The sequence below is a fragment of the Amantichitinum ursilacus genome (genome assembly GCF_001294205.1).
In the GTDB taxonomy this organism is placed as follows: domain Bacteria; phylum Pseudomonadota; class Gammaproteobacteria; order Burkholderiales; family Chitinibacteraceae; genus Amantichitinum; species Amantichitinum ursilacus.
Genome location: NZ_LAQT01000002.1, coordinates 113986 through 171656 on the forward strand (window position 1 = coordinate 113986; position 57671 = coordinate 171656).

The window sequence follows — 57671 nt, forward strand, 5'->3', positions numbered from 1 at the left end:
GCCGATGCCGCCGTCGCTTTCGTTTTCCAGTTCCCAACGCGCCACGCCCATGCCGCTATCGGGCCGGGTGCCACGCAGAAACTGGATGATTTCCTCCAGCCCGCGCACCACATGGATGGGCTTTTGCGCGATGCGGCGTTCGTATTTGCGGATCGGCGCGGGGATTTCGCGGCACCACATATTGGCCAGATGCGTCAGCAGCTGCACATTGGCTTCGGTGCCGGTATCGGCGCGCAAACCCATAGCCGCGGGCGAGCCGCCTTGTTCCAGTCGCTGCGCCGCCTCGCGCATCTTCAGCACCAGCGCATCGGTGCTCCAGTAGCGCCAGTTTTCGCCAACCATATCGCGGCGCAAGCGTTTGGGCGGCGTAGCGCCACCGATATTTACGCCAAACAGCTGATGGTTGGGCCGGATTTCGCTTTCGATTTCCAGCAGGCCGCTCCAGCGCTTTAAAAACTGCGCGGTCATGCTGATCTGCACGGGTTGCATTTTGTCGGGCTGCGCCAGCGACAGCATCATGGCTTGCAGGTATTCGCTACGCACATCGCTAAACGGGGCGTCTTCGTACGCAGCCAGGCCTTCGCCCACGTAACCGCCTTGTTCGGCATAGGTATACAGGCGATGCAGGCTGCGCCAGGTGCGGCTTTCCAGATCCAGATAACGCAAATAGCACCAACGCGCCTGGGCCACGTAATAGCTCATGCCCCGCAAGCAGAACAAATGCAGTTGTTTATCCAGATTGCGCGCCTTGGTGGCCAGCGCCTGTTTGATACAGACGCGATAGGCGTCGCCCATTTCCTGCCAGAACGCCAGCATGGTTGGCAGCACTTGCTGCGGGCTGGCGGTTTCATCCAGGATGTTGCCTTCGCACACGTCCACCAGATGGCGTTGCAGATGGCGCGCTTTTTCGTCCAGATAGGGCACGGTGCGCAGTCGTTCTTTCAGCGAGATATCGCCATTGGCATTCATTTGCCGCAGTGCTTTTACGATCTCGATCTGTGCTTGCAGGATGTCGCTTTCAGGCAGCACCTGCATCAGCTGCGTGGCCGACTGAAAGTCATATACACCGTCTTGTTCTCGACGGTTAAGGAGGGCGCCTACCAGCCCCTTGAAATCAAACATTGGATTGGCCTCATTGAGCGGATGCCGAATGCCCTTTGCGGGTCAGACTGCGCACAGTATGCGCGTGTCACGAATCTGGAACAACTGCCTGACGCAAGCGGCCAGCTTACGGATTGGCGACGTAAAACAAAGCGTTACGCGGTGTGCTGCGCGCCAACCCGCGAAAATTGTAGGCGCTTGTGTATGTGTATCGTAAGTATGTGTCTGGCACGAAGAGGGCGCTGACACCGCGCGCCTGTCATCTGGCCAGGCCGCTGTCACCGCGGGTCGCACGCGCCGCAAGCGCGCTATGTTAGAATCCGCCGTTTTGCAATGTCCTGAATTTGAATCGCTTTCGTCCCACCACGCTGGGGCGGCGAAGGAAAACGCCAGAGATGATCAGTACCTCCAATATTACGATGCAGTTCGGCGCCAAGCCGCTGTTTGAAAAAGTCAGCGTCAAGTTTGGCGATGGCAACCGCTACGGCCTGATTGGCGCCAACGGCTGCGGTAAATCCACCTTTATGAAAATCCTGGGTGGCGATCTGGAACCGACCGCGGGCAATGTGGCGCTCGACCCCGGCGTACGTCTGGGCAAATTGCGCCAGGACCAGTTTGCTTATGAAGACCAGCGCGTCATCGACGTGGTGATGCAAGGCCATGGCGAGCTGTGGGCGGCCATCGCCGAACGCGACGCGATTTACGCGAATGCCGAAGCCACCGAAGACGATTACATGCGCGCCGCCGAGCTCGAAGGCGTGGTGGCCGAATACGACGGCTACACCGCCGAAGCGCGCGCCGGCGCGTTGTTGCTGGGCGCGGGCATTCCGCTGGAACAACATAATGGTCCGATGAGTGATGTGGCGCCGGGCTGGAAGCTGCGCGTGCTGCTGGCGCAGGCGCTGTTCAGCAATCCGGACGTGCTGTTGCTGGACGAACCGACCAACAACCTGGATATCAACACAATTCGCTGGCTGGAAGACGCCTTGAACGAGCGCGATTCCACCATGGTGATCATTTCGCACGATCGTCACTTTTTGAACCAGGTATGTACCCATATTGCCGATGTGGATTACCGCGAAATCCGCATCTACCCGGGCAATTACGACGATTACATGCTGGCCGCCACACAAGCGCGCGCCCGTTTGTTGACGGATAACGCCAAGGCCAAAGAAAAGGTGCAAGAACTGCAAGCGTTTGCCCAGCGCTTTGCCGCCAACAAATCCAAGAGCCGCCAGGCCACCAGCCGTTTGAAGCTGGCGGACAAAATCAAAGAGAACATGGTCGAGGTCAAGCCGTCGTCGCGGCAGAACCCGTACATCCGCTTTGATGTGGAAGACAAAGCCAAGCTGCACCGCTTTGCTTTTGATGCGGCCAATCTGTCCAAGTCGTTTGACAAGCCGCTGATCCAGAGCCTGACGCTGATTTTAGAAGCGGGTCAGAAGCTGGCCGTCATCGGTGGTAACGGCGTGGGTAAATCCACGCTGATGAAATTGCTGGTGGGCCAGTTGGCGCCCGATGCCGGTACCGTCAAATGGGCCGAAAAAGCGCAGCCCGGCTACTTTGCGCAGGACCACGAAGCCGACTTCGAAGAAGACATCACGCTGTTTGACTGGATGAAGCAATGGTCGCAACCGGGTACAGACGATCAGGTCATCCGCGGCATCCTGGGCCGCCTGCTGTTTGGCGGTGACGATGTGCACAAGTCGGTGAAGGTGCTGTCTGGCGGTGAGAAGGGTCGCATGCTGTACGGCAAGCTGATCCTGGAAACGCCCAACGTGCTGGTGATGGATGAGCCGACCAACCATATGGATATGGAATCGATCGAATCGTTGAACCTGGCGCTGGAGCTGTACAAAGGCACGCTGATTTTCGTATCGCACGACCGCCAGTTTGTGACTTCGCTGGCCACGCAGATTCTCGAATTGAACGGTGACGGCAGCTACACGCATTACGTGGGTGGCTATGAGGAATATCTGCACAGCCGCGGCGTGGAATAAACCGACCGGCCCAGTCCACTGCTGCAGCTAACAAAAACGCCCTCCGGGGCGTTTTTTTTTGGTCCGCGTTTTAGCGGACTAGAAACAGCATTCGCTTATGTTTGAACCTGTATGTAAGAGCCATATTGTATCGATGTAAGATTTATCTTATAGTCGGCGTAAGTGCCCTTAGGCCCGCCCACCATCGACGACCTTGCTGGAGCTTGCTGTGGTTTTCAGTTCGCCCGTGTTTCTGTTTCTGTTTTTGCCGCTGACGCTGGCGCTGTATTACCTGTTGGCGCGCAGCTATCGCAACGTGCTGCTGCTCTGCGCCAGCTTGCTGTTTTATGCGTGGGGCGAGCCGGTCTATGTGTTGCTGATGCTGGCGTCGATTGCGTTTAACTGGCTGGTCGGCATCGCCGTTGAGGCCACGGCGGGCAAGCGTATCTCGGGCTGGATACTGGGCGGGGCAGTGGGCGTTAACTTGCTGGTGCTGGCGCATTACAAATATGCGTTCTTTCTGGCCTCGGCCTTTAACAGCGTGGCGATACCGCTGTTTCACTTTGGCTATACCCCTGCCGCAGTCACATTGCCTTTAGGTATTTCGTTTTTTACCTTCCACGCTATTTCTTACATCGTGGATGTGCATCGCAAACAGGCGCATGCGCTAAAAAGCCCGTTGGATATGGGCGTATATATTTCGCTGTTTCCACAATTGGTGGCCGGCCCGATCATTCGTTTTCATGATATCGCCGAGCAAATCCAGAACCGCACCAACACCATGGACCGGTTCTGTTCCGGCATCGAACGCTTTTCGTTTGGCCTTGGCAAAAAGGTGTTGATTGCCAACACCATGGGCCAGATCGCTGATCAGGCCTTTGCCGTTACGCCGGGCGAATTGTCCACGCCAGTGGCCTGGCTGGGCGTGTTTTGTTACACGCTGCAGATTTACTTCGATTTCTCCGGCTATTCGGATATGGCGATTGGCCTGGCGCGCATGTTTGGTTTTGAGCTGACCGAAAACTTCAACTATCCGTATATCGCTCGCTCGGTGCGCGAATTCTGGCGGCGCTGGCATTTGTCGCTGTCCACATGGTTCCGCGACTATTTATACATCCCTCTGGGCGGCAATCGCGCTTCGCCTGCGCGGGTTAAATTCAATCTGTTTACCGTGTTTTTTCTGTGCGGCTTGTGGCACGGCGCCAGCTGGAATTTTGTGCTGTGGGGGATTTTCCACGGCGCGTTGCTGGTGCTGGAACGCGGTCGGCTGGGGCGCTGGGTGGATGCCTTGCCGCGCTGGGCCGGGCATATCTACACGCTGTTGCTGATCATGTTTGGCTGGGTGTTCTTCCGCGCCGATACCTTGCCGCATGCGCTGGCCTGGATTGGCGCGCTGGTCGGCTTTAGCCACGGCCACGGTCTGCCCGCGGCGTTACTGGCCAATATCACCTCGGTCACGTTGGTGACGGCGGTGTTGGGCATGATCTTGTCCACGCCCATTGCCACCAGCCTGTGCCGCGACTGGAAAAGCCGCATCTATCCGCCGCATGCCGCCGAGCCCTATCCGCCGATGGTGGCGCGCGTGGGCAACGGTCTGGCCAGTTTGCCAGGCATGACCGTCAGCGCGTTTGCCTCGCTGGGCATTTTGCTGCTGTGCGCCGCGCAACTGGCCGCCAGCACGTACAACCCCTTTATTTATTTCCGGTTCTGATATGGCGCGCTATTACCTGAAGGCTAAAGATTTGCTACTGGCGGCTCTGTTCTTGCTGTTTATCATCGGCCCGGTGATCAGCATGAGCCACAAAAGCAGCAACACCACCGAAGCGCGCGAGCTGGCCGGCATGCCCGCGCTTGAATTTACTCGCGATTCCTTGCGCACCTATCCGTCGCGCTTTGAAGCGTTTTTTAACGATCACTTTGGTTTGCGTGGCACGTTGCTCAAAGTAAATGCCGTGTTTACCGATAAATTGTTTGCCACTTCAGGCTCCAGCAAAGTGTTGTTCGGCCAGCATGACTGGCTGTTCTTTGCCGCAGAAGACGAGCTATCAGACATGTTGGGCCAAAGCCCGATGAGCAATGATCAATTGCAGACCTGGGCGCGCTATATCAAAGACCGCGGCGACTGGCTGCAGGCGCAACATATCCCGTACCGCTTTGTGGTCAGCCCGGAAAAACACAGCATTTATCACGATTTCTTACCGTCCAATGTGCAATACGCGGGCAAACCGCGCGCCGATGCGTGGCGTGCCGCGGTTAACGGTTCGCCCTATGTGGTGGACTTGCAAAGCGGCCTGCAAGCGCAGCGCGCGGTGGCGGGCGACAAGCTGTATCTGCACACCGATACGCACTGGACCAGTTGGGGCGCCTACACCGGCTACCGTCAGATTGTGCAATCGCTGGGTGGTGATTACGCCCGCCATGCGCTGCAATTTGCGCCCGCGGATTTCAGCCAGCGTGATGCGGGGCGCATGCGCGATCTGCAACGCATGGCGGGCCGCGCGGGCATCGAGGCGGACTACCAACCTGACCTCAACAAGCTGCCCGCTTGCCGCGAAGTGCCGACCGGTTTGCTGGCGCTGGGCACCGAACACGCTGACCGTAATGCACTGATGAGCTTTATCACGCAAAGCTGCCCGGGCGGTAAAGGCACGGCGCTGGTATTTCGCGATTCGTTTGTGACTGCGATGATTCCGTATCTGTCGCAAAGCTTTGCCCGCATCACTTATGTATTTGGCGAGCCCAACGATGATCTGTTTGTGCGCATGGTGCAGCAAGAGCATCCGGACGTAGTGATCGAGGAGCGCGTCGAGCGGTATCTACGCGTGCCGTTGCAAGCGCAACTGGGCCCGGCGTTGCAACGCCTGAAAGACCCGCAAGCGCGCGGCTACACCACGGCCGCCTTTGATGCGCGCCAGAATGCCTATGCCTTGCTGACGCGCAATGGCCAGCTCAAGCAGGACAGCAACGGCCGCTATTTTGAAAGCGCGGGCCAACGTTGGGGCAATGTGGTCGATACACCCATCGCGGATGCGGGCGGCCGCGTGCAGACCGCCAGCAAGTTCTACCGCGATTACGACGGCAAGTTTCTCGGCTATCAGATTGGCGGCTGGGCCGTCATGCAACACGACAAGGTCAGCGCGGATTACGTGCTGGTGGTGGCCGATGGCTATGCCTCTTTCGTCAAACCGGTGGACCAGGTGCAGGCCGACGTGGCTAACCGGTTTGATTCGGCGGGCGCGGCGCAATCGGGCTTCAGCTTTGTGCTGCCCGCCACCTTGCTGGAAAAGCACCCGTGCGACGTGCAGTTGTACGCGCTGCATGGTCGCGCGGCGGCGGCTATCGATATGAGCGCATTGCGTAAACAGATGAAAGTGGACCGGGGCGATGCGTGCGCGCCATTAGCGCCGCAGGCGGGCTTCTACTTCTGACCTTGAAGTTAGCCCCCCAAAACAACGGCCCGCACCCTGCGGGCCGTTGTTTATGGCGCGACGGCGGCATTAGCCAAAATGCAACGCGTTGGTCAGATCGCCGGGCGGCTGCGCGCCGCGTGCGGCGAACGCGTCATCACGCAGCTTGATGCCTTCCAGTTTCGGCAAGCCGTGGATGCGCGTAATCAAACGCAGAATCGACGTCGTGTCGTAAAAGGTATGGTCCACCACGCCGCGCTTGGCAAAGGGCGAAACCACAATGGCCGGAATGCGCGAACCTGGCCCCCAACGATCGCCTTTGGGCGGCGCCACGTGGTCCCACCAGCCGCCGTTTTCATCGTGGGTAATGATCACCACCATGTTTTTCCATTGCGGGCCGCCCATCAAATGCGACAACACATTGGCCACATGGCGATCACCGGATTCCACATCCGAATAACCGGCGTGCATGTTCAGATTGCCTTGTGGTTTATAAAACGCCACCGCAGGCAATTTGCCGGCAATCGCGTCGGCAATAAATTTGTTGGATAAAGGGCTATCGCCCAAGCCGCCGTCTTTTAAATGCTGGTCGCGCGCGGCGGTGCCGGGGCCGAATTGTTTAAAGTAATTAAACGGCTGATGGTGGAATTGGAAATTGGGCGTATCCGGGCCGCCTTTGCCATCCAGCGCCGCTTGCCAGCTACCAGCATACCAGGCCCAGCTGACGTTTTTGCGGCTAAGCAAATCGCCAATCGTGTCGTAGCTTTGCGGCGGGCACACCGCGGCATCGGCCGGATCCGCGCTTTGGGCGTCACCGCCTTCGGCTGGCGCAATCCAGCTGGGCTGATAGGGCGGGGCCAGGGTGTTGACGGCATAACCATCGGGTGTAATCGCACCGTTATTCACAAACCTGGGCACGCCATCCAGCGCCGAGGCCGGGCTGTCCTTGGCGACGCTTAAACGCGTACCCTGCGGGCCATCGTCCAGCACGGCAATTTTCTTTTTGGCGGCGGTTTGTGCGGCATTGAAATATTCATTGGGGCGGCTGGCAATCAGGTATTGGTGGTTCATATAAGAACCGCCAAACGCCGCCATAAAGAAGCGATCGCACAGCACATATTTGCGCGCAATCTGCCACATATTCAGGTTTTCGGCCGATTTTTCGTAATAGCCCATCACCAGACCGCCCGAATCCGCCCACGCGGCAAACTGGTCATTTTTGCCGCCATTAATCTGCATCTGGTTTTGGTAAAACACATGCCACAAATCGCGCGTGACCACCGCTTCGGGCAAGGGTTGGCCTTCGGCGTCTTTAAGCGCAAACGGCGCATTGGGCAGATGGGTAATCTGGTCTTCCTTGATCAGATAATATTTGCCGCCCACGGTCTGGCCTTTTTGCACCAGCCCGCCCCAGATTTTTGGCAGCGTGGTCAACGCTTTGCCATCGCGATCCAGCTGCGTGTATTGCTCCGGCTTTAAAGATGACAACGGCTGTTCCACGCCCGGAAAATCGCCATACAGATTGTTAAAGCTGCGGTTTTCCAGATAGATGACCACCACGTTCTTGATATGCGCTTTCAGTTGCGCATCCAGCGATCCGCCCTGCGCGGCGGGCGTCGCCGCGGCGGCCTCTTCGCTGGCCAGCGCGGGCAGCACGCCAGCGGCGCTAAGCGCGGCCAGGCCTTCCAGCATGCGGCGGCGCGAGGGGTTGGTGGGTTGGTCATCCAGTTCGGCGGCGTTTTGGGACTCGAATTCAGACGGGGTCATGGCAGGACTCGCGGCGTGATAAAAAAAGAGGACTTCCGGGGTCGGGATGCGCGCTATTTTGCTCGCATGCACAGCGGGTATACGCGCCGATTGTTAAATAAATTTGTAACCTGCTTGCAGATACAAATGCGCGCCCTCATTACCGAGGCTGGCCCTCACTCTTGAAGCGTTGCCACGCTTGCTCTAGCCTTTGCCCATGTCCAAGTCTCAGCCCCTGTTTTTACGCCCGTATCGCGCGCCTGCGTGGTTGCCGGGTGGCCATCTGCAAACGCTGTATCCGGCGCTGGCCTTGCGTCGCGGCGGGCCGGCGTTCCGGCGCGAAACCTGGCAAACGCCCGATGCCGATCAGATTGTGGTGGACTGGATGGACGCCGCCGATGCGCAGGCGCCGGTGCTGGTGCTGTTTCATGGCCTGGAAGGCAGCTCGGCCAGCCATTATTCGCAATCGCTATTTGCTGCGGCACGCGCGTTGGGCTGGCATGGGGTAGTGCCGCATTTCCGTTCCTGCGGCGAAGTCGAAAATCTTAAATTGCGCGCTTACCACGCGGGCGATACCGATGAAATTGACTGGATACTGGCGCGCATTCAGGCCGCGCATCCGGGCGTGCCGATCTTTGCGGCTGGCGTTTCGTTGGGCGGCAATGCCTTGCTGAAATGGCTGGGCGAGCAGGGCGCCGCCGCCCACCAGCGCATCCAGGCGGGCGCCGCCGTGTGTGCGCCGCTGGATCTGGCCGCCTGCGGCGCGGTGCTCGATACCGGGCTGAACCGCCATATCTACACACGCGAATTCTTGCGCACGCTCAAAGCCAAGATGCTGCACAAGCTGACCTTGCATGGCGACACTCAAATCGATCAGGCCGAAGTGCGCCGCGCCACCACGCTGCGCGCGTTTGATAACCTGGTGACGGCCCCGATCCACGGTTTTCGCGATGTCGATCACTATTGGCAGTCTTCCAGCAGCAAACCGCACCTGATCAACATTTGCGTGCCTACACTGGTCATCAATGCCCGCAACGATCCGTTTGTGCCCGCCGCCAGTTTGCCTACGCAAGCCGAGGTATCGACGGCAGTGACCTTGTTGCAGCCCGAACATGGCGGCCATGTCGGCTTTGCCTCGGGTGGCTTTACCGCGAACAACGTGCCTGGCCGGCTGGACTGGTTGCCCGGCACGTTGCTGGATTTTTTTAAAAGCAATCTCCCGACTCAGGAGTACGCATGATGGCGCAGATCGATCGCACTCTGTTCAAGGCTTATGACGTCCGCTCCACCGTCGACAAACTCACGCCGCAAGCCGCGTATTACATTGGCCGCGCCGCTGGCACCATGGCCGTGCGCGCGGGCCATACCCGCTTTGCCGTGGGCCGCGACGGCCGTTTATCCAGCCCGGTGCTGGCCGACCAGCTGATCAAAGGCCTGGTGGAATGCGGCCTGCACGTGCTGGACCTGGGCCTGGCCGCCACGCCGATGATGTATTACGCGGCGCTCTACCGCGCGGACGGTTGCGGCGCGGTGGTAACGGGTAGCCACAATCCGCCCGATTACAACGGCATCAAGATCATGGACGGCGGCGTAACCGTTGGCGACGCAAGGCTGGCCGGCCTGGCCGATCTGATCGAAGCCGAAGATTTTGTAACCGCGGTAGGCAAGGTCGAGCCGCTGATTATCGCCACCGATTACATCAACGGCGTATGCGAACAAAACGTGCTGGCCAAACCGCTGACCGTGGTCATCGATTGTGGCAACGGCGCGCCCGGCGCGTTTGCGCCGCAGCTGTATCGCCAGCTCGGTTGTCATGTCATCGAACTGTTTTGCGAGGTGGATGGGCATTTCCCTAATCACCATCCCGATCCGCAAGTGGCGGCCAATCTGGTTGATCTGCAAGCGGCCGTGGCGGCGCATAACGCCGATGTCGGCCTGGCGTTTGATGGCGATGGCGACCGCCTGGGCGTGGTCACCCGATCCGGCCGCACCGTGCCGGGGGATCGCATTTTGATGCTGTTTGCCGCCGATTGCCTGAAAGCGCAGCCGGGTGGCCACGTGCTGTACGACGTTAAATCGTCACGCGCGGTGTCGGCATGGGTGGAAGAACTGGGTGGCACCAGCGAAGCCATCGCCACCGGCCACACGCATATGAAAAAACGCCTGAAAGAAACCGGCGCGCTAGTGGCGGGTGAATTGTCCGGCCATCTGGCCTTCGGGCAATGGAAGTTTGATGACGGCCTGTACGCCGGTGCGCGCATCGCCCGCATGATTGCCGGCGGTGTTGATCTGGACCAGTTGCTGGACGATATGCCGCAATACCAGTCGTCGCCCGAAGTGCAGGTGCACGTGGATGAAGATGGCCACAGCGTGGTGCGCCGCATTGCCACCACGGCGCAGTTTCCCACTGCTAAAGAAATCATCACCATCGATGGTTTACGTATCGAATATGCGGACGGCTTTGGCCTGATCCGCGCCTCCAACACCACGCCAGTGCTGACGTTGCGGTTTGAAGCCGAAACGCCCGAAGCGCTGGCGCGGATCCGTAATGAAATCAAAGCTGCCATCGCTCCGCTGCAATGGCCCGAGGACGCCGCATGACCGCTGTTTTGCCCGCTCGCCACATCATCGCCGCACAAGTGGCCGCTACGCTCACCGAAGACGTCGGCGCCGCCGATTACACCGCCATGCTGATCCCGGCCGACCGCCACGGCAGCGCCGCCGTGGTGGCGCGCGAGGCCGCCGTCATTTGCGGCCAGGCCTGGTTTGAAGAAGCGCTGCATCAGGTTAACCTGGCCTGCCAGGTGGCATGGCAGGTGGCCGAGGGCGATACCGTCGCGCCCAATACCGTGCTGTGCACCTTGCAAGGCCCGGCGCGCAGTCTGCTGACGGCCGAGCGCACCGCGCTTAACTTTCTGCAATTGCTGTCGAGCGTCGCCACCGAAACCCGTCGCTATGCCGAGGTGATCGCTGGTACCCGCGCCAAGGTGTATGACACGCGCAAAACCTTGCCCGGCCTGCGGCTGGCGCAAAAGTACGCGGTACGCGTGGGCGGGGGTGAAAACCAGCGCATTGGCTTGTACGACGGCATTCTGATCAAGGAAAACCACATCATGGCCGCGGGCGGCATCGCCCAGGCGCTGGCGGCCGCACGCGAGATTGCGCCGGCGCATGTCAGCATCCAGATCGAAGTGGAAAATCTGGACGAGCTGGAGCAAGCGCTGGCCGGCGGTGCGGTGTCGGTGTTGCTGGACAACATGAGCCTGGCCGATATGCGCTCGGCCGTGGCGCGCGCTGCAGGCAAGGCGGTGCTGGAGGCGTCGGGCGGCATTGACCTTGAACAGATACGCGCGATTGCCGAAACCGGCGTCGACCGGATTTCGGTGGGCAAGCTGACCAAGGACGTGCGCGCCATCGATTTGTCGATGCGTTTTGCCCTGTAAGCCACGCGCGGCGTACGGCGGTCACATCGTGATATGAAATCGGCGGGTGGATGGTTTAGGCTCAAGGCGGAATCGCAATTCCATGTTTTGCCCAAAGACCATAAAACCAGAAACCCAAAGAGGACATACCAGGATGGAGACCCGGCAACAGATGCAAGTCGATCATGAATGGCGCCGCTGGCTAGCGGAAAACCTGATTCTGGGCAGCAACCCTGCCGAGCTGGTGGGCATCATGATCCACGCGGGCGTCGACCCCGAAACCGCGCGCGCGGAAATTGATCAGGCTTTGGCCAGCCCTTATCTGGCGGGCGCACAGCGTTTAAAGAATCGTCTGGCCAAGCGCGAATGGATATTGAATAGCCAGCGCCAACTTAATCGCCAACGCCCGGCAGAAATTCCACGGCGGCACCAATTAAGCACCGATGAATTCTTTAACGATTTCTATACCACCGGCCGCCCGGTGATCATTACCGGCATGATGGACAATTGGCCGGCCATGCAGAAATGGAATCTCGATTATTTTGCCGAGCGCGCCGGCGACAAAATGGTGGAAGTGCAAGGCGCGCGCGAAACCGATGCGCAGTATGAAATCAACAAGTTGCAGCACAAGCAGACCATGCGCTTTGCCGATTATCTCAATCAGGTCAAACACGCCGGCCGCACCAATGATTTCTATATGACGGCCAATAACACCAGCCAGAACCGGCGCGAGCTGGCGGTGCTGTGGCAAGACATCGTACAGATCCCCGAATACCTGAATACCCGCAGCGCCGATCAGGGCTTTTTATGGATCGGCCCGGCGGGCACCATTACGCCGTTCCACCATGATCTGACCAATAACTTTATGGCGCAGGTGATTGGCCGCAAACACGTGTTGCTGATGCCCGCGTGTGAATTGCCCGCCGTATACAATCACGAACACTGTTTTACCCATGTCGATGGCCGCGATATTGATTACAACCGCTATCCCTTGATGCGCGGCGCGCAAGTGCTGGAATGCACGCTGAATCCGGGCGAGATTCTGTTTTTGCCCGTGGGTTGCTGGCATTTTGTAGAAGGGCTGGATATTTCGGTCACCGTGTCTTTTATCAACTTTAAATGGGATAACGACTTCACCAGCTTTTATCCCGAACAAAAAGCGTTTTAAGGCTCCGTTATGTTGCTTGATCCCACCCAGCTGTATGGCTTTCTGGCCGCCGCCCTGTTGATTACGCTGTCGCCCGGCCCCGATAACCTGATGGTGTTGGGGATGGGCATGGCGCGCGGGCGTAAACAGGGCATTGCGTTTGGCCTGGGCTGCGCGCTGGGCTGTCTGTTTCATACCGCCCTGGCCACGCTGGGTATCAGCGCGCTGATCGCGGCATCGCCGTTGGCGTTTACCGTATTTAAAGTGGCGGGTGGCTTGTGGTTGATCTGGTTGGGTATTCAAGCCTGGCGTAGCCGCGGTGGCGCGCATGCGGCGGCGCATGCCACCACCGAATCGCCATGGCGCTTGTTTGGCAAAGGCATGTTGGCCAATGCCATCAATCCCAAGGTGGTGCTGTTTTTTCTGGCGTTTCTGCCGCAGTTTGTGATTACCGCGCACGGCCAGGTGGCGTGGCAAACCGCACAATTGGGTTTGCTGTTTACGCTACAGGCGTGTGTGGTGTTTGGCGCGCTCGGATTTTTCTCGGGCGCGGTGGGGCAGTGGATTAACCGGCGGCCGCGCGCGGGGTTGTGGCTGGATCGCATCGCGGGCACCATTTTTCTGGGTCTGGGCGTGCGTTTGCTGGTTAGCCGCAGCTGAGCTGACTGTAAAGCGTGGCTTGCGGCGGCCCTGTCGCAAGCCACAGCCAGATGTCCGTCATTGACGCCCAAGCCGCGATTGGGCTAAGGTCGCGGGATTTTCCGCACGGTTTCCACCATGTCCAAAACCGTCAAACAGCCCGAGAATTTTGAAGCCGGGTATGCCGAACTCGAAACCCTGATTGCCCAGCTGGAATCAGGCAATCTGTCGCTCGATGCCGCACTGGCTGCGTATCAGCGTGGCCAGGGCCTGTTGCAATATTGCGAAGGCAAGCTGGCAGATGCTGAACGTCAGCTGAAAGTGCTGGAGGGCGAACGCTTGCAGCCACTCAATCCCGATACCGGGGATGTGGCATGAGCGATTTCAAACTCTGGATGAGCCAGACCCAAGCCAGCATGGAAGACGTGCTGGCGCAACTGCTGCCTGCCGCGCACCACGTGCCGTCGCGTCTGCATGATGCGATGCGCTATGCCGTGCTCGATGGCGGCAAACGCGTGCGTCCGTTGCTGGTGTTTGCGGCGGGCGAACTGGTTAACGCCGACGTCGCCTGTATGCAGCGCGCCGCCGCGGCGGTAGAGATGATCCACGCGTATTCGTTGGTGCATGACGATATGCCGCCGATGGACAACGACAGCCTGCGGCGCGGCAAACCTACCGTGCACGTTAAATACGACGAAGCCACCGCGCTGCTGGTGGGCGATGCCCTGCAAGCGCTGGCGTTCGAAGTACTGGCTGGCGCGCCGCTGCAGGGCCGTCCGCAAGAATTGGTGCAGATGCTGCAATTGCTGGCGCGCGCCGCCGGTAGCCAGGGCATGTGCGGCGGCCAGGGCATTGATCTGTACGGCGTCGGCCAGGCCTATACGCTGCCGCAGCTGGAGATGATGCACATCCTTAAAACCGGTGCGCTGATCCGCGCCAGCGTATTGCTGGGCGCGGGCTGTGGCGATGCCTTGAGCGATGCGCAGCGCCAGCAGCTCGATCATTTTGCCAAGTGCATGGGCCTGGCGTTTCAGGTGGTGGATGACGTGCTGGATGAAGAAGCCGACACCGCCACGCTGGGTAAAACCGCTGGCAAAGATGCCGCCAATCACAAGCCTACCTATGTGTCTTTGCTGGGCCTGAAAGGCGCCAAAGAAAAAGCGGCCGAATTGCTGGCCGAAGCACGCGCCGCGCTTGCACCGTTTGGTGAACGCGGACAGCGTCTGCAGCAACTGGCCGACTATATTGTCGACCGCCGCCACTAAAAGAACGCTCCATGACCAGTTTGCTTGATCAAATCAATCTGCCGGCCGATTTGCGCCGGCTGAACAAAGACGACCTGCCGCAGGTGGCCAGCGAGCTGCGCCAGTATCTGCTCGACTCGATCAGCAGCACGGGCGGGCACTTTGCCTCCAACCTCGGCGCGGTCGAACTGACCGTGGCCTTGCATTATGTGTTTGATACCCCGCATGACCGCCTGGTGTGGGATGTGGGTCACCAAAGCTATCCGCACAAGATTCTGACTGGCCGCAAAGAGCGCATGAACACTATGCGCAAACAGCATGGCCTGGCCGGTTTTCCCAAGCGCGAAGAAAGCGAATACGACACCTTTGGCGTGGGCCATTCCAGCACCTCGATCGGCGCGGCGTTGGGGTTTGCCGAAGCGGCCAAACTTAAAGGCGAACAACGCAAATCGATTGCCGTGATTGGCGATGGCTCGATGACCGCGGGCATGGCGTTTGAGGCGCTCAACAACGCCGGCGAGCGCGATGTTGACCTGCTGGTGATCCTGAACGACAACGAAATGTCGATCTCGCCCAACGTCGGCGCGCTCAACAGCTATCTGGCGCGGCTGTTGTCGGGCAAGTTCTACAACGGTTTTCGCAATGTGTCGGACCGCGTGCTGACCGCCGTGCCGCCGTTGCGCGAGCTGGCCAAACGCAGCGAAGAACACGTTAAAGGCCTGCTGACGCCGGGCACGCTGTTTGAAGAATTCGGCTTTAACTACATCGGCCCGATTGATGGCCACGATATCGACACGCTGGTTGCGACACTGTCGAATATCAAAAAGCTGTCGGGTCCGCAGTTTCTGCATGTGGTCACCAAAAAAGGCCAGGGCTACAAGCTGGCCGTGGCCGATCCGGTCAAATATCACGCCGTTAGCCCGTTTACGCCGGAGAACGGCATGCCGGTGGCCAAGGCGGCCAGCAAGCCGACGTACACGCAGATCTTTGGCGACTGGCTGTGCGATATGGCCGCGCAGGATGATCGCCTGGTGGGCGTAACGCCGGCCATGCGCGAAGGCTCGGGCCTGGTGCGCTTTGCCGAAGAACATCCCACGCGCTACTTTGATGTCGGCATCGCCGAGCAACACGCAGTGACCTTTGCCGCGGGCCTGGCCTGTGAGGGCATGAAGCCGGTGGTGGCGATCTATTCCACCTTCTTGCAACGCGCCTACGACCAATTGATCCATGACGTGGCGCTGCAGAATCTGCCGGTGGTGTTTGCGATTGACCGCGCTGGCCTGGTGGGCGCGGATGGTCCGACCCATGCAGGTGCTTACGATTTGTCGTTTATGCGCTGCATTCCCAACCTGGCCATTCTGGCGCCGGGCGACGAAAACGAATGCCGTCAGATGCTCTACACCGCGTACAAACACGACGGCCCCAGCGCGGTGCGCTACCCGCGCGGCAGCGGCAACGGCACCCCGATCGAAACCACGATGACGGCGTTGCCATGGGGCAAATCGGACACGCGCCGCGTAGGCAAGAACGTAGCCATCCTCAGCTTCGGCGCGCGCCTGCCCGCTGCGCTGCAGGCCGGTGAGGCGCTGGATGCCACGGTAGTGAACATGCGCTTTATCAAGCCGCTGGACGAAGCCCGCCTGCTGGAGCTGGCCGCCACGCACGATCTACTGGTGACGGTGGAAGACAACGCCATCATGGGCGGCGCGGGCAGCGCAGTGCTCGAAGTGCTGTCGGCACACCAACTGACCACGCAAACGCTGCTGTTGGGGCTGCCGGATGCCTACGTCGAGCATGGCGAGCAGGGCCAGTTGCTGGCCGATTGCGGACTGGACGGGGCTGGGATTGAAGCGGCCATCAAGGCACGATTGGGCGCTTGATCCGCTGAGACCGGAAGCGAAAAGCCAGGCTGGACGACAGCCTGGCTTTTTTTTACGCGACTGCCTGACGCAAGACCCGGCGCTCGAAGTCGCCGATTCGCGCCACGCGGTTTCAAGACGTCACTTTGGGTGGTGGGTCTAGACCCACCCTATAACTAACCGTTCTTCACGGGCTTTTCTGTGCGAGCGGGCTGCCAATAGGGTCGGTCGAGACCCACCACTCAAAGCCGCCGATTCGTGCCACGCGGCGTCAAGCCGCCACATCTGGACAAGAACCGCCGCGTGGATTGCGTTGCCTTGTGATCAACCCAACGCCTTAGTGCGCGCCAGCGTGGCGTTGACCGCCTCGAACCACGCGTTGCGCATGCCGGCTTTTTCCAGCGCCGCTACGCCTGCGATGGTGGTGCCGCCGGGTGAGCAGACCTGGTCTTTCAGCACGCCCGGATGCTGCCCGCTATCGCGTACCAGTTGCGCCGAGCCCAACACCGCCTGGCTGATCACGGCATAGGCCTGGGCGCGTGGCATGCCGTTTTGCACGGCGGCGTCGGCCATGGCTTCGATCATCATGTAAACCCACGCGGGCGACGAGCCGGCAATGGCCGAGAACACATCAAACTGGCCTTCAGCGATCCAGACCGCGCGGCCGAAGCTTTCGAACACGGCGGTGACGTCGCTGCGGCGCGCTTCGGGCAGGCCCGCGCTGCCACACAGCGCGCTCATGCCCGCGCCGACGCTGGCGGGCGTATTGGGCATGCTGCGCACAATATGCGTTTGCGTACCGATATGTGATTGCACGCGCGCAATCGTGTAACCCACCGCCACCGTCACCAGCGTATGCCGCGCCTGCAGTGGCGGGGCCAGCGTGGCCAGCATGGCGTCGTAGCCTTGTGGCTTGACCGCCAGCACCAGCACATCGGCGCGCGCCGCCAGATCTTCCAGCGATTGCGCAATCTGCAAGCCATAGCGCGTTTGCAGATCGGTCAGTTTGCCCATGGACCGGTTAAAGCCGTGGATTTGCCAGTCGGGATGGCTGCTGTGCAAACCGGCGATCATGGCGCTGGCCATGTTGCCGGTGCCGATAAAACCGATGTTCATGCGGGGCTCCGGAAAACGTCGAAACCGGCATCTTACCCAAGCGCTCAAAATGGCGCGCTGCGGGTTTTCCACAGTACGTTCGTTCTATATTCGGCGCGGGTTGCAGCCCGATCCGGTTATCCACCCACAAGCATGCACAAGCATGTGTACGGGCTGTGGACAAGCCCGTCAGAACGCTGATCCGATAGCGTTTTTTTGGGTCGCCTGTTTTTTGAACGATGGGCCCGGATCGGGCGTTATCGGTCGCAAATGGGGATAAAACGGCCGCATAAGCGCCGGCGCCACCGCCGGTGTGGGGAAAACCCACGTTTATCCACGCTGGCAACCGCACAAGGGTGTGTGCCGCCTGTGGATACGCCCGCTAACTGCCTGATGCGACGGGTTTAATTGGCGTTGCCTAAATTTTGGGCATGGCTCGCGGCTTTCTCACACTGGCGCAGGGTCGGGGTGTGTAGAGGCTGTGGACAAGCCAGCTAAGTCACCGGCCCGCCTGGGTTTTTTTGCGCTGCCTGTTTTTTAGGCGGATGGCGTCTGTCCACGCGGGTCGCCAAGCGGCGGTCGGAAAGTCGCGGTGGTTATCCCCGTTTATCCACCTGCTTGTTGCAACAAGTCTGTGTGAGGCTTGTGGATAGCCGGGGTAAAGCCTTGTTTGCATAAGGGTTTTAGACACTGCCTAAAACACGGGCAGCGTAAAAGCGGATATAATCGCGGCCATTACACCTTCGCCCCGCAGCGCCACCGAGCGGGGCTTTGCTTTTGCTGGATACCGCCATGACCCTGAAAGCCCCTGAGCTATTGCTCCCCGCCGGCACGCTGGACAAGATGCGCGCCGCCTATGACTACGGCGCTGACGCCGTTTACGCTGGCCAGCCGCGTTACAGCCTGCGTGCGCGCAACAACGAATTCAAGCTGGAACAACTGCAACAAGGCATCGAAGAAGCGCACGCCCGCGGCAAGAAGCTGTTTGTGGCGTCCAACATCCTGCCGCACAACGCCAAGATCAAAACCTATCTGTCGGATATGGAACCGGTTATCGAAATGAAGCCGGATGCACTGATCATGGCCGACCCCGGCCTGATCATGATGGTGCGTGAGAAATGGCCCGAAGTGCCGGTGCATCTGTCGGTGCAGGCCAATACGGTGAACTACATGGGCGTCAAGTTCTGGCAGAAGCTGGGCCTGACCCGCATCATCCTGTCGCGCGAACTGTCGCTGGATGAAGTTGAAGAAATCCGCCAGCAATGCCCGGATATGGAAATCGAAGTGTTTGTGCACGGCGCGCTGTGCATTGCCTATTCGGGCCGCTGTTTGCTGTCGGGCTACTTTAACCACCGTGATCCCAACCAGGGCACCTGTACCAACGCCTGCCGCTGGGATTACAAGGTGCATGAAACCAAAGATGACGACGCCGGCGACGTGCAAGTCATCAAGTTTGATTTCAACAAGGCGCTGGAAGAAGCCAACCAGGCGTTCTCGGCCTGTGGCGACGTGCCGCGCCATCCGGAAGCCGACAAGGTTTATCTGATTGAAGAGGGCAACCGCCCCGGCGAAATGATGCCGATCATGGAAGATGAACACGGCACCTACATCATGAACTCCAAAGATTTGCGCGCCGTGCAGCACGTGGAGCGCTTGGCGCAGATTGGTGTGGATTCGCTCAAGGTGGAAGGCCGCACCAAGTCGATGTATTACGTCGCGCGTACCGCGCAGGTGTATCGCCAGGCAATCGATGATGCAGTGGCGGGCCGGCCGTTTAATCCGGCGCTGCTGGCCGATCTGGATGGTCTGGCTAACCGCGGCTATACCGATGGCTTTTTGCAACGCCATCAAAGCCAGGAAACGCAGAACTACATCAAGGGCCATTCCGAATCCAAGCGCAGCCAGTTTGTGGGCGAAGTGGCCAGCATTCGCGACGGCTGGGCCGATATCGAAGTCAAAAACCACTTTGAAGTGGGCGACCAACTGGAAATCATCCATCCCAGCGGCAACCAGATCATCGATCTAACCTCGATGCGCGGCAAAGAAGGCGAGCCGGTGAAAGTGGCGGCAGGCAATGGCGTCAAGGTGTCGATTCCGCTGGATGCGCGCTTTGAGAAGGCCCTGATTGCACGTCTGATGTAAACAACCCTGGTATCACCCCGAACCCGGCCCTGCGCCGGGTTTTTTATGGCCGCGCGTTACAGCCCGCGCCACAGCCTTGCCCGCGGCGGTGACTGCATCGCGCGGGCGCTTTACACTTTGTGTCTGGGCCCCTCGGAGACACATCATGACAAACAGAGCCCGCGACCCGCACGGCGCCGGTATCCAGAATGCAGAATGGTTTCGCCTGACTTATGGCAACAACGCCAGCGCGCAATGCGAAGTCTGTGGCGATGAGCTGGTGCTGCGCGTCGCGCATCCGCCGCATACGGTGACGCACTTTGCGCATAAATCCGGCAGCCAATGCAGTTCGATTGAAAGCGCACGCCGACATTTTCTGGATCTGCCCCCCTCAGCCAAAGACCCGCAAAACGGCCGCCGCGTGCGCGAACATTTGCTGGCTAACCTGTACCCTATTTATCTGAAGGCGTTTTCGATTTCGGGGCGCAAGCTGGCGTGGGGTGATTTCCAGCGCGCGATTATCGATGCGCAACAACGCGGGCTGTTTGATTACGCCGGGCTGCCGGTGCATTACTTGCCGTATTTGCTGCTGTGCATTTGTCCGCAGAAGTTTCACGACAAAACCACCTACGACACGCGCGATGCTTATTTTGTGTTGCAAAGCGGCCTGAAGCATTTTGACGATCTGTGGAACAAGCCGGACCAGGTGGCGCAAACGCTGTGGAAGGTGTCGCATATCGAACGCCACGCCACGCGCGATCCGCAAGGGCCAGGCGAGTTGTTTACTGAACTGGAAGCCATCGCCATCGATGACGCGCCGTTTTATATCCCGCCGTGGCTGGACAAGGCGCACGCCAAGCTGGCGCCCCATCTGGGGCTGTAACCTCGGCCGGCTTTGCCGGTGTTGTCGTCTATCGCACCTTTGCCCGTATCAACACCTCTGCGCGCTGGCCCCGTATCGGGATCAGCGCGTAGCCTTGCGCGGTGCCAAAAACAAAAAAGGGGTATGCAATGAACCGTCCCGTACGACTGGGGTTGATCGGCTGTGGCGTGGCTGCGCGCGAGCTGCATTGGCCCGCCTTGCAACATTGCACCGCGGATATCGAGCTGGTAGCAGTGTGCAATCGCACCGCGCAAAAGGCGCAACACTTTGCCGCGATGGCTGGCGGCGTTGACTGGTATACCGATATCGCCGATTTGCTGGCACGGCCGGATATCGACGCGGTGGATATCGTGCTGCCCGCTACGGACAACCTTGGCGCCACCCGCATGGCGCTGGCGGCGGGCAAGCATATCCTCGTGGAAAAACCGCTGGCACCCGATGCCGACCAGGCCGCTGAGATGCTGGCGCTGGCGGCGCAATATCCGCAATACGTGTGCATGGTGGCGGAAAACTTCCGCTATGCCAGCGCGTTTAGCCGCATCCAGGCGTGGCTGGCCAGCGGCCGTGCGGGTGCGGTGTATGCGCTGAACTGGAACGCGCTAATGTCGATGCAGCCGGATAATCGCTATCTGGTGAGCGGTTGGCGTTCCGGCCAGGAATTCCCCGGCGGCTTGTTGCTGGACGCGGGCGTGCATTACGTGGCCGTGGCGCGCGATCTGCTGGGCGATGTCGTGCGCGCCACGCTGAGCCCGACGCAAACCAATCCGCAACTGGGCCGCTACGATGGCGGCGCGCTGACACTGCAAAGCGCGGCCGGCGCGACGGCGCAAATCAACCTGTATTTTTCTTCGCACACGCATCAGCAATGGCAATTGACCGTGCTGGCGGAAAACGGCGCAGCCACCTATGACGGCCGCACGCTGGTGCTGCAAGACCCGAGCGGCCAAACGCGCTGGGAACGTGACGATGACGACGGATATATGGCGGAATTCCGCGCCTTTGCTCACGCCATCCGCATCCAGCGCGCGCCGCGCAGTGACTTTGAACAAGCGTGGCGCGATATGCAGATTCTGACGGGCACGCTGGCGCAGCCGTGCACGTGGATTGATTTCGCTTAGGGCTGGGGTGGCGCGGCGTGGGCCAGCGCGCTGAGCTGCTGGCGCACGGTGGCGATGAACTCATCGGACAGCGCGTGCTCACCGCCCATGGCGCGCGCCATGGCCAACGCGCCCACTAGCGCGCTCTGAATCAGCATGCCGCGCGCACGGCGTTGCTCGGGTGACAACTCGGGCGGCAACAGCGCTTGCAACGTATTCAGATTGGCTTCCACTTGCGCTGCATACGCCGCTCGCGTGGGCGCGCCGCAACGGCCCACATCCGCCGCCAGCGCCGTCACCGCGCAACCGCTGGCGGGGCCATCCCGGTGTTCCGCATTCAGATAGCCCGCGACCAGATCTTCCATCGTCACGTCCGGCCGCGCCGCCAGCTTTTGCCGCAGCGCCTCGCCACCATTGCGCAGCGCGGAAGTTACCGCCTCGTCCACCAGCGCCTCACGCGATGCAAAGTGTTTATAAAAGCCGCCGTGGGTAAGGCCGGCCTGCCGCATTAAATCCGCCACGCTCAGGCCATCCACGCCCACTTCGCGAAAGCGGGCGGCGGCCGTTTGCACAATACGTTCGTGCGTGGCGGCTTTGTCGGCGCGTGATGTGCCCATAAGGTGTCCTTTGCGTGGATGTGGCTGGCAATGCGCCGCAGTATCCGCTCGTCTGCTTGCCACTGTCAAATTGTAGATTGTGTTTGACATCCTGATGGGTCGCCATTAACTTGCTCGTCAGATGACGGTCATCATCCTGATTGGCCCGAGACGCTAAACCAACGCAAAACGCATCGCAAAAGGAGCAACCCCATGGCTACCCAACAAGGCACAGCACTGATCACCGGCGCATCCACAGGCATTGGCGCCACTTACGCCCACCGACTGGCGCATCGCGGCCACGATCTGATTCTGGTGGCGCGCAACGAAGCCAAACTGCAAGCGCTGGCGCGGCAACTGGCCACCGAAACCGGCGTGAATGTGCGCATTGTGGTGGCGGATCTGACCCAGCCCGCCGATACCGCCAAGGTGGAACAGATTCTGGCCACCGATCCGGCCATCAGCGTGCTGGTTAACAACGCAGGTACGGCCACGCTGGAACCGCTGAAAGCGGCCGATGTGCACAAGCTGGAAGCCGAAATCACGCTGAACATCACCGCGCCTACGCGCTTGTCGCACGCGGTGCTGCCGGGTCTGCTTGCCCGTGGCCACGGTGCGATTATCAATATCGCCTCGGTGATGTCACAGATGGTGCAGCCGGGCAACACGGTATACGGCGGCACCAAGGCGTACCTGCTGCATTTCAGCCAGGCGCTGGCGAAAGAAGTGGAGGGCACCGGCGTGCAGATCCAGGCCGTGCTGCCGGGTGCCACGCGCACCGAAATCTGGAGCAAAGGCACCACGCCGCTGGACGCCTTGCCGCCCGAAATCGTGATGGAAGTGGATGATCTGGTCGACGCCGCGCTGGTGGGCTTTGATCAAAAAGAATTGGTGACGATTCCGTCGCTGCCCGATGCGGGCGATTGGCAGCGCTTGCTGGATGCGCGCAACGCGCTGCTGCCCAATCTGTCGCGTAACAAGCCGGCCGCTCGCTATACCCCTTGATCGCTTAAGGCATAAAAAAACACCGCCCGGTCCGGCCCGTGGCGGTGTTTTTGTTGGCGCTTGCAATGCGGAAGCGGAGTTACACGCGATAGCGTTCCACTTCGCGTTGCATTTCGCCAGCCAGCATATGCAGTTGCTGCGCTGAACTGGCCGTGGTGCGCGCCGAGGCGCTGTTTTCTTCCGACATCTGCGCAATGCGTTCCACCAGTTGCGCGATATTGTTGCTGGCCGCGCTTTGCTCGCTGATGGCGGTGCTGATGTCGTCCACGCGGTCGGCCATATCGGTTGCACCATGACGGATATCAACAATCGCCGCACCCGCGCCACGTGCCTGGCTCACGCCGTCTTCCATCTGGTTAACCACGGCCTGCATGCTGTTGACCGCGCGCACCGCGCCTTCCTGAATCGAGCCCACGGTGGCGGAGATTTCCTGCGTGGACGAGGAGGTGCGTTCGGCCAGTTTGCGCACTTCATCGGCCACGACGGCAAAGCCGCGGCCTTGCTCACCGGCGCGTGCGGCTTCAATCGCGGCGTTCAGCGCCAACAGGTTGGTTTGATCGGCGATTTCCTTGATCACCTTCACTACGGCGTTGATCTGCGCGCTCATGTTCTGCAGATCCGAGATCTGGCCCGCAGCCGAACGCACGGTGTCGGCGATGCCTTCGATCTTGTTGACCGTCGATTCGATCACTTGCGAGCCGGTTTGCGCCAGCTTGCCCGATTCGCGCGACAAGGTATTGGCTTCGTTGGCCCGGTCAGACACGTGATTGATGCTGACGGTCACTTCTTCCACTGTCGCGGCCATGCTGCTGGCGGCTTCGCTGGTGTGGCCGGCGTTTTGCGACATCTCGGCGGCGGCGCGCGACATATCGGTGGCTGCGGCAGACACCTGGCGGATTTGCGCGCTGACGCCACGGAAGCTGTTTTGCAGGTTTTCCAGCAACAGGTTGAACGATTTGACCGTGGCGCCGATTTCATCGTTGCGGCCCACCGGCGCACGCAAGGTAAAGTCGAGATTGCGACCCACATCGCTGACCACTTTCTGCATGGCATTCAATGGCTTGCGTATGGCGGTGACGGTAATCGAACCAAAGATGATCAGCGCCAGGCTGGCCAGCAATGCAATGCCGATAAACACCAGCCGCGATTGCTGTTGCTGTCGCACCATATCGTCCCGGCTGACCTTGGCCATCTTCACGTTGTAATCGCGTAATGCGGTCAGCGCTTTTTCGGTGGTGGTGGCCAGATCCACGCCCTGGCCATTGGCCAGCATCACGGCCGTGGCCATATCGCCCTGGTCGGTGGCTTTCATCACCTTGTCCAGCAGGCCATGCAGCGCGGCCAGTTGGGTGGAAAAATTCTCGTAATTGGCTTTGTCGGTGGCATCGAGGAAAGTCTCGGTGTACTTCTTGCTCGTGTCATCAATCTGCTTGCGCAGTTGCGCCACTTGTTTGATGCCGGCGGTGCGCGCATCGGGGTTTTGTTCAAGCAGTAATCGTTCAACCACGATCTGCTCGACCTTGTAATCATTGTTAAGCGCGCTTGCCAGGACAATGCCGTCAACATTGTTGTTCATTAGATCATCCAGGCTGGCCGCTTCGCGCTGAAACTGCACGATGCCTACCACGGAGATGACCGCCAGCGCGGCAATAGCGGCGACGATCATCGCCACCAGACGTTGTCCGATACTCATGCAAAGCTCCCTCGAGTTCCATTTACTTACGGCGTGTGCCGCGTTTGTGCGAGTGTGGTCTCGCTTATCCGTGCCCGGCCTTATGTATTTTTGTAGTGCAACGGCCGGTGTTTCAATATAAGCCAGTTCTACTGTAGCGCCGGTTGCGACCGCACAAATGGCAGATCGCAGACGACGCAAATGCAACATATCAGTACATGGCCGACACCAAACGTTGATGTCCGCCCGCTGCCAAGTCCTCTGTCATCATATGTAATCAATACAGCAAGACCGGCGCTTGCCTTACCTTACAGGCGCAAAGCATCGTGAAGCAGGCTCGCCAGACTGACAAGCCTGGGTTTAACCTTAGCGCGGCGGGCAAACTACGACGGCCCGACTCAGGAGCAAGGCATTGGAAAAACAATACAAACATTTCTCGATGATCCGCACGTTTCATCTGGCCGACTGGATTACGTTGGCGAACGCGTTGTGTGGCGTGGGCGCGGTGTTTTCGGTGATGACGTGGTTACAACAAGGCGTGGCGGTACATTTGCTGATTGCCTGCGCCTTGCTGCCGCTGGCGCTGGTGTTCGATATTGCCGACGGCCATGTCGCGCGCTTCCGGCATGCGCAATCGGCACTGGGCCGCGAACTGGATTCGCTGGCCGACGTGATTTCGTTTGGTGTGGCCCCGGCCGCCATCGCCTATGGCATGGGCATGGATGGTTTCTGGGATCGCATCGCGCTGGGTTATTTTGTGGCGTGCGGCGTGAGCCGGCTGGCGCGCTATAACGTGACCGCCGAATCGCTGAAAGGCGAGAGCGGCAAGGTTAAATATTACGAAGGCACGCCGATCCCGACGTCGCTGATCCTGGTGCTGGTGATGGCGATTGCCGCCTGGCAAGGCGCAATCGGCCCGCTGCTGTGGTTGGGCAGCATCGAAATCGGCCCGGGTTTTCTGCACCCGCTGGTGTTGATGTTTGCCTTGTCGGGCTCGCTGATGATTAGCCGCACGTTGCATATTCCCAAGCCTTGAGTCGAACGTGTTGCAGATTTCCAGGAGGCGGGCTGCGGTCCGCCTCTTGTCATTGCCGGGTGTCTGATCGCGTTGCCGGGCTGGCCTTGCCGGGCCGGTTTGCTGGTGCGCCTGGCCTATCCGCTTGAATTTGCTGCGAATGCACAGCATCTCATCCCACTGTTATAATCACTGCCTTTCGTGGGAGACCTCCATGCCTATTTACGCTTATCGCTGCGCCGCCTGTGGCCATCAGAACGACCATATGCAGAAGATGGCAGATCCGGTGCTGACCGAATGCCCGGTGTGTCATGCCGATGCGTATCAAAAACAAGTGACGGCCGCTGGCTTTCAGTTGAAGGGCACCGGTTGGTATGCCACTGATTTTAAAGGCGGAAGCGGCGGCACTGCGGTGGCTGCGCCGTCGACCACCAGCAGTGCAGACGCCTGATCCGCTGGCGCTGCGCGTGTGGTGGCCACTTGATTACCCATTCACCAAAGCTGGCACGAGGTTAGAGCCGTTACATGGCGAGTATGAAGAAATATCTGTTAACGGGTTTGCTGGTGTGGGTGCCGCTGGGTATCACGCTGTGGGTATTGCAGTTGATCATTGGCACCATGGATCAGCTGGGCGCTTTTGTACCCACGCCGTGGCGGCCTGATTACTGGTTGTTGCGTTTTGTATCGCCGTACGCGCCTTTTTTGAACGACGCGCACCATATCCCTGGTTTTGGCGTGGTGCTGACGGTGTTCGTGGTGTTGTTTACCGGCATGGTGGCCACTAATGTGCTGGGCCGGCGCTTGCTGCGCCTGGGCGAGCATGTACTTAACCGCATTCCGATCGTGCGTTCGATTTATTCGAGCGTCAAACAAGTGTCCGATACCGTGTTCAGCGATTCGGGCCAGGCGTTTCGCCAGGCGCTGCTGGTGCAGTTTCCGCATCAGGGCACTTGGGCGGTGGGTTTCATGACCGGCGTGCCCGGCGGTGAGATCGCCGAAAAACTCGATGCCGAACTGGTGTCGGTGTTTGTGCCGACCACGCCGAACCCCACGTCGGGGTTTCTGTTCATGGCGCGGCGCAGTGATATACGTGAACTCGATATGAGCGTGGACGAAGCGCTCAAATATGTCATTTCGATGGGGGTGGTGGTGCCGGCCAACCGCGCAGTGCCCGCCCCACAGATTGTGTTGCCCGATACGCTGTAAATGCGTGCCAGGTAAGACACCGTCTTCTGTGAAAGCCTTTTACAAAAATCTCGAATAGCAGGTTTATTTATGCGTACCGATTACTGTGGCTTGATTGACAAGCGTTTTCTCGGCCAGTCCGTAACCGTTAAAGGTTGGGCGCATCGTCGCCGCGACCACGGTGGTGTGATCTTTATCGACTTGCGCGACCGCGAAGGTCTGCTGCAAGTGGTCATTGACCCCGATACCCCCGAAGCCTTCGCCACCGCTGATGCCAGCCGCAATGAGTTCGTGCTGGAAATCACCGGCATTGTGCGCGAGCGCCCGGAAGGCACCGCCAACAGCAAGATGGTGTCTGGCGAGATCGAACTGCTGGCCAAGACCATTACGGTGCTGAACAGCGCGGCAACGCCGCCGTTCCAGATCGACGATGAAAACCTGTCGGAAAACGTGCGTCTGCAAAACCGTGTGATTGATCTGCGCCGCCCGGTCATGCAAAAGAACCTGCGTCTGCGCTACAAGGTGGCGCTGCTGGTGCGTAACTTCCTCGACAGCCGTGGCTTTATCGATATCGAAACGCCGATGCTGACGCGTTCGACGCCGGAAGGCGCGCGTGATTATCTGGTGCCCAGCCGCGTGCATGACGGCATGTTCTTTGCGCTGCCGCAATCGCCCCAGCTGTTTAAACAGCTGCTGATGGTGGCCGGCTTTGACCGTTACTATCAGATCACCAAGTGCTTCCGCGACGAAGATTTGCGCGCTGATCGCCAGCCCGAATTCACCCAGATCGATATCGAGACTTCGTTCCTGGACGAAGACGAAATCATGGACATCACCGAAGACATGGCGCGCCATGTGTTTATGGAAGCCATCGGTGTGGATCTGGGCAAGTTCCCGCGCATGAAGTACGACGACGCGATGTTCTACTACGGTTCGGACAAGCCCGACATGCGCATCTCGCTCAAGTTTACCGAGCTGACCGATGTGATGAAGGACGTGCCGTTCAAGGTTTTCAGCGGCGCGGCCAACATGGAAGGCGGCCGTGTGGTGGGCCTGCGCGTACCGAATGGCGCAACGTTCAGCCGTTCCGAAATTGATGCCTACACCCAGTTCGTGGCTATTTATGGCGCCAAGGGTCTGGCTTATATCAAGATCAACGACATCACCAAACTCAATGAAGAAGGCCTGCAATCGCCGATCGTCAAGAACCTGACGCCCGCCGCGCTGCAAGCCATCGTTGAACGCACCGGTGCGCAAAACGGCGACATCGTGTTCTTTGGCGCGGACCGCGAGAAAGTGGTGAACGAAGCCATCGGCGCGCTGCGTCTGAAAATTGGCCTGGAGAAGGGCGAGAAAGACGGCTACTTCGTACGCGAATGGCGTCCGCTGTGGGTGGTCGATTTCCCGATGTTTGAATACGACGACGATGGCAAACGCTGGAACGCCTGCCACCATCCGTTTACCAGCCCGAAGGCCGAGCATCTGGCACTGCTGAAAGAGCAGCCGGGTGCGTGCCGCGCGCGTGCTTACGATATGGTGCTGAACGGCTGGGAAATCGGCGGCGGCTCCATCCGTATCCACCGTGCCGACGTGCAATCCACTGTGTTTGAAGCGCTGGGCATCGGCGCGGAAGAAGCGCAGAACAAGTTCGGCTTCCTGCTGGATAACCTGCAATACGGTGCGCCGCCGCATGGTGGTCTGGCCTTCGGTCTGGATCGTCTGGTGACGCTGATGGCTGGCGCTGAGTCGATCCGCGACGTGATTGCCTTCCCGAAAACGCAACGTGCACAGTGTCTGCTGACTAACGCGCCGAACGCCGTGGATGACAAGCAACTGCGCGAACTGCACATCCGCCTGCGTAATCCGGCTCCGACTGCCTGACAATTAGTGTTGTAGATTACTAATTCCTGTTGCAAAAACGCCAAGATCGCGTAAGCTTTCTTGGCGTTTTTTTATGGTTTAGTCGTAGTATTTGTCAACAAACTACAAGCACAACAGGAACGGAGAAGCATGGATCGACTTGGCGTCAACATGGTGTACCGCTGCGGGCACAAGCCCCAGCCGGGGTTGCCAGTGCCAGACACCCACGATGCTTCTCTGATGCGCATCGCGTTTTCCTGTCCGCATTGCCTGTCCGAACTGGCACGTCGCTGTGTGCTGGATACTCGCATCTTTGTTAACCTGCAGCAGCTCTCGCAAGGTATGTCAGCCTTTGTGATCGAAGTGGCCGATGCGGTGGAAGAGGTGGGTGAGATGCTGGCTGCGGTGGGTTATGGCTGTACCGGCAAGTCGCAAGACGAGCTAACACCGGGGATGCAGACGGCAGTGATGGGCGATCAGGTGTGGCGCAAGGAGTTGTGGTTTGCCAATAACACCGATCCGCGGCACGTGGTCGCGCTGATCGCGCATGTGAAAGCCGAGATGGTGTGGCTTGAGCCATACCTCCCCATGGGCCAGGAAGCGATCGAGTACTGCACGTTTCCCGTCTGACTGGTGATGGGGCTCGGCGTCCTTGGCTGGACCCACTGCCCCAAGTGGCATCTTGGGCCGCAGCACTCCGAGTCACCCGCTTTGAAGGGTGGGTCATGACCCACCCTATGCCCGCGCCATTCCCATAGGGTGGGTCTAGACCCACCGCCCAAAGTGGCCTCTTGAGCCGCCGCACTGCGAATCATCACCCTTGAACGGTGGGTCACGCTTCGGCGTCGTCCTCAAACAGCGTTTGCCACAGATGGCGGATGCTCGCCATATAAGTTCCCAATCCTTCCAGCGTTTCCGCACTCGGCGTGGTGCCGCTCAAGCGGCTGGTGTGTTGCAGCCGGCGTAGCTCGCGATAGCCGACGCGCGCATCTTCGGCCGCCCATTGTTCGATCAGCCCGTGTTCCGCCGCTGTGCCCAGCAGCGCGATATTGCCGCGATTGGCGGTCAGGTCGACAAACTGATGCGCGTAGCCCAGCACCAGAAACTGCACGATAAATTCGACATCAACGATCCCGCCGCGGCGATGTTTAACGTCGTCGGGTTTGTCCGGATGCGTTTCACGCATACGTTGGCGCATATCACGCACTTCGGCGCGCAAGGCCACGATGTCGCGCGGGCGGCGCAGCACTTCGCAGCGCACGCGCTCAAATGCCTTGCCCACTTCGGCATCACCGGCGGCATAGCGCGCGCGGCTGAGCGCTTGGTGTTCCCACATCCAGGCCGCTTCGTTTTGATACTGGATAAACGCATCGATGCTGGACACCAGAAAGCCCGACGCGCCATTGGGCCGTAGCCGCAAGTCGATGTCGTACAGCAAGCCGGCCGGCGTGAGCGTAGTCAGCCAGTTCACCACGCGCTTGGCATATCGGCCGTAGGTTTCGCTGGCATCCGGATGTTCGTCCTGGTACAGGAATACCAGATCCAGATCAGACGCATAGCCGAGTTCTTTGCCGCCCAGCTTGCCGTAGCCGATTACGGCAAATGACGGCGTTTCGCAGTGCTTTTTATTCAGATCGCGCCAGGTTTGCTCCAGCGTCACCTGCAGACACAAGTCGGCCAGATCAGACAAATGATCCGACAGTGTCTCCAGCGGCAAATGCCCGGCGATGTCTTGCGCCACCAGGCGGAACACTTGCGTGTGCTGGAAATTGCGCAGCAAATCCATGCGCGCCTCGGTGTCGTCGGCGTGTTCCTGCATCTGCGCGCGTAACTGCCGGCCCAGCTCGGTCCAGTCGGGCGCCTGGTACAACAAACGCACATCAAGTAATTCATCCAGCAAGATCGGATGGCGCGTCAGATAGCTCGATACCCAATCGCTGGCGCTATACAGACTGGCCAGGCGCTTGAGCGTTTGCGGATGTTCGGCCAACAAGGCCAGGTAGGATTCGCGGCGGCTGATGGCTTCCAGCAAATCCAGAATGCGGCTCAGCGTTGCGTCCGGATTGGGGTAGCCGGCGGCCACTTCAATCAGTGGCGGCAGAATGCTGTCCATGCGCTGGCGGCTGCGTTCCGGCATTTGCTGATAACGGCCGCTGTTTTGCATCGCGGCCAGACGGCGGCGAATTTCGGGCGGGTCTTTGTAGCCGAGTTCCGCCAGTCGCGGGTCGATGCCTTCGCCTTCTTGCGCGTGCTGCCACAACGCGGCTTGCGGATGGTTTTCGTCCTCGCTTTGCGGCGCGGTAAACACTTGTTCAAAGTGACGGCTGACCAGGCTGCGCCAATAGGCCAGTGTGTTATAGAACTGGTCCCACGCCACAAAACCCATGCTGCGCGCCAGCCGCATGCTGTCATCGTCGCCGGTGGGCAGCGTCTGCGTTTGGGCGTCATCGATGTACATTAAACGGTGCTCGACATTACGCAAAAAGGTATATGCACCCAGCAATTCGCGCACTGCGTCGGCCGGAATCAAACCCTGGCGCGCCAGTTCATTGAGGATGGTGCGGGTAGGGCGTTCGCGCAGTGGTTTGTCGCGACCGCCGCGGATCAGCTGGAATACCTGGCCGATAAATTCAACCTCGCGGATGCCGCCCGGCCCCAGCTTGATATTGTCGTAACGGTCTTTGCGCAGCACTTCGTGGCGGATCTGGCTGTGCAGTTCGCGCATCGAGCGGTAAGCGCCGTAATCCAGGTATTTGCGATAAACAAACGGCGTCACCAGTTGCATCAGCGCATCGGCATCGCCGGTCAAGGCGCGGCCTTTAATCCAGGCATAGCGTTCCCATTCGCGGCCTTGGGTCAGCAAATAGTTTTCCAGCGCGGCAAAGCTCGACACCAGCGGGCCCGCATCGCCAAACGGCCGCAGTCGCATATCCACCCGAAACACAAAGCCATCATCGGTGGGCTGGGCAATCAGCTGGATCAGCGCCTTGCCCACATAGGCAAAGTATTCATGATTGCTGATCTGCCGTGGGCCAGTGGTTTCGCCGTCTTCGGGGTAGACAAAGATCAGGTCGATATCGGACGACACATTCAGTTCGCGCCCGCCCAGCTTGCCCATGCCCACCACAATCAGCTGTTGCGGCGTGCCGGTTTCCTCGCCGATTGGCTGACCGTAGCGTAATTCCGTTTGCGCTTGCGCATTGGCCAGCGCGGCGGCCACGGTGACTTCGGCCAGATCGCTGACGGTGCTGACGGCTTCGTCCAGATTGCTAAGACCCGCCAGTTCGCGGCAGATCAGCCGCGCCATCACTGCGGTGCGCAACGCGCGCAGACGTTGACGCGCCACGTTGTCGTCGTCGCGCGCCAGGCCTTCCAGCGCGGATTCCATGTCGGCGCGCGCAAACGGCTGTCCCAACGAGGCGGCGGTGTGCTCGGCCAGCGCGGGGTTGCGGGTAAACACACGTTGCAGATAGCGGCTGTGTTGCAGGCCGGCGTTAAGCGTGGGGTAATTCACTGGGTCCATCCTGACACTCTTGGTGGGGGCGGGTAGAATCCGGAGCCCGACTGCGCGTGGGCTGGATGGGCAAGATTGTAAACAGCCATCGCCTTGCGCGGCCATTGCCTGCATCATGCCTGCCGGTTGCGCTGAAACGTGACATAAACAAACCGGATACTGAATTTCTGCTGCACTGCACGGTCGCATCCAGGCACAATATCCCACGTCCGCACAACCGCGGGACATCCACTTTAACGTTCGCCAGGCCGCCGTTCCATCCATGCCGCGTCTTACCGCCCTTAAATCGGCCGCCCTGACCGCACGCCAGCGCGTATTGGCGTTTCTGCACTGGCACTATCGCCTGCTGTTGCGCTTGTTGCTGGGCGCGGGTCTGGTGTTGCTGACGGCCGCGCTGGGTTGGCAGTTTTATGTGCTGCCGCGGCTGAATGATTTTCGCCCGCTGTTGCAGGCGCGCTTTCACGCCGCGACCGGTGGCTATCTGGAATTCAGCCGGCTCTCCGGCGGCTGGCATGCGCTGCAACCTTCGTTCCGGGTAGAGAACCTGATCATCAGCAACCGTGATCACGTACCTGCCTTGCGGCTGGATGCGCTGGATGCCGAGGTCTCGTGGCTGTCACTGGCGGCATGGCAACTGCGCTTTGCCCGTCTGCAATTGCAAGCGCCCGCGCTGGATGTGCTGCGCGATGCGCAAGGCGTGTGGCATGTGGCGGGCTTTACCGTGGAGCCGCGCGCTGGCGGCGGCGATAACGGCCAGCTTAACTGGCTGCTTAATCAGCGCGAGGTCGACATCACCGGCGGCAGCGTGCGTTATCAAGATCTGCTGACCCAGGCGCCCGTGTTTGAGGCGCACGATCTGCATCTGCAGATCAAATCGTTGTTCGGCCGGCATCGCTTTAATCTGGCGGCCACCCCGGCCAGCAATCTGGCCAGAACGCTTAGCGCATCGGGCAGTTGGTATGGCAGCGATGTGGCCGACTGGCGCCATTGGTCTGGCCAGATGCAGCTGGCCTTGCCCGGTCTGGACCTGGGCACGCTGTGGACCTTGTTGCCGCCCGATGTGCGCCCGATTCCGCAGCTGGCAGGCAGCGCGCGCGGCCAGGCGCAGTTCAGTTTTGGCGATGGCCAGATGCAGGATGCCGATCTGGATATGCAGGTGGACAAACTGCTGGCCAGTTACGGCGGCCGCACTTTGTCGGTGCCCACCTTTGACGGCCGCTTGCGCTGGCACCAGCAGGACCGCAATCAGACCTTGCGTTTTGAAGGCCGCCAACTGGCCACTGCGGCCGGTACGGTGTGTCAGCCCTGTAATGCGCAATACACGCAAAGCGCCAAGGGTCTACGCACGGTGTCATTTGCCGGTTGGCAGCTGGACCATCTGGCCGAATTACGTGCCGGCTTGCCGCAGAGTTTGCTGGCGCGGATTCCCGATGGTTCGATGGCGGGCCAGGTCAGTACCGCCGAATTTGCCTGGCAAGGCGACTGGGATGATCCGCGCCAGTATCACGGCAAAGTGGTCATCAGCGGGCTTGCGCTGCAATGGCCGGGCGTGTTGCCCCAAGCCGGGCCGGTAAATGTCAGTACCGACTTTGATGACCAGGGCGGCCATGCGTCGGTCGGCGGCCAGCAATTTGCGCTGGATATGCCCAGCCAGTTTGTCGAGCCGCTGAAGCTGGACCGGCTGGACGTGTCCACCCATTGGCAACGCAAAGGCGCGGGTTGGGATATCGCGCTGGATTCGGTGCATCTGGGCAATCGCGATATGAGCATTGATGTGTCCGGCAAATACGCGTGGCCGGGACGCGGCGCGGGGCCGGGGCGGATTGATCTGGATGGCAGTATCAATAATGTGGCGGCCAATCGCGTGTATGCCTATCTGCCGCGCGGCGTGGGCGACGCCACCCTGCAATGGCTAAAAACCTCGCTGAAGCAAGGTCGCGCCACGGGCGGGCGCGCCACCGTGCATGGCAATCTGCATGATTTTCCGTTTGTGAATGACAAGACCGGCATCTTTCGCATTACCGCCAATGCGCAAGACACCACGCTTAATTACGCGAAAGGCTGGCCCGATATCAGTCATATCGATGGCACGCTCGATTTTCATGGCAACGCCATGTTGATCAAATCCACGCGCGGCCAAATCCTGGGCGCGCAAACCGGCAATGTGGCGGTCAGCATCCCCGACCTGGAACACGCGGTGGTGCTGGTCGATGGTCATGCCAGCGGCCCGACGCCCGAGTTCATCAAGTTTGTGCAAGCCTCGCCGCTGCAAAAGCTGGCGGGCGCGTATACCGACAATCTGCACACTTCGGGCAATGGCACGTTGGCGTTAAAGCTGGAAATACCAGTGGAGAATGTCGATGCCAGCAAGGTGGATGGCCATTATCAATTTGCGGGCAACACGCTGGACTTTGGCAGCGGCGTGCCCGCGCTCACCAACGCCAGCGGCCAGCTGGGCTTTACCGAAAAATCCATGACCATCAAGGATGCCGCGGGCCAGGCCTTGGGCGGCAACGTGTTGGTGAACGGCGGCACCGGCAGGGATGGCGCACTCAACGTCAGCGTCAGCGGCCGTACGCCGGTGGCCGAACTGGCCACGCATTTTGATCTGGCCGAAGTGGCACGCATTCGCGGCGCTGCGGCGTGGCAAGCGCAGATGAAAGCACTCGGCGGCAAATATGATCTGAGCGTGCAATCGTCGCTGGCCGGTGTATCGCTCGATTTCCCCGCGCCCGTGGGCAAAGCGACCAACAGCAATCGACCGCTGCGTGTACACGTGGTGGGCGACAAAAACGGCAGCAATATCGACTTTGATTACGACCGCACGCTGCAAGGCGCGCTGATGCGGCCTGCCAGCAATGGCCAGCTGATGGGCACGATCAGTCTGGGCGCGGCCGCACCGCCGCCTGCGGCAGGACGGAATGGCCTGGCGCTGGTGGGCGCTTGGGCCGAGATCAATCTGCAGGACTGGCTGGCGCTGCAACCCAAGGATGACGCCAACAACACCGGCACGCCGCCGATTACTGCGGTGGATGTGGCGTTCGAGCGTTTTAGTGGCTGGGGCAAGCAGCTCAGCGATTTCAAGCTCAAAGCCAACAGCAGCGGGGATAACTGGAACGGCGAGGTCAACGCCAAAGAAATGGCGGGCAAGTTCAGCTGGAATAATCAGGGCAAGGGCAAGGTCTCGGCGCGCCTGAGCCGCGTCTGGATGCCGCTGCCCAGCGTGGGCAATGCCCCCGCGCAAACCTCGCCGCTGCATTCTTTGCCCGCGCTGGATCTGACGGTGGACGATTTCCGCTATCACGATGTGTCTTTGGGCAAGCTGGCGGTCGATGGGGTGCAGCAGGGCGATAACTGGCGGCTGAATAACGTGTCGCTGGATAACCCGGACGGCCATTTCGCCATGAGTGGCTTGTGGACCCAAAAAGCCGGCCGCTCGCGCGTCAGCGCCAAAATGAATCTGGACAGCCCGGACTTTGGCAAGCTGCTGACGCGCTGGGGCTATCCGGACACGCTCAAGCGCGCACCCGGCAAGATCAGCGGCGATGCGGCATGGGATGGCGAGCCGTTTCCGCCCGATTTCAACAGCATGCAGGGTTCGCTTTCGATGGATGTGGGCGCGGGCCAGTTTGCCAAGATCGATCCAGGCGCGGGCCGTTTATTGTCTATCCTGAGCCTGCAATCGTTGTCGCGGCGCGTGCGGCTGGATTTTCGTGATGTGTTTTCGGATGGCTTTGAATTCGACAGCATCAAAGGCGATGCCAATATTGAACGCGGCGTGGCACGCACCAATAATCTGGTGGTGGCGGGTTCAGCCGCGCAGGTTTTGTTCCGCGGTGAAGCCAATTTTGAAGCCGGTACGCAGAACGTGCATGTACGGATCGTGCCGGTGATTGGGGACTCGGTGGCAGTAGCCACCACCATCCTGAACCCGGTGGCGGGCGCGGCGGTGTTCTTGCTGCAACGCGCCTTCAAAGACCCGCTAGGCCAGTTGATCGCCTATGAATACGACATCACTGGCACCATCAAAGACCCACATATTGAACGCGTGGCGGAAACCCGCCCCAGCATCGGCAATTTGCGTAAAGCCCAGTAAACGTTGTTTGCCCCCAGGAACCGCCATGCAGACATTAACCGCCGCCGCCATACAAATTATTTCGACACCCGATGTGGCGCAAAATCTGGCCACGGCTGGCCGCCTGATTGCCGAGGCCGCCGAGCGGGGCGCAACGCTGATTGCGTTGCCCGAGTACTTTGCGATTATGGGCCGCGATCCGCGTGACAAGATTGCGGTGCGCGAGCCGGACGGCCACGGCCCGATCCAGGATTTTCTGGCGCAAACCGCCGCGCGCCATGGCATCTGGCTGGTGGGCGGCACCGCGCCGCTGGTCAGCAATGTGGACCATAAAGTGCGTAACAGCACGCTGGTGTACAACCCGGCCGGCGAGCGCGTGGCGCGCTACGACAAGATTCATTTGTTTGGCTTTGATAATGGCGACGAAAAATTCGCCGAGGCCGATACCATCGAGCCGGGTCAGGACGTGGTGACATTTGATGCGCCGTTCGGCCGCGTCGGGCTGGCGGTGTGCTACGACTTGCGCTTTCCTGAGCTGTTTCGCTCGGCGGGCCCGGTGGATATCTGGTTATTGCCATCGGCGTTTACCGCCACCACCGGCCAGGCGCATTGGGAACCGTTGATACGCGCCCGCGCCATCGAAAACCAGTGTTTCTTTATCGCGCCGGGGCAGGGGGGCCTGCATGCCACCGGCCGCGAAACGCACGGCCACAGCATGATCGTTGATCCGTGGGGCGTGATTCTGGCGCAGCAAGACAAAGGCGACGGCGTGGTGCTGGCCGAACTGAAAGCCAGCCAGCAAGACCGCGTACGCCGGATTCTGCCGGCGCTGCAACACCGCATGCTATAAGCGTGGCTTGTTAAATCAGCGTGACGATGGCATGTTGATTGCTCGTCGTCCCTCGCAATTCTTTAAAAGTGAACCCCGGCATGAGCATTCTGCAAACCGCCCAATCGACCCTGCTGGCCCCGTATCAACTGGACGAAACGCAACTTGAGCGTGTGTTCGGTGAAATGATGCAGCACGATCTGGACTACGCCGATCTGTACTTTCAGAGCACACGCTCGGAAGGCTGGAGTCTGGACGAAGGCATCGTCAAATCGGGCAGTTTCTCGATCGACCAGGGCGTGGGTGTACGCGTGGTCTCGGGCGAAAAAACCGCCTTTGCCTATTCCGATGAAATCGGCTTTGCGCCGCTGATTGAAGCCGCGCGCGCCACTCGCGCCATCGGCCGTCAGGGCGGCAATGGCACCGCCGCGCTGGTCAAACAGGGCCAGGGCCGTGCGCTGTATCAACCGGTGGACCCGCTGGCCAGCCTGAATGCCACGCAAAAAGTGGCGCTGCTGGAAAAAATTGAGAAGATTGCGCGCGGGCTGGACCCGCGCGTGGTGCAAGTGATGGCCAGCCTGGCCTCGGAATTTGACGTGGTTTATATCGCGCGCCATGACGGTCATCGCGCCGCCGATGTGCGCCCGCTGGTGCGCCTGTCGCTGAACGTGATCGTCGAAGAAAACGGCCGCCGCGAACAAGGCAGCGCAGGCGGCGGTGGCCGCTTTGATTACGGCTATTTTACGGATGAGATTATCGAAACCTATGCGCGCGAAGCCGTGGCGCTGGCGACGCTTAATTTGATTGCACGGCCCGCGCCCGCGGGCGAAATGACGGTGGTGCTGGGCAATGGCTGGCCCGGCATTCTGCTGCACGAAGCCATCGGCCACGGCCTGGAAGGCGATTTCAACCGCAAGGGCAGTTCGGCGTTTAGTGATCGACTGGGCGAACGCGTGGCTGCACCGGGCGTGACGGTGGTGGATGACGGCACGATTGCGGATCGGCGCGGCTCGCTGAATATCGATGACGAAGGCAATCCAACCCAACGCACCGTGCTGATCGAAGACGGCATCCTGAAGGGTTATATCCAGGACAGCCTGAATGCCCGGCTGATGGACATGCCGCTAACCGGCAACGGCCGTCGCGAATCGTATGCGCATCTGCCGATGCCGCGCATGACCAACACGCTGATGCTGGGCGGGGATCGGGATCCGCAAGAAATTATCTCCTCGGTTAAACGCGGTCTGTACGCGGTTAACTTTGGCGGCGGCCAGGTGGATATCACCAGCGGCAAGTTTGTGTTTTCCGCGTCCGAAGCCTGGTGGGTGGAAGACGGCAAGCTGCAATACCCGGTGAAAGGCGCGACGCTGATCGGCAATGGCCCGGACGTGCTGACGCGCGTTTCGATGATCGGTAACGATATGGCGCTGGACCCTGGCGTGGGCACTTGCGGCAAGGAAGGTCAGAGCGTGCCGGTGGGCGTGGGACAGCCGACCATGCGCATTGACGGTGGTCTGACCGTGGGCGGTACGGCTTGATGGGGTGATGGTAGGTTTGTGGTGTGCCGCTCGACCAGATAGTCAGGACATGTGCATATTATTGATTTGAATACAGGGTCTTACGCTGTAATCAGATCGCACCGAGGGGCGGGATTTTGCTAGAATCCCGCCCCTTGTTTGTTTAAAAAAATCGATTGCTGATGACTTCTGCCCCCACTCCTTCCGCTGCGCCCACGCTGCATCGACAACTGAAAGCCCGCCATCTAAGCATGATTGCCATTGGTGGCTCGATCGGTACCGGGCTGTTTGTGGCCTCGGGCGCCACTATCTCGCAAGCGGGGCCCGGCGGCGCCTTGCTGGCCTATGCGCTGATCGGCCTGATGGTTTATTTTTTGATGACCAGCCTGGGCGAACTGGCCGCGTTCATGCCGGTTTCGGGCTCATTTGCCACTTACGGCGCGCATTACGTGGAAGAAGGTTTTGGCTTCGCGCTGGGCTGGAACTATTGGTACAACTGGGCGGTGACGATTGCCGTCGACCTGGTGGCATCGCAACTGGTGATGAACTACTGGTTTCCCGGCACGCCAGGCTGGATCTGGAGCGCGCTGTTTCTGGGCATCATGTTTGCCATCAACTATGTATCGGTCAAAGGCTTTGGCGAGGCCGAATACTGGTTTTCGCTAATCAAGGTGGTGACGGTCATTGTGTTTATCGCGCTGGGCACGGCGATGATCTTTGGCATTATCCATGGCGGCGAAACGGCCGGTCTGCATAACTTCAGCATTGGCGACGGCCCGTTTGCCGGTGGCTTTGCCGCCTTGATTGGCGTGGCCATGGTGGTGGGCTTTTCGTTTCAGGGCACCGAGCTGATCGGCATCGCCGCAGGCGAATCGGAAGACCCGGGCAAGAATATCCCCCGCGCAGTGCGGCAAGTGTTCTGGCGCATTTTGCTGTTTTATATCTTTGCCATTCTGGTTATCAGCCTGTTGATTCCCTACAACGACCCCAGCCTGTTGAAAAACGAAGTGAGCGATATTGCGGTCAGCCCGTTTACCCTGGTATTCCGCCACGCGGGCCTGGCGTTTGCCGCCGCAGTCATGAACGCCGTGATTTTGACGGCAGTGCTGTCGGCGGGTAACTCGGGCATGTATGCCTCCACCCGCATGCTGTACACACTGGCGCAGGACGGCAAAGCGCCGCGCATTTTTGCCCGGCTTTCGGCCAATGGTGTGCCGCGCAATGCGCTATATGCCACCACCATCGTGGCGGCGCTGTGTTTTTTGACGTCAATGTTTGGCAAGCAACAGGTTTATCTGTGGCTGCTGAACACCTCGGGCATGACTGGCTTTATCGCCTGGCTGGGCATTGCCATCAGCCATTACCGCTTTCGCAAAGGCTACGTGGCGCAAGGCCGTGATCTGAACGAGCTGCCGTATCGCTCCGGCTTCTTTCCGTTTGGCCCGATGTTTGCGTTTGCGCTGTGCCTGATCATTACGCTGGGCCAGAACTACCAGGCCTTTTTGCATGACAAGATCGACTGGATTGGCGTATTGGCCACCTATATCGGCATTCCGGTGTTCTTGCTGATCTGGTTGGGCTATCGCATTGCGCGCGGTGGCAAGCTGGTGAAGTACGCCGAGATGACTTTTCCGGATGCCAACCCGCGGCAGAAACGTTGATCCGGGTGCGAACTTGAGGCAAGGATCAAAGGGCGTTGGCACATGGCCAACGCCCTTTTTCTGGCGCATTTCCCGATGACATTGCGCTTCAAAACAACCGCGTGGGTAACTTCCCGGATGCACGCCGCCCGCCGGGCCGTTAAGCTGGACGCCCGTTATCCGCATGGCATTCTGGCTGCATGGTCCGCTTTGAACTGATCCCCACCCGCAACGGCGCTTTGATCGGCGAGATCCTGCTCGATACGCCGGGCACGCTCAACGCACAAAACCTGCAAATGGTGCTGGCCATGCGCCAGCAACTGGCGCAATGGCACGCTGACCCGACGGTGGTCGCCATCGTGATCCACGGCGCGGGCGAACGTGCTTTATGCGCGGGAGGCGATATCAAGGCGCTGTATTACGCGATGCTGGACCCCGAGCGCATCCACGAAGCGGATGATTTTTTTGCCAACGAATACCTGCTGTGCCGCGAGCTGCATCGCTATCCCAAGCCCGTGCTGGCGTGGGGCAATGGCCTGATCATGGGCGGTGGCTGGGGGCTGTTTGCCGCCAGCAGCCATCGCGTGGTGACCGAAACCGCGCAATTGGCCATGCCAGAGATTGCCATCGGCTTGTTCCCCGACGTGGGCGCAAGCGCCTGGCTCGGTGAACTGGCCGATGGGGTAGGGCGCTTTTTGTTGCTGACCGCATCGCGCCTCAACGCCACCGACGCCTTGGCTGCGGGCGCAGCCGACTGGGCATTGCCCGCCGCCAGTTTTGCCACGGTGCGTGAGGCGATGACGGAACTCGGCTGGTTGGGCCAACCGCATATTGATGCGCACATGTTGTCGCAACTGATCGACGCCTTGGGTGGTGCCTTGCAGCCGACGCTGCCTGAGGGCAACTGGCAGCCGTTGCGGGCACAAGTCACCGAGCTGGTGGCGGGAGATGATCTGGACACCATCGTGGCGCGGATTGATGCATTACAAAGTGACCATCCGTGGCTGCAGAACGCACAAATGCAGCTGCGCGCAGGCTCGCCTACGTCGATTGCGCTGGGTTGGGCTCTGGCGCAACGAGCGGTAGGCATGGCCTATGACGACGTAGTGGCTATGGAAACGCTGGCGGCGCAGCACGCGGTGCGTTATAGTGACTTCCGCGAAGGCGTACGCGCCCGGTTGATTGATCGGGATGGCGCGCCACAGTGGGCGGCGCGGCCAAAGGCATCTGACATCGAAACCTGGTTGGTTGCACGCAATCAGAAATAGCTGATTACGACAAATATTCACCCGGTTGCTTGAAACTTTTGCAACGCACGACCATCTTAAAAAACGAGCCTCTGAAGCTCGTTCATCATAACGGAGTCAACCACCATGCAATTCAATCCCGCCCAATACGGCGGCGCGGCCCACGCCGTCGAGCGCAACCGGGTATTGCGTAATACCTATTTCTTGCTGGCCCTGAGCATGCTGCCCACCGCCGCCGGTGCGCTGCTTGGAATCTCAATGCATTTCGCCATGACCCCGATGTTTGGCGTCATCCTGTTTTTGGGTATCAGCTTTGGTATGTTCTATGCCATCGAAAAAACCAAGAACAGCGCAATGGGCGTGGTGTTGTTGCTGGCTTATACCGGCTTTATGGGGCTGTGGCTGTCGCAAATCCTGCAAGTGGCTTTGCGTTTCAGTAACGGCGCTTCGCTGATCGGTACTGCTGCTGTTGGTACGGGCGCCATCTTCTTTACGCTGGCGGGTATCGCCACGGTGACCAAAAAAGACTTCTCTTTCATGAGCAAGTTCTTGTTCATCGGCGTGATCATGCTGATCCTGGCGTCGCTGGCTAACATCTTCTTCGCGATTCCGGCCGCATCGCTGGCTATCTCGGCCGTTGCCGTCATGATTTTCTCCGCCTACATCCTGGTGGACGTCAGCCGCATCGTTAACGGTGGCGAAACCAACTACATCACCGCAACGCTGCAGTTGTACCTGGACGTGTACAACGTGTTTATCAGCCTGCTCAATATCTTGATGGCCTTTAGCGGCAACAATCGCAATTAAGCTGAAGGCCTGATACGCGGCGTTGGCCGCATTACAGCGCGCTTCTTACGCGCCGACTGAAGTACCCGGTAGTGGGTTGTTGTTAAAGCAGTCTTTATCAACCGTCTTCAACCAGAGCTAGTGCTCGGTATGTGCTTCAAGCAAGTGCAGTTGTAAGTGTCTTAAGATGTGAAACACACAGCGCCACCTTCGGGTGGCGTTGTTTTTTTGTGCTGGCGCTGCCAACGGGTAAGTCTGTATAAGGCTGTCTGCACTAAAACGGTTATTCTCTCCGCCATGCGTCTTCCCCGATTTCTTCTCCCTTGGCACGCCATGTTGCCGTGGCTGGTGGCCCATATCGCCATCGGCCTGGTGATGGTTGCGCTGGCGGGTTACACCTGGCTGGACCAGCGCCAGACGCAGAACGCCCGCGAACTGACCATGGCGCAGGATTTGCTGTGGCAAGAGCAAGGCCTGCGCCTGCACCTGCAAACCAATCAGAACGTGCTGGAAAACCTGGCCTATGGTCTGGCGGCGGATGGTCTCACCGAAGCCGATTTTGCCGCGCGCGCCAGTCTGCTGATGAAAGAGAACCCCGAGCTACTATCGGTGGAATATCTCGACCCCAAAGGCAAACGCATCAGCGGCTTGCCGGTCTATTCGGGCCGTCCTAACAGCCTGCCGCCGCTGGATGACAGCCAGGTGCAGGAAGCCATCGATGGCGCCGCCACGCTGGGCTACGCGGTTTACAGCAATGTTTTGCTGCGCGAAGAGCCGCAAGTGGTGTTAGTGGTGCCGTTCTATCATTTGTCGGTATACGCGGGCGCGGTGGTTGCCGCGTATTCGTTGCCCGAGTTATTGCGTCTGCGTATTCCCTGGTGGATGGTGCAACGCTACGATCTGGCGCTGCTGGATGATCAGGGCCACGTGGTCGCGCCTGCTGATGCCACGTTAATGCCTGGCTCGTTGTTAACGCGCGAAGTGGGCGTCGATCCGTTGGGCCACGAGCTGAAGTTGCGCGCCAGCGTGCACGATAATCCGCGCGCCAGCCGGCAGGTGTGGCTGCTGGCAGCCGTGTTCTTGTTGCTGGTTTTGCTGTGGTGGGCCTTGGCCATGCTGCGGCGGCGCATGCTGGAACGCCAGGCCGCTGAAATCGCATTACGTGATGAAATGGGTTTTCGCTCGGCGATGGAAGATTCGCTGACCACAGGCCTGCGGGCGATGGATCGCGATGGCCGCATCATTTATGTAAACCCGGCGTTTTGCCAGATGATGGGCTGGAGCGCGTCCGAACTATTGGGCCATGTACCGCCGATGCCTTATTGGCCGCCCGAAGAACTGGCCAATTGCGCCGCAGCCTATCGCGCCATTATGGATGGCCAGACGCCGCAGAACGGCTATCAGCTACGCTTTATGCGGCGTAACGGCGAGCGCTTTGATGTGCGGCTGTACTCCTCGCGGCTGGTGGATGGACGCGGCGAATATCGCGGCTGGATGGCGTCGTTGTACGACGTCACCGAAATCCGCAAGGAGCGTGAAGCGCTGGCCGCATCGCGCAAACAATTGCTGACCGTGCTGGAAGGGCTGGAATCGGCAGTGTCGGTGACGGACGAATCAAGCGGCCAGTTGCTGTATCGCAACCGCCACCACGACGACTTATTCCCGCTCAGCGATGACGGCGTTTGTTGCCTGGTGCCGTTGATGCCCGCTGATAGTCTGGTAGCCGAATGCCAGGACCAGAACACCGGGCGTTGGTATCACGTGCAACGGCGTCGCGTGGAATGGGTGGATCGGCGCTCGGTGTTCCTGGATATCGCAGGCGATATCACTGAGGTGCGCCAGAATGCGGAAGACCTGCGTCTGCAAAACGAAAAACTGCAGCACACGGCGCGGCTGGTCAGCATGGGTGAGATGGCGTCGAGTCTGGCGCACGAACTGAATCAGCCCCTGGCCGCCATCAGCAGCTACGCCGCCGCCGCCGAAGACATGCTCAGCGCGCAACCGCCCATGCTGGAGCGCGCGGGCGAAGTGCTGGGCAAGATCGGCGGCCAGGCGCGCCGTGCCGGCCAGATCATCCGCGGCATTCGCGATTTTGCCGCCAAGCGTGCGCCGCGCCGCGAAATCTGCAACGTGGCCGATCTGATTTCGATTCCGGTGCAACTGCTGGAACCGGTGGTGCGCAAGACGCAAGCGCGCATCATTGTGCAGTTGCCAGAGGGCTTGCCCGATTTTCCGGGCGACAATGTGATGCTGGAGCAGGTATTGTTCAACCTGCTCAAGAACGGGCTCGAAGCAATGGCCGGCATGGCCAGCAGCGATAATCCGCGTGAAATGACCGTGAGCGCGCGGGTAATCCCCGAACAGAATGCACTGGAACTGGTGATTGCCGACCGCGGCCCTGGCATGGCGGGCGTCAATGATCTGTTCCAACCGTTTTTCACCACCAAACCCGATGGTTTGGGGATCGGCCTGAATATTTGCCGCTCAGTGCTCGAACAGCACCGCGGCCATCTGGCTGTTGAACCCAACCCAGGCGGCGGCACGCGTTTTATCTGCCGTCTGCCCTTGTTTTCCACTCAGGTACTGACCGAGGAAGCCCAGTAAATGCGACCGATCGCCATCATCGACGACGATATTGCCGTGCGCGATGCGCTGACCTTGCTGTTTGAAACGCGCGGCTGGCCCGCGATCACGTTTGAATCGGCCGAGAATTTTCTGCAAGAAGCCGAGGCGGTTGATTTTAGCTGCCTGGTTATTGATGTGCGCATGACCGGCATGAGCGGCCTGGAGCTGTTTACCCGCATCAAGCAAACCGAATATCTGCCCCCCGTCATCTTTTTAACCGGCCACGGCGATGTGGCCATGGCCGTGGCGGCGGTCAAAGAAGGCGCGGCTGATTTCCTCGAAAAGCCGTGTGATAACCGAGTGCTGGTAGGCAAGATCCAGACTTATCTGGATCAGGACCAGGCACAACGCGGTGAGTGGGAAGCCCGGCAATCGCTGTCGGACCAACTGGATAACCTGACCCCGCGTGAACGCGAGGTACTGCGCGAACTGCTGGCGGGCAAGCTCAACAAGCAGATTGCCGACACGCTGACGATCAGCATCAAGACGGTGGAAGTGCACCGCGCGCGCATCTATACCAAGTTGCGTGTGCGCTCAGCCGTTGAGTTGGCCGCGTTGCTGAAAGACGTGCCCCTGACGGCCATCAGCGGCAAAAACTAACCCCTCTGGTACGCCCGTCGCGACTACATTTGCCGCAGCTGCAGCGTGAGCAAACGTAGTCTGCGTCGGGCGTGCGCTGGTGGTTGCGCTGCCGTAGCCGGGCCGGTTATTTTTTCACCGGTTTGGCCACCGGCGCGGGTGCAGGCGCGCCGCCCACGGCGATGTCATTCTTGATCCGCACATACGTGGCGTTCTTGATGCCCGGCACCTTGGTGATGTCTTCCGGACTTTTAAACGGCGTGGTCTTGCGATACTCAATGATGGCCTTCGCTTTGCCCGGCCCGATGCCCGTGAGCGTGGTCAGTTGTTCCTGTGTGGCGGTATTCAGGTTAACCGTGGCCCAGGCCGAAGCCGTCAGCACAAACAAACTGCAAAATCCGATAATCCATTTTTTCATGGCGCAAATCCTCAGTAGTTGTAAAGCACCGGCGATGAGCTGGTGTAGGCGCATCCTGAGGCGCTGGCGCATCTACTGTCTGTCTGAAACCCGCCTATGTTTGATGTGACTCCTGGCCAGTCGGTCCAGCACTACGAGAACTTTCCGGTTGCATCGGTTTTGATGCCTGCGCGTTATCGCAAAGCTGTAGCCAGCGTTTATCACTTTGCGCGGCACGCGGATGATCTGGCGGATGAAGGTGATGCGACCCCGGGTGAACGTCTGGCCGCACTGGCACAATGCCGGGCCGAACTGGTGCGCATTGAATGGGGTGAAACGCCGCAGACCGCACGCTATCAGGCCCTGGCCATCACCATCGCCAGATATGCGGTGCCGGTTTCCTTATGCCATGACTTGCTGACCGCGTTTGAGCAAGACGTCACACAGACGCGCTATGAAGATTTTGGCGAACTGGTGCAGTACTGCCGACATTCCGCAGTGCCGGTGGGGCGCATTCTGTTGCATATTTTTGGCGCGGCGACGTCAGTTAATCTGGCGCAATCGGACGGTATCTGTACCGCCTTGCAGCTGATCAACTTCTGGCAAGACGTGGCGGTGGATTGGCAAAAAGGCCGGGTTTATATTCCGCACGCCGATTTGCAGAAGTTTGGCGTGACTGAAGCGCAGATCGCCGAAGGGCAGTGCGATGTGGCGTGGAAGCGGCTGATGGCATTTGAAGTTGACCGCACACGACGCATGCTCAAGGGAGGCGCGCCGCTGGCGAATACCTTGCCGGGCCGCATCGGGCTGGAATTGCGACTCACAGTGTTATCGGCCGACGCGGTGCTGCAAAAGCTGCAGCAGGTTGATTACGACATGTTCCGGCGGCGCCCCACACTACAGAAAGGCGACTGGCCCAAACTGATCTGGCGTGCGTTGCGGCGCAAATAACAAAACGGCGAGCACGCAGCTCGCCGTTTTTTTTGTGCCTGATTTCAGTCACGTAGCGGTTCGACCACTACCGCGCTGGCATCGGCGGCGCTGCCCGGCTGCTGGCTATACGGCGTCGGGCTGAACGGCGCATCAGGCGTGCCCTTACTGCGTGGGGCGCTGGCGACGGGGGCGCTGGCGGCGCCAGAGGCTTTGCCCACGCGGTGCAATACGCCCGTGGAGCTGGGTTTGCTTTGTTGTTGCGGTAAATACAGATTGCCTTTGAAGCCGCAGGCACCGAGGGCAATCACGGCAAACAGGCTGACGAATACGCGCATGGGAGAGCTTTGGTGGCAAAATCGCGATATTACCACCGCCCCAGGCCCGACTGATGACTGAAACCGAATTCCTCGCCTTGTCCGATGCCATTTTTGACCGCATCGAAGCCGCCTGCGATGACGCCGACGCCGAAATTGACCCGCTGCGCCAGGGCAATGTGCTCGAACTTGAGTTCGACGATGGCAGCAAAGTGATCGTCAACCGGCATGTACCCAATCAGGAGCTGTGGATTGCCGCCCGCCATGGCGGCTTTCACTACCGCTTTGTCGATCGCGCCTGGATCAATACGCGCGGCGACGGCGAATTTTTTGCCGACCTGGCCGAAGCGTTCCGGATCCACAGTGGTGAAGATTTCCACTTTCCCGAACTGCAATAGGTCGGGTTAGACTCCGGTTGGTTTTTGATACATTGGCGGCTGGCCAATGTTTTTCCGGGGATCTTTCTTGTCTGGTTTTTGTTTGCTGAAACGCCCGCTGACCGCGTTGCTGATGGCCAGCCTGCTGGCCGCGCCCAGCTTTGCCGACATCAATCTGCCCGAGCTGGGCGACGTGTCGCAAGAAGGCATGACGCCACGCGATGAGCACCAGGTGGGCGAGGCTGCGGTCATTGAAATGCGCCGTAGCGGCAGCATGATGGAAGATCCCGAAGTCACCACCTATATCAACCAGTTGGGCAACCGCCTGGTTGAAGCCAACGGCACCAGCCTGCCGTTTACCTTTTTTGTGATGAACTCGCCCGAGGTCAACGCGTTTGCGCTGCCGGGTGGCTTTGTTGCGGTGTATAGCGGTCTGATCGGCGCCACTCAGCATGAGTCCGAACTGGCGGCCGTGATGTCGCACGAAATCTCGCACGTTACCCAGCACCATATCGCCCGCTTGATCGACGCCCAGCGCGCAATGCCGTGGCTAACCATGGCGGCGATGGGGTTGGCGCTATTGGCGTCGCGCAGTGGCTCGGGCGATCTGGCCATGGGCGCATTGGCGGCCAGCAGCGGCTATGCCATTCAGCGCCAGCTCGATTTTACTTATGCATTTGAGCAAGAAGCCGACCGCATCGGTATGCAAACGTTGATCAAGTCGGGTTTTGATCCTTGGGCCATGCCGACGTTTTTTGATCGATTGCAGCGTTATAACCGGCTGGTGGAAAACAACGCGCCCGAATTCCTGCGTACTCACCCAGTCACTTATAAACGCATCACCGATGCGCAAGAGCGGCTGCAAGACCAACCGTATAAACAGGTGCCGGATTCCGCTGATTATTTGTTTGTGCGTGAGCGTGCGCGCGTTTTGCAGAGCGATAACAAAGCCACGGTGGACATGTACAAAGCCACCCTCGCGGGCAAACGCTACGGCAATTTGCCGGCGCATTTATATGGATTGGCATTGGCGCAATCGAAGGCACGCGATTTTGACGGCGCGTGGCTGACGCTGCAAAAAGCGCACGATGCGTTTGGTCTGGCGCGCTCGCATCCGGCGCTGGAATATCTGGGCGGCTCAATAAGGATGGGGCAGGGGCGCTATGACGAGGCCATCAAACTATTCCGTGAAGGTGAGCGCCATTTTCCCGGCAGCCGCGTGCTGGTTTATGGCGAGATCGATGCCTTGATTGCAGCGCGCAATTACCCCGATGCCTTGAAAGCCGCGCAATCGGCGCAGGAGTTGTATCTATCGGATGCGTGGCTATATCAGCGCCAGGCGCGTATTTACGAGGCGCAAGGTCAGTCGCAGCAGCGCCATCGGATGCAGGCTGAATACTATGCGCGGCTGAATGAATACGGCGCGGCGGTGGAGCAACTGGAACTAGCCCAGCGCGACCCTTCCAATGATTTTTATCTGGCCTCCAGCATCGATGCGCGCTTGAAAGAACTGCAATCGATGCGCGGCGAAGACAAGGATAAAAAGCGCTAACGCACGCTCAGGCCTCTGGCAATCCGGCCTTTTTGCGCAATATGCTGAGATACGTGGCCGGATCGGGTGGCAGATTGTAGCGCTGCGCTTGCCATAGCATTTCGCCCAGACCTTCCATCATCCAGTGCAGCGCGTCATGTTCATTGCCTGCGGCTTTAACCAATTGTTGATGCAGATCGCGAATACCAAACGGTTGGTCGATCGATAATTGCTCGGCGATGGCCAGATGCATGCTGATATGCAAAAACGGATTGGTTTCGCCATATTCCACCGGCCAGTCCTGATCAATGTAATCAGGGCTTAAAAACGGTTGATATTCGGGATGGCGGTCCAATACGCTGGCGGTGATCTTTTCGAGATCGGTCATCACTTCCTGGGCGCGGTATTTGCGCCAGGTCTCGATAAAGAAGTGTCGCGCTTCATCGCGCGAAGGGTTGAACAGCATAGAATCCGGTCTTCCAGTTTTTCAGCAATCAAGGAGTACATCTGCATGGCCGCCAGTCTTTACGAAATCCACGTCACCGATATTGCGGGCAATGATGTCGCAATGGAACGCTTTCGCGGGCAGGTGATTCTGGTGGTGAATGTGGCCAGCAAATGTGGGTTTACTCCGCAATATGAGGGCTTGCAGGCGCTTTACCAGCAATACCGTGATCGCGGCCTGGTGGTGCTGGGGTTTCCGTGCAACCAGTTTGGCGCGCAGGAGCCAGGTTCGGAAGCCGAAATCCAGCAGTTCTGCAGCACCAGTTACGGCGTGGATTTTCCCATGTTTGCGCGCGTTGATGTGAATGGCGAGCATGCTGACCCGCTGTTCCAGCATCTGAAGGCCTCGCAACCGGGGCTGCTGGGCACGGAAGGCATCAAATGGAATTTCACCAAGTTCCTGATCGATCGTCAGGGCAATGTGGTGGATCGCTTCGCCCCGACCACCACCCCGGACAGTCTGCGCAACGATATTGAAAAACGGCTGTAATACGGCGGATGTGCTTGATCTGGCGGGCTTTAACGCCCCTGCAAGCGGCGGGCACAACAGTAAGAAATGGCAGCCTAAGCTATTGAAACGTTGAAGCTATCAGTGGTTTCGGATAAACTCCGTAAAATTTTGCACACGAAGAACGGGCCAGGGCAACCTGTCCCGTTTTTCTACGTGTAGGGGAGCTTGAACCGCTCGACGGCCCCACACAGAAGGGGTGCGGCGGACGTATTTTCTCCCGTCTCTTTCCTCTATCTATGCGGGCGCAATGCCCAGGAGCCGCCAGTGTCCAAACCTGCTTTACTTGCGCTTGCCGACGGCACCCTGTTTCACGGTACTTCCATCGGCGCCGACGGTGAAACCATCGGCGAGGTGGTATTCAACACCGCGATCACCGGTTACCAGGAAATCCTCACCGATCCTTCATATTGCCGTCAGATTGTTACGCTGACGTACCCGCACATTGGCAACTATGGCGTTAACGCCGAAGACGCCGAAGCACGTGGTGTCTACGCCGCCGGCCTGATCATCCGCGATCTGCCGCTGCTACATTCCAGCTTCCGCGCCGAAATGAGCTTGTCCGAATACCTGGTCAAGAACAACACGGTCGCCATCGCCGACATCGATACCCGCAAACTGACGCGCATTCTGCGTGAGAAGGGCGCACAGCCCGGCTGCATCGTCAGTGGCGACAATATCGATGCTGCGGCTGCCGTCGAAAAAGCCCGTTCGTTTGGTTCGATGGCGGGCCAGGATCTGGCCAAGGTCGTCAGCGCCAAAGAAAAATTCGAGTGGACCACTGCCGAGTGGAAACTGGGCGTGGGTTACACCGTACAGTCCAGCCCGCGTTTGCGCGTGGTGGCTTACGATTACGGCGTCAAATACAACATCCTGCGCATGCTGGCCGAACGCGGTTGCCAACTGACCGTAGTGCCGGCGCAAACCCCGGCAGCCGACGTCCTGGCGATGAATCCCGATGGCGTGTTTTTGTCGAATGGCCCGGGCGACCCGGAGCCATGTGATTACGCAATCGAAGCGATCAAGGTATTCCTGGAAAAGAATGTGCCGACTTTCGGCATCTGTCTGGGCCATCAGTTGCTAGGCCTGGCCAGCGGTGGCAAGACCAGCAAGATGAAGTTTGGTCACCACGGCGCCAACCATCCGGTGCAAGACCTTGATAGCAAACGCGTGATGATCACCAGCCAGAACCATGGCTTTCAGGTGGACGAAACCAGTTTGCCCGCCAATGTCCGCGTAACCCATCGCTCGCTGTTTGACGGCACTGTGCAAGGGATTGCGCTGACCGATCGTCCGGCCTTCAGCTTCCAGGGGCACCCGGAAGCCAGCCCGGGCCCGAACGATGTGGCGTATCTGTTCGATCGCTTTATCAAGATGATGGAAGAACACCGGTCGTGAGGACGTAGTCCCGGCGGCGCCCGCGCGCCGCGTCACTGCCTTCTCACTTCATACAGGTAACCGCAATGCCCAAACGTACAGACATTAAAAGCATTCTTATCATCGGCGCTGGCCCCATCATCATCGGTCAGGCTTGCGAATTCGATTACTCCGGCGCGCAAGCATGTAAAGCGCTGCGCGAAGAGGGTTACAAGGTCATTCTGGTCAACAGCAATCCGGCCACGATCATGACCGACCCCAACATGGCCGACGTCACCTACATCGAGCCCATCACCTGGCAGGTGGTGGAAAAGATTATCGATAAAGAACGTCCGGATGCCATTCTGCCCACCATGGGCGGCCAGACCGCGCTGAACTGTGCGCTGGATCTGTGGCGCAACGGCGTGCTCGACAAATACAAGGTCGAGCTGATCGGTGCTTCGCCCGAGGCCATCGACAAGGCGGAAGACCGCCAGAAATTCAAAGCCGCAATGGACAAGATCGGCCTCGGTTCGGCCCGTTCCGCCATTGCGCACACCATCGACGAAGCGCTGGCGGCACAAGCCAACCTGGGCTTTCCGTCGATTATTCGTCCGTCGTTTACCATGGGTGGTTCGGGCGGCGGTATCGCTTATAACATCCAGGAATTCATCGAAATCTGTACCCGCGGTCTGGATTTGTCGCCGACCAACGAATTGCTGATCGAAGAATCGCTGCTGGGCTGGAAAGAATACGAGATGGAAGTGGTGCGTGACCGCGCCGACAACTGCATCATCGTGTGTTCGATCGAGAACCTGGACCCGATGGGCGTCCACACCGGCGATTCGATCACCGTAGCCCCGGCGCAAACGCTGACCGACAAGGAATACCAGATCATGCGTAACGCATCGATCGCGGTATTGCGTGAAATCGGCGTGGATACTGGCGGTTCCAACGTGCAGTTCTCGGTGAATCCGAAAGACGGCCGTCTGATCGTGATCGAAATGAACCCGCGCGTGTCACGTTCTTCGGCACTGGCCTCGAAAGCCACCGGTTTCCCGATTGCCAAGATTGCCGCCAAGTTGGCCGTGGGTTACACGCTCGACGAACTCAAAAACGAGATCACCGGCGGCAAGACCCCGGCCTCGTTTGAACCGTCGATCGATTACGTGGTGACCAAGATTCCGCGTTTTGCTTTCGAGAAATTCCCGCAAGCCAATGATCGCCTGACCACGCAGATGAAGTCGGTGGGCGAAGTGATGGCCATCGGCCGCACGCAACAGGAATCGCTGCAGAAAGCGCTGCGTGGCCTCGAAACCGGCATGTCCGGCTTTGACGAGCTGACCACCGACCGCGCGCAGATCGAATCCGAGATCGCCTCGCCCGGCCCAGAGCGCCTGTGGTACGTGGCCGATGCCTTCCGCGTGGGCATGAGCCTGGAAGAAGTGCATGCACTGAGCAAGATCGACCCGTGGTTCCTGGCGCAGATCGAAGATTTGCTGAAAGACGAAGCGCTGATTCGCGGCCGTGCGCTGGATAGCCTGACTGCGGCTGACCTGCGTCGCCTGAAGCGCAAGGGCTTCTCGGATCGCCGTATCGGCGCGCTGCTGGGCACTGATCAGAACGCTGTGCGTCGTGCTCGCCATGCCTTTGGCATCCGCCCGATCTACAAGCGGGTGGATACTTGCGCGGCCGAGTTCGCAACCGACACTGCTTATATGTATTCCAGCTACGACGAGGAATGCGAAGCCAATCCGACCAACAACAAGAAAGTAATGGTGTTGGGCGGCGGGCCGAACCGGATCGGGCAGGGGATCGAGTTTGACTATTGCTGCGTGCACGCCGCACTGGCGCTGCGCGAAGATGGCTACGAAACCATCATGGTCAACTGCAACCCGGAAACCGTTTCGACCGATTACGACACGTCGGATCGCCTGTACTTCGAGCCGCTGACGCTGGAAGACGTGCTCGAAATCGTCGCGGTGGAAAAACCGGTGGGCGTGATCGTGCAATATGGCGGTCAGACCCCGCTGAAACTGGCGCGTGCGCTGGAAGCCAACGGCGTGCCTATCGTCGGTACCAGCCCGGACATGATTGACGCCGCTGAAGATCGCGAGCGTTTCCAGAAACTGTTGCAAGACCTGAACCTGCGCCAGCCGCCGAACGCCACCGCGCGCAATGAGAAGGACGCGTTGGTGCTGGCAGCCAAGTTGGGCTATCCGCTGGTGGTGCGCCCGTCCTACGTGCTGGGCGGCCGTGCCATGCGCATCGTGCATTCCGAAGACGACCTGAGCCGCTACATGCGTGAGGCCGTCAAGGTTTCGAACGACAGCCCGGTGCTGCTGGACCGCTTTTTGAATGATGCGATTGAAGTCGATGTTGATGCGATCTCCGACGGTGAGAACGTGTTGATTGGCGGCATCATGGAACACATCGAACAGGCGGGCGTGCACTCGGGTGACTCGGCGTGCTCGCTGCCGCCGTATTCGCTGAGCAAAGAACTGCAAGACGAGCTGCGCCGCCAGACCGTGGCCATGGCCAAGGCGCTGAATGTAATCGGGCTGATGAATGTGCAGTTTGCGATTCAAGGTCAGGGCGAAAACGCAACCGTGTTTGTGCTGGAAGTGAACCCGCGTGCTTCGCGGACCGTGCCGTACGTGTCGAAGGCGACCAGCCTGCCGTTGGCCAAGATTGCCGCGCGCTGTATGGTCGGCCAGTCGCTGCCGTCGCAGGGCGTGACCGCAGAAGTGATCCCGCCGTATTACTCGGTGAAAGAAGCCGTATTCCCGTTCGTGAAGTTCCCGGGCGTCGACACCATCCTGGGTCCGGAAATGAAATCGACCGGCGAAGTCATGGGCGTGGGCGAGACGTTTGCCGAGGCGTTTGTGAAGTCGCAACTGGCCGCCAGCATCGTGCTGCCGACCAGCGGCAATGTGTTTATCTCGGTCAAGGAAAGTGACAAGCCGGTGGCGATTGAATGCGCCCGCGTGTTGCTGCAACTGGGCTTCAAGATTTTTGCCACCAAGGGCACGGCCACCGCGTTTGAAGCGGCCGGTGTCGAGGTGACTGCGGTCAACAAAGTGATGGAAGGCCGCCCGCACATCGTCGACATGGTCAAGAATGGCGAAATTGCCATGATCGTGAACACGGTGGAAGAGCGCCGTCAGGCCATTCAGGACAGCTACTCGATTCGTCATGAAGCGCTGAAGGCCAAGCTGCCGGTGTACACCACGGTGGCGGGCGCGCGCGCAGCCTGCATCGGCTTGCGCGACCTGGGCGAACTGAAGGTGTATGACCTGCAGGGCTTGCACCGTCAGCTCAAAGGCTGATAACTTAGCGCCTTGAAACGCCACAACCGCCGTCCTTCGGGTCGGCGGTTGTGCTTTTTATTGTCTGGCCGTTCCTCCGCTGTGGCGGAATCTGAAGGCCACAGGAGAGAAAAAATGATCAAGATCCCGCTGACCGTTGTCGGTGCGGAAAAACTGAAGGTGGAATTGCAACACCTCAAGAGTGTCGCTCGCCCCGAAGTGATCGCCGCGATTGCCGAAGCCCGTTCGCACGGTGATTTGTCGGAAAACGCAGAATACGATGCCGCTAAAGAAAAACAATCGTTCGTAGAAGGCCGCATTGCCGAGCTGGAAGCGAAACTGTCCAACGCCCAGGTCATCGATCCCGCTTCGCTGGCGCCTTCCGCTGAAGGCCGCATCGTGTTCGGCGCAACGGTGGATCTGGAAGATATGGATGCTGGCAACAACGTCACCTATCAGATCGTGGGCGACGATGAAGCCAACCTCAAGGAAGGCAAGATTTCGGTATCCAGCCCGATCGCCCGCGCCTTGATTGGCAAATACGCCGGCGACGTGTGCGAAGTGGTCGCCCCCGGCGGCATTCGCGAATACGAAGTGCTGGATGTGAAATATCTGTAATGCAATTCCCGGGCGTACTACCGGCGGCGTGATTCAATATCACGGCGCGGGCAGTGCGCCTTTGTCTTTTCAGCGGCTCCAATAACAAAGCGCGTAAAGCATGGGCAACGGACTTAAAAATATTCTTACGGTGCTGTGGATCGGCGGCATGTGGATTATCGGGCTGGCGGTGACGCCAGTGCTGTTTGCCACGCTGGACCGCGCAAGCGCCGGGCTGGCTGCGGGCAAGATTTTTCATCTGATCGGCTGGATCGGTATCGCAGCCGGTTTGTATTTGCTGATTTATCGCATCTGGTTTGAAGGCCTGCGGGCATTCAAAACCGGCGCATTCTGGCTATTGATTGGCATGCTGGTGTGCACGTTGATTAACCAGTTCGCGATTTTCCCGATTATTGCTGGCATCAAGAGCGCATTAAGCCAGAGTGCTCAAGGCGTGTTCGGCGGTGGCTTTGCCAATTGGCATGCCATTTCGACCGGCATTTATATGATCCAGTCGGCATTGGGTTTGCTGTACGTCTGGAATATGGACAGCAAATAAAAACGCGCTGCCGTGGCAACGCGTTTTTGATCGGGCAGGGGCTTTAGAGAGCCCCGCAATCTGATTAACCCTTGGCCGAACCTTTGGCAGGCTTGGCGGGCGTTTTATTCGCTACTTTGGCCACCTTGGCGGCGCCGGGCAGCGTAAAGCGGGTGCGGGCGGCATCAGCCTGGCGGAAGATGATCAACAGCTTGCCCAGATGCTGCACCGGCTCTGCGCTCAGATCGGTACAAATCTGTTGCAGAAACTGCTCGCGCAGCGCACGGTCATCACCGAGTACACGCACTTTGATCAGTTCATGGGCATCCAGATTGACCGCAATCTCGCGGATCACCGAGTCGGTCAGGCCATTGTTGCCGATCATGACAACGGGGTTGAGATGATGGGCAAGTCCACGCAGGTAACGGCGCTGATCAGCAGTGAGTTCCATTTTTAGCTTTTAATACCTTGAAAAAACAGGCGATTGTACTGTATGGCACGTTCCAACTCCAGTAACGCGTGGCTGAAAGAGCACGTTAACGATCATTATGTGCATATGGCGCAGAAGGATGGTTACCGCGCGCGGGCAGCCTACAAGCTGCTGGAAATCAATGAAAAAGACCGTTTGATCCAGCAAGGCATGTGGGTGGCCGACCTGGGGGCGGCGCCTGGCAGCTGGTCACAGGTGGCGGCAAAGCTGGTGGGCGGCAAAGGCCGGGTGCTGGCGCTTGATCTTCTCGAAATGGCTTACATCCCTGGCGTTGATTTTATTCAGGGTGACTTTCGCGAAGACGATGTCTTGCAGCAATATACGTCATTGCTGGGAGATCGCCAGGTAGACCTTGTGATTTGCGATATGGCCCCAAATATCACCGGTAATGCGGTCACGGATCAGGCCCGTTCCATGTACTTGTGTGAGCTGGCGCTTGAATTTGCCCGCGATCATTTGAAACCTGGCGGCAGTTTTCTGGTCAAGACGTTTCAGGGCTACGGCTATAACGAATACATAGCCGCAATGCGTGACACTTTCGCCACGGTGCTCACACGTAAACCCAAGGCCTCGCGCGACCGTAGCGCGGAAATGTATTTGCTTGGCAAGCAGAAAAAGGAATGAGCGGTTAATATTCCGCTATGCAGCAAGCGTTTATACAGAAGGGGCAAAGCGGTACGCGTTTTGCGGTTTCTCTTCTGTTGTCAGCCATCGAAGGGCTTGGGACATGAATAATCTGGGCAAGAACATCGCCATCTGGCTGATCATCGGTCTGGTACTGATGACAGTCTTCAATCAGTTCACCAAACGACAGGACAATGTCGGGCAGGTGGCCTATTCGCAATTTATGGCGGATGTCGAAGCCGATCGTATTTCGCAAGTCGAAATCGAAGGCTACCCGCTGCGTGGCCAATGGATACGCGGCAAGCGCAA

Annotated in this window: 49 protein-coding genes (2 of these 49 only partly in view); 39 read left to right on the top strand and 10 right to left on the bottom strand. The window is 59.3% G+C overall.

What is annotated here, in order from left to right; translation table 11 throughout:
- Positions 1–1122, bottom strand: partial view of a cyclic-di-GMP receptor FimW-related protein gene (locus tag WG78_RS02860; protein WP_053936282.1) — the 5' portion only. The gene continues 405 nt to the left of window position 1, outside the view; 1122 of the gene's 1527 nt are visible here — the first part of the coding sequence; the start codon lies at positions 1120–1122; its stop codon lies off the left edge, out of view.
- 374 nt (positions 1123–1496) lie between these two features.
- Here WG78_RS02860 and WG78_RS02865 point away from each other — a divergent pair, with 374 nt between their 5' ends.
- The 3 genes from WG78_RS02865 to WG78_RS02875 all read left to right on the top strand — a co-directional run bounded on the left by WG78_RS02865 (position 1497) and on the right by WG78_RS02875 (position 6508).
- The gene (locus tag WG78_RS02865) at positions 1497–3101 is read left to right on the top strand and encodes an ABC-F family ATPase (protein WP_053936283.1); all 1605 of its coding nucleotides are present in this window, start codon (positions 1497–1499) and stop codon (positions 3099–3101) included.
- 208 nt (positions 3102–3309) lie between these two features.
- The gene (locus WG78_RS02870; protein WP_053936638.1) at positions 3310–4791 is read left to right on the top strand and encodes an MBOAT family O-acyltransferase; all 1482 of its coding nucleotides are present in this window, start codon (positions 3310–3312) and stop codon (positions 4789–4791) included.
- A 1-nt stretch (position 4792) separates the two neighbouring features.
- The gene (locus tag WG78_RS02875) at positions 4793–6508 is read left to right on the top strand and encodes an alginate O-acetyltransferase AlgX-related protein (RefSeq protein WP_053936284.1); all 1716 of its coding nucleotides are present in this window, start codon (positions 4793–4795) and stop codon (positions 6506–6508) included.
- A 69-nt stretch (positions 6509–6577) separates the two neighbouring features.
- Here the strand turns inward: WG78_RS02875 and WG78_RS02880 are convergent, their stop codons facing one another.
- The gene (locus WG78_RS02880) at positions 6578–8254 is read right to left on the bottom strand and encodes an acid phosphatase (RefSeq protein ID WP_053936285.1); all 1677 of its coding nucleotides are present in this window, start codon (positions 8252–8254) and stop codon (positions 6578–6580) included.
- Positions 8255–8450: 196 nt separating this feature from the next.
- Here WG78_RS02880 and WG78_RS02885 point away from each other — a divergent pair, with 196 nt between their 5' ends.
- The 8 genes from WG78_RS02885 (at position 8451) to dxs (ending at position 16565) form a co-directional block, all read left to right on the top strand.
- Complete coding sequence (locus tag WG78_RS02885) at positions 8451–9473, top strand: YheT family hydrolase (protein WP_053936286.1); 1023 nt, start codon at positions 8451–8453, stop codon at positions 9471–9473.
- Positions 9473–10834, top strand: coding sequence for a phosphomannomutase/phosphoglucomutase (locus WG78_RS02890; protein WP_053936639.1), 1362 nt, complete (start codon positions 9473–9475; stop codon positions 10832–10834). Before WG78_RS02885 ends, WG78_RS02890 begins: the two co-directional genes overlap by 1 nt.
- Positions 10831–11676, top strand: coding sequence for a carboxylating nicotinate-nucleotide diphosphorylase (gene nadC / locus WG78_RS02895; RefSeq protein ID WP_053936287.1), 846 nt, complete (start codon positions 10831–10833; stop codon positions 11674–11676). Before WG78_RS02890 ends, nadC begins: the two co-directional genes overlap by 4 nt.
- A gap of 151 nt (positions 11677–11827) precedes the next feature.
- Positions 11828–12823: a cupin-like domain-containing protein gene (locus WG78_RS02900; RefSeq protein ID WP_236691967.1), complete on the top strand. Its 996-nt coding sequence runs from the start codon at positions 11828–11830 to the stop codon at positions 12821–12823.
- A 9-nt stretch (positions 12824–12832) separates the two neighbouring features.
- The gene (locus WG78_RS02905) at positions 12833–13462 is read left to right on the top strand and encodes a LysE family translocator (protein ID WP_053936289.1); all 630 of its coding nucleotides are present in this window, start codon (positions 12833–12835) and stop codon (positions 13460–13462) included.
- Between the two features lie 117 nt (positions 13463–13579).
- Positions 13580–13819 (top strand): exodeoxyribonuclease VII small subunit, encoded by a 240-nt coding sequence (locus WG78_RS02910; RefSeq protein ID WP_053936290.1) that lies wholly within the window; start codon positions 13580–13582, stop codon positions 13817–13819.
- On the top strand, positions 13816–14706 hold the full coding sequence (locus WG78_RS02915; RefSeq protein WP_053936291.1) for a polyprenyl synthetase family protein: 891 nt from the start codon (positions 13816–13818) through the stop codon (positions 14704–14706). Before WG78_RS02910 ends, WG78_RS02915 begins: the two co-directional genes overlap by 4 nt.
- A gap of 11 nt (positions 14707–14717) precedes the next feature.
- The gene (gene dxs, locus WG78_RS02920; RefSeq protein ID WP_053936292.1) at positions 14718–16565 is read left to right on the top strand and encodes a 1-deoxy-D-xylulose-5-phosphate synthase; all 1848 of its coding nucleotides are present in this window, start codon (positions 14718–14720) and stop codon (positions 16563–16565) included.
- A 303-nt stretch (positions 16566–16868) separates the two neighbouring features.
- On the opposite strand, the gene proC is transcribed toward dxs, so the two are convergent.
- Positions 16869–17660, bottom strand: coding sequence for a pyrroline-5-carboxylate reductase (gene proC / locus WG78_RS02925; RefSeq protein WP_053936293.1), 792 nt, complete (start codon positions 17658–17660; stop codon positions 16869–16871).
- Between the two features lie 777 nt (positions 17661–18437).
- Here proC and trhP point away from each other — a divergent pair.
- From trhP to WG78_RS02940, 3 genes are all read left to right on the top strand, one after another.
- Entirely contained in the window at positions 18438–19781 is a 1344-nt protein-coding gene (gene trhP, locus WG78_RS02930) for a prephenate-dependent tRNA uridine(34) hydroxylase TrhP (protein ID WP_053936640.1), read from the top strand.
- A 145-nt stretch (positions 19782–19926) separates the two neighbouring features.
- A complete protein-coding gene (locus WG78_RS02935) occupies positions 19927–20643 on the top strand; it encodes a hypothetical protein (RefSeq protein WP_053936294.1) in 717 nt (238 codons plus the stop codon).
- A 128-nt stretch (positions 20644–20771) separates the two neighbouring features.
- On the top strand, positions 20772–21761 hold the full coding sequence (locus tag WG78_RS02940; protein WP_053936295.1) for a Gfo/Idh/MocA family protein: 990 nt from the start codon (positions 20772–20774) through the stop codon (positions 21759–21761).
- Here WG78_RS02940 and WG78_RS02945 read toward each other — a convergent pair.
- Positions 21758–22357 (bottom strand): TetR/AcrR family transcriptional regulator, encoded by a 600-nt coding sequence (locus WG78_RS02945; RefSeq protein WP_053936296.1) that lies wholly within the window; start codon positions 22355–22357, stop codon positions 21758–21760. The genes WG78_RS02940 and WG78_RS02945 overlap by 4 nt on opposite strands.
- Positions 22358–22549: 192 nt before the next feature.
- Between WG78_RS02945 and WG78_RS02950 the strand changes: the two genes are divergently transcribed.
- The gene (locus tag WG78_RS02950; RefSeq protein ID WP_053936297.1) at positions 22550–23341 is read left to right on the top strand and encodes an SDR family NAD(P)-dependent oxidoreductase; all 792 of its coding nucleotides are present in this window, start codon (positions 22550–22552) and stop codon (positions 23339–23341) included.
- Positions 23342–23420: 79 nt separating this feature from the next.
- On the opposite strand, the gene WG78_RS02955 is transcribed toward WG78_RS02950, so the two are convergent.
- Positions 23421–25034 carry a methyl-accepting chemotaxis protein gene (locus WG78_RS02955; protein WP_053936298.1) on the bottom strand — a complete coding sequence of 538 codons (1614 nt, stop codon included), beginning with the start codon at positions 25032–25034 and terminating at the stop codon, positions 23421–23423.
- 391 nt (positions 25035–25425) lie between these two features.
- On the opposite strand from WG78_RS02955, the gene WG78_RS02960 reads away from it, so the two are divergent.
- From WG78_RS02960 to WG78_RS02980, 5 genes are all read left to right on the top strand, one after another.
- Entirely contained in the window at positions 25426–26049 is a 624-nt protein-coding gene (locus WG78_RS02960) for a CDP-alcohol phosphatidyltransferase family protein (RefSeq protein WP_201782347.1), read from the top strand.
- Positions 26050–26242: 193 nt separating this feature from the next.
- Entirely contained in the window at positions 26243–26479 is a 237-nt protein-coding gene (locus WG78_RS02965; RefSeq protein WP_053936300.1) for an FmdB family zinc ribbon protein, read from the top strand.
- Between the two features lie 74 nt (positions 26480–26553).
- Positions 26554–27234, top strand: coding sequence for a DUF502 domain-containing protein (locus WG78_RS02970; protein ID WP_201782348.1), 681 nt, complete (start codon positions 26554–26556; stop codon positions 27232–27234).
- A gap of 69 nt (positions 27235–27303) precedes the next feature.
- Complete coding sequence (aspS, locus tag WG78_RS02975; protein ID WP_053936301.1) at positions 27304–29094, top strand: aspartate--tRNA ligase; 1791 nt, start codon at positions 27304–27306, stop codon at positions 29092–29094.
- 219 nt (positions 29095–29313) lie between these two features.
- Entirely contained in the window at positions 29314–29703 is a 390-nt protein-coding gene (locus WG78_RS02980) for a hypothetical protein (RefSeq protein ID WP_053936302.1), read from the top strand.
- A gap of 202 nt (positions 29704–29905) precedes the next feature.
- On the opposite strand, the gene glnE is transcribed toward WG78_RS02980, so the two are convergent.
- A complete protein-coding gene (gene glnE, locus WG78_RS02985; protein ID WP_053936303.1) occupies positions 29906–32596 on the bottom strand; it encodes a bifunctional [glutamate--ammonia ligase]-adenylyl-L-tyrosine phosphorylase/[glutamate--ammonia-ligase] adenylyltransferase in 2691 nt (896 codons plus the stop codon).
- Between the two features lie 253 nt (positions 32597–32849).
- Between glnE and WG78_RS02990 the strand changes: the two genes are divergently transcribed.
- From WG78_RS02990 to WG78_RS03025, 9 genes are all read left to right on the top strand, one after another.
- On the top strand, positions 32850–36683 hold the full coding sequence (locus WG78_RS02990; RefSeq protein WP_053936304.1) for a YhdP family protein: 3834 nt from the start codon (positions 32850–32852) through the stop codon (positions 36681–36683).
- Between the two features lie 25 nt (positions 36684–36708).
- A complete protein-coding gene (locus WG78_RS02995) occupies positions 36709–37512 on the top strand; it encodes a carbon-nitrogen hydrolase family protein (protein ID WP_053936305.1) in 804 nt (267 codons plus the stop codon).
- An 80-nt stretch (positions 37513–37592) separates the two neighbouring features.
- Positions 37593–39029, top strand: a complete 1437-nt coding sequence (tldD, locus tag WG78_RS03000; protein ID WP_053936306.1) for a metalloprotease TldD — start codon at positions 37593–37595, stop codon at positions 39027–39029.
- Positions 39030–39190: 161 nt separating this feature from the next.
- Positions 39191–40669: an amino acid permease gene (locus WG78_RS03005; protein WP_053936307.1), complete on the top strand. Its 1479-nt coding sequence runs from the start codon at positions 39191–39193 to the stop codon at positions 40667–40669.
- Between the two features lie 42 nt (positions 40670–40711).
- Positions 40712–40867, top strand: a complete 156-nt coding sequence (locus WG78_RS22630; protein ID WP_161805059.1) for a hypothetical protein — start codon at positions 40712–40714, stop codon at positions 40865–40867.
- The gene (locus WG78_RS03010) at positions 40849–41916 is read left to right on the top strand and encodes an enoyl-CoA hydratase/isomerase family protein (protein ID WP_053936308.1); all 1068 of its coding nucleotides are present in this window, start codon (positions 40849–40851) and stop codon (positions 41914–41916) included. The genes WG78_RS22630 and WG78_RS03010 overlap by 19 nt, the downstream gene beginning before the upstream one ends.
- Before the next feature lie 105 nt (positions 41917–42021).
- Entirely contained in the window at positions 42022–42702 is a 681-nt protein-coding gene (locus WG78_RS03015; protein WP_053936309.1) for a Bax inhibitor-1/YccA family protein, read from the top strand.
- Positions 42703–43014: 312 nt separating this feature from the next.
- The gene (locus WG78_RS03020; protein ID WP_053936310.1) at positions 43015–45285 is read left to right on the top strand and encodes a PAS domain-containing sensor histidine kinase; all 2271 of its coding nucleotides are present in this window, start codon (positions 43015–43017) and stop codon (positions 45283–45285) included.
- On the top strand, positions 45286–45906 hold the full coding sequence (locus WG78_RS03025) for a response regulator transcription factor (protein WP_053936311.1): 621 nt from the start codon (positions 45286–45288) through the stop codon (positions 45904–45906).
- Positions 45907–46012: 106 nt separating this feature from the next.
- Here the strand turns inward: WG78_RS03025 and WG78_RS03030 are convergent, their stop codons facing one another.
- Positions 46013–46303, bottom strand: coding sequence for a ComEA family DNA-binding protein (locus WG78_RS03030; RefSeq protein ID WP_053936312.1), 291 nt, complete (start codon positions 46301–46303; stop codon positions 46013–46015).
- Between the two features lie 96 nt (positions 46304–46399).
- Here WG78_RS03030 and hpnC point away from each other — a divergent pair, with 96 nt between their 5' ends.
- Positions 46400–47233: a squalene synthase HpnC gene (hpnC, locus tag WG78_RS03035; protein WP_053936313.1), complete on the top strand. Its 834-nt coding sequence runs from the start codon at positions 46400–46402 to the stop codon at positions 47231–47233.
- A 44-nt stretch (positions 47234–47277) separates the two neighbouring features.
- On the opposite strand, the gene lptM is transcribed toward hpnC, so the two are convergent.
- Positions 47278–47550 carry an LPS translocon maturation chaperone LptM gene (gene lptM, locus WG78_RS03040; protein WP_053936314.1) on the bottom strand — a complete coding sequence of 91 codons (273 nt, stop codon included), beginning with the start codon at positions 47548–47550 and terminating at the stop codon, positions 47278–47280.
- A 53-nt stretch (positions 47551–47603) separates the two neighbouring features.
- Here lptM and cyaY point away from each other — a divergent pair, with 53 nt between their 5' ends.
- Entirely contained in the window at positions 47604–47927 is a 324-nt protein-coding gene (cyaY, locus tag WG78_RS03045; protein ID WP_053936315.1) for an iron donor protein CyaY, read from the top strand.
- A gap of 82 nt (positions 47928–48009) precedes the next feature.
- Positions 48010–49458, top strand: a complete 1449-nt coding sequence (locus WG78_RS03050; RefSeq protein ID WP_053936316.1) for a M48 family metalloprotease — start codon at positions 48010–48012, stop codon at positions 49456–49458.
- 7 nt (positions 49459–49465) lie between these two features.
- On the opposite strand, the gene WG78_RS03055 is transcribed toward WG78_RS03050, so the two are convergent.
- Positions 49466–49903 (bottom strand): DUF1841 family protein, encoded by a 438-nt coding sequence (locus WG78_RS03055; RefSeq protein WP_201782349.1) that lies wholly within the window; start codon positions 49901–49903, stop codon positions 49466–49468.
- 45 nt (positions 49904–49948) lie between these two features.
- Here WG78_RS03055 and WG78_RS03060 point away from each other — a divergent pair, with 45 nt between their 5' ends.
- From WG78_RS03060 to WG78_RS03080, 5 genes are all read left to right on the top strand, one after another.
- On the top strand, positions 49949–50431 hold the full coding sequence (locus WG78_RS03060) for a glutathione peroxidase (RefSeq protein WP_053936317.1): 483 nt from the start codon (positions 49949–49951) through the stop codon (positions 50429–50431).
- Between the two features lie 285 nt (positions 50432–50716).
- Positions 50717–51847: a glutamine-hydrolyzing carbamoyl-phosphate synthase small subunit gene (gene carA, locus WG78_RS03065; protein ID WP_053936318.1), complete on the top strand. Its 1131-nt coding sequence runs from the start codon at positions 50717–50719 to the stop codon at positions 51845–51847.
- A gap of 65 nt (positions 51848–51912) precedes the next feature.
- Positions 51913–55134 carry a carbamoyl-phosphate synthase large subunit gene (gene carB / locus WG78_RS03070; RefSeq protein WP_053936319.1) on the top strand — a complete coding sequence of 1074 codons (3222 nt, stop codon included), beginning with the start codon at positions 51913–51915 and terminating at the stop codon, positions 55132–55134.
- 114 nt (positions 55135–55248) lie between these two features.
- On the top strand, positions 55249–55731 hold the full coding sequence (gene greA, locus WG78_RS03075; RefSeq protein ID WP_201782350.1) for a transcription elongation factor GreA: 483 nt from the start codon (positions 55249–55251) through the stop codon (positions 55729–55731).
- Between the two features lie 100 nt (positions 55732–55831).
- On the top strand, positions 55832–56269 hold the full coding sequence (locus WG78_RS03080) for a DUF4149 domain-containing protein (RefSeq protein WP_053936320.1): 438 nt from the start codon (positions 55832–55834) through the stop codon (positions 56267–56269).
- A 64-nt stretch (positions 56270–56333) separates the two neighbouring features.
- Here WG78_RS03080 and yhbY read toward each other — a convergent pair whose 3' ends face one another.
- Positions 56334–56699, bottom strand: a complete 366-nt coding sequence (yhbY, locus tag WG78_RS03085; RefSeq protein WP_053936321.1) for a ribosome assembly RNA-binding protein YhbY — start codon at positions 56697–56699, stop codon at positions 56334–56336.
- Positions 56700–56741: 42 nt separating this feature from the next.
- On the opposite strand from yhbY, the gene rlmE reads away from it, so the two are divergent.
- Entirely contained in the window at positions 56742–57362 is a 621-nt protein-coding gene (gene rlmE, locus WG78_RS03090) for a 23S rRNA (uridine(2552)-2'-O)-methyltransferase RlmE (protein ID WP_053936322.1), read from the top strand.
- A 103-nt stretch (positions 57363–57465) separates the two neighbouring features.
- Positions 57466–57671: the 5' end (the start) of an ATP-dependent zinc metalloprotease FtsH gene (gene ftsH / locus WG78_RS03095; RefSeq protein WP_053936323.1), read on the top strand. The gene runs 1708 nt beyond the window's last position; 206 of the gene's 1914 nt are visible here — the first part of the coding sequence; it begins with the start codon at positions 57466–57468; the stop codon falls past the right edge of the window.

Bases quoted from the DNA above. Each gene is read 5' to 3' on its own strand.
- dxs (WP_053936292.1), top strand. From the start codon at position 14,718: ATGACCAGTTTGCTTGATCAAATCAATCTGCCGGCCGATTTGCGCCGG.
- aspS (WP_053936301.1), top strand. From the start codon at position 27,304: ATGCGTACCGATTACTGTGGCTTGATTGACAAGCGTTTTCTCGGCCAG.
- WG78_RS02990 (WP_053936304.1), top strand. From the start codon at position 32,850: ATGCCGCGTCTTACCGCCCTTAAATCGGCCGCCCTGACCGCACGCCAG.
- WG78_RS02890 (WP_053936639.1), top strand. From the start codon at position 9,473: ATGGCGCAGATCGATCGCACTCTGTTCAAGGCTTATGACGTCCGCTCC.
- greA (WP_201782350.1), top strand. From the start codon at position 55,249: ATGATCAAGATCCCGCTGACCGTTGTCGGTGCGGAAAAACTGAAGGTG.
- rlmE (WP_053936322.1), top strand. From the start codon at position 56,742: ATGGCACGTTCCAACTCCAGTAACGCGTGGCTGAAAGAGCACGTTAAC.
- WG78_RS03080 (WP_053936320.1), top strand. From the start codon at position 55,832: ATGGGCAACGGACTTAAAAATATTCTTACGGTGCTGTGGATCGGCGGC.
- WG78_RS02980 (WP_053936302.1), top strand. From the start codon at position 29,314: ATGCGCATCGCGTTTTCCTGTCCGCATTGCCTGTCCGAACTGGCACGT.
- WG78_RS02915 (WP_053936291.1), top strand. From the start codon at position 13,816: ATGAGCGATTTCAAACTCTGGATGAGCCAGACCCAAGCCAGCATGGAA.
- WG78_RS02865 (WP_053936283.1), top strand. From the start codon at position 1,497: ATGATCAGTACCTCCAATATTACGATGCAGTTCGGCGCCAAGCCGCTG.
- WG78_RS02940 (WP_053936295.1), top strand. From the start codon at position 20,772: ATGAACCGTCCCGTACGACTGGGGTTGATCGGCTGTGGCGTGGCTGCG.
- WG78_RS02955 (WP_053936298.1), bottom strand. From the start codon at position 25,034: ATGAGTATCGGACAACGTCTGGTGGCGATGATCGTCGCCGCTATTGCC.
- WG78_RS02945 (WP_053936296.1), bottom strand. From the start codon at position 22,357: ATGGGCACATCACGCGCCGACAAAGCCGCCACGCACGAACGTATTGTG.
- proC (WP_053936293.1), bottom strand. From the start codon at position 17,660: ATGAACATCGGTTTTATCGGCACCGGCAACATGGCCAGCGCCATGATC.
- carB (WP_053936319.1), top strand. From the start codon at position 51,913: ATGCCCAAACGTACAGACATTAAAAGCATTCTTATCATCGGCGCTGGC.
- WG78_RS02900 (WP_236691967.1), top strand. From the start codon at position 11,828: ATGCAAGTCGATCATGAATGGCGCCGCTGGCTAGCGGAAAACCTGATT.
- WG78_RS02950 (WP_053936297.1), top strand. From the start codon at position 22,550: ATGGCTACCCAACAAGGCACAGCACTGATCACCGGCGCATCCACAGGC.
- WG78_RS02995 (WP_053936305.1), top strand. From the start codon at position 36,709: ATGCAGACATTAACCGCCGCCGCCATACAAATTATTTCGACACCCGAT.
- lptM (WP_053936314.1), bottom strand. From the start codon at position 47,550: ATGCGCGTATTCGTCAGCCTGTTTGCCGTGATTGCCCTCGGTGCCTGC.
- WG78_RS03060 (WP_053936317.1), top strand. From the start codon at position 49,949: ATGGCCGCCAGTCTTTACGAAATCCACGTCACCGATATTGCGGGCAAT.
- tldD (WP_053936306.1), top strand. From the start codon at position 37,593: ATGAGCATTCTGCAAACCGCCCAATCGACCCTGCTGGCCCCGTATCAA.
- cyaY (WP_053936315.1), top strand. From the start codon at position 47,604: ATGACTGAAACCGAATTCCTCGCCTTGTCCGATGCCATTTTTGACCGC.
- WG78_RS02875 (WP_053936284.1), top strand. From the start codon at position 4,793: ATGGCGCGCTATTACCTGAAGGCTAAAGATTTGCTACTGGCGGCTCTG.
- WG78_RS02880 (WP_053936285.1), bottom strand. From the start codon at position 8,254: ATGACCCCGTCTGAATTCGAGTCCCAAAACGCCGCCGAACTGGATGAC.
- glnE (WP_053936303.1), bottom strand. From the start codon at position 32,596: ATGGACCCAGTGAATTACCCCACGCTTAACGCCGGCCTGCAACACAGC.
- WG78_RS03030 (WP_053936312.1), bottom strand. From the start codon at position 46,303: ATGAAAAAATGGATTATCGGATTTTGCAGTTTGTTTGTGCTGACGGCT.
- WG78_RS22630 (WP_161805059.1), top strand. From the start codon at position 40,712: ATGGCCAACGCCCTTTTTCTGGCGCATTTCCCGATGACATTGCGCTTC.
- WG78_RS03005 (WP_053936307.1), top strand. From the start codon at position 39,191: ATGACTTCTGCCCCCACTCCTTCCGCTGCGCCCACGCTGCATCGACAA.
- WG78_RS03055 (WP_201782349.1), bottom strand. From the start codon at position 49,903: ATGCTGTTCAACCCTTCGCGCGATGAAGCGCGACACTTCTTTATCGAG.
- WG78_RS02970 (WP_201782348.1), top strand. From the start codon at position 26,554: ATGGCGAGTATGAAGAAATATCTGTTAACGGGTTTGCTGGTGTGGGTG.
- nadC (WP_053936287.1), top strand. From the start codon at position 10,831: ATGACCGCTGTTTTGCCCGCTCGCCACATCATCGCCGCACAAGTGGCC.
- WG78_RS02935 (WP_053936294.1), top strand. From the start codon at position 19,927: ATGACAAACAGAGCCCGCGACCCGCACGGCGCCGGTATCCAGAATGCA.
- WG78_RS03020 (WP_053936310.1), top strand. From the start codon at position 43,015: ATGTTGCCGTGGCTGGTGGCCCATATCGCCATCGGCCTGGTGATGGTT.
- WG78_RS02965 (WP_053936300.1), top strand. From the start codon at position 26,243: ATGCCTATTTACGCTTATCGCTGCGCCGCCTGTGGCCATCAGAACGAC.
- WG78_RS03010 (WP_053936308.1), top strand. From the start codon at position 40,849: ATGGTCCGCTTTGAACTGATCCCCACCCGCAACGGCGCTTTGATCGGC.
- WG78_RS02885 (WP_053936286.1), top strand. From the start codon at position 8,451: ATGTCCAAGTCTCAGCCCCTGTTTTTACGCCCGTATCGCGCGCCTGCG.
- hpnC (WP_053936313.1), top strand. From the start codon at position 46,400: ATGTTTGATGTGACTCCTGGCCAGTCGGTCCAGCACTACGAGAACTTT.
- WG78_RS03025 (WP_053936311.1), top strand. From the start codon at position 45,286: ATGCGACCGATCGCCATCATCGACGACGATATTGCCGTGCGCGATGCG.
- yhbY (WP_053936321.1), bottom strand. From the start codon at position 56,699: ATGGAACTCACTGCTGATCAGCGCCGTTACCTGCGTGGACTTGCCCAT.
- WG78_RS03015 (WP_053936309.1), top strand. From the start codon at position 42,022: ATGCAATTCAATCCCGCCCAATACGGCGGCGCGGCCCACGCCGTCGAG.
- WG78_RS02905 (WP_053936289.1), top strand. From the start codon at position 12,833: ATGTTGCTTGATCCCACCCAGCTGTATGGCTTTCTGGCCGCCGCCCTG.
- WG78_RS02910 (WP_053936290.1), top strand. From the start codon at position 13,580: ATGTCCAAAACCGTCAAACAGCCCGAGAATTTTGAAGCCGGGTATGCC.